Below are 57,671 nucleotides of genomic sequence, written 5' to 3' on the forward strand. Positions count from 1 at the left end.
CGGGCGGATAACAGGCAGTGGGCCCTCGTGAGCGGCATGCTCGAGCCGGGTGAACAGCCTGCCCGTGGGCTGGTGCGGGAAATCTTTGAGGAAACGGCGGTGGTGGCCGAACCGGAGCGCGTGGTGTCTGTGGGCGCCGTGGGTCCCTTTACCTATCCCAACGGCGATGTGTGCGAGTTCCTGGACGTTGTGTTCCTCTGCCGCTACGTCTCCGGGACTGCCCGGGTGAACGATGACGAGTCAGTGGCCGTCGGCTGGTTTGGAATCGACGAACTGCCCGAACTCATGGCCGGACACCTCACGAGCATCCACCGTGCCCTTGCGCCGGCCGAGGCCGCGCACTTCGAGCCATGACCGAACCATCGCCGCCTTATCGTGAGGAAGCACAACAGGGGCGCCCCAACCCCCAGGATTGCGGCGCCCCTGCCCAGGTGCCTGGCAGCCCTGCTGCGTTATGGCCGGCAGGACGACGGCGGTCAGGTGCGCTGGGGATCAGGCCTGCATATCAGGCCCAGGCTGGCGCCGAAGACGAACAGCTGGACGCAAATGGCGGGCGATGCGTGCCCGCCCGCGATGAATTCCTCCAGGACGTCTGCGGGAATGTCATCGTCGATGTGGCCAAGGACCGCGTCTTCCTTGGTGGGGAAGCTAAACTCCACAGCACGACGTCGGCCGCCCGCCTTCGCTGGGAAGGTGGGCGGCCGACGTCGTGCTTTAGCTGGGGCCTTTTGCCGGCGGGCCGGCGGTGGAAAGGCTTAGGCCTTGTGGGCCGGAGCCGTCATGGTGGTGACATCCAGGGCCTTGTCCAGGTCCGCTTCCGAAACCTGGCCCTCGCCGTCACCGACGAAGCCCAGCTTCTCGGTGGCCTGGCGGACGGTCAGGCCCTCCGCCACAGCCGTTTTGGCGATCTTGGCCGCGTTCTCGTAGCCGATGTACTTGTTCAGCGGGGTCACGATCGACGGGGATGCCTCGGCCAGGAAGCGGGCACGCTCCACGTTCGCGGTGATGCCGTCGATCATCTTGTCCGCCATGACCCGGCTGGTGTTGGCGAGCAGGCGGATGGATTCCAGCAGGTTGGACGCCATGACCGGGATGCCCACGTTCAGCTCGAACGCACCGTTCGTGCCGGACCAGGCGATGGCGGTGTCGTTGCCGATGACTTGGGCTGCCACCATGATGGAGGCTTCGCAGATGACCGGGTTGACCTTGCCGGGCATGATGGACGAGCCGGGCTGCAGGTCCGGGATGGCGATCTCGCCGAGGCCCGTGTTGGGGCCCGAGCCCATCCAGCGGAGGTCGTTGTTGATCTTCATGAAGGAGATCGCGATGTTGCGCAGCTGGCTGGACGCTTCGATGAGGCCGTCGCGGTTGGCCTGCGCCTCGAAGTGGTCGCGTGCCTCGGTCAGCGGCAGGCCCGTGTCCGTGGCCAGCAGTTCGATGACGCGCTCGGGGAACCCGGCGGGCGTGTTGATGCCGGTGCCCACCGCCGTGCCGCCCAGCGGAACCTCGGCCACGCGGGGGAGGGACGCGTTGATGCGCTCGATGCCGTAGCGGACCTGGGCTGCGTAGCCGCCGAACTCCTGGCCAAGGGTGACCGGCGTGGCATCCATCAGGTGGGTGCGGCCGGACTTGACCACGTTCTTGAATTCAACGGCCTTGCGCTCCAGCGATTCGGCCAGGTAGCCGAGTGCGGGGATCAGGTCGTTGATCAGGGCGGAGGTCGCAGCAACGTGCACGGACGTGGGGAAAACGTCGTTGGAGGACTGCGAGGCGTTGACGTGGTCGTTCGGGTGGACAACCTTGTCGCTGCCGGCCGCCTTGAGGGCGCGGGTGGCCAGCTCGGCGATCACCTCGTTGGTGTTCATGTTGGAGGACGTGCCGGAGCCGGTCTGGAAGACGTCGATGGGGAAGTCGCCGTCGTACTTGCCCGTTGCCACCTGGTCCGCGGCCTCTGCAATTGCTGTGGCCAGCTCGCCGTCGAGCACACCCAGTTCAGCGTTGGCCTGGGCGGCAGCCTTCTTGACCCGGGCCAGCGCCTCAATGTGCGCAGGCTCCAGGGTCTTGCCGGAAATCGGGAAGTTCTCCACTGCCCGCTGCGTCTGCGCGCGGTACAGTGCGTTCACGGGGACGCGGACTTCGCCCATCGTGTCATGTTCAATGCGGAACTCTTCAGTGGAAGTCATGGGGCTAGCTTAGGACGCCCGGGCGCCGCACCGAAAACCGTGAACTGCTTGCTACACGCCGCCGCCGAAGCCGTTCCGGAAGGCCCCTTAGAGCTCGCCGATTCCGGAAACAAGGTTCGCACGGCCCTCAGCCAGGCTGTACGAAAGGCCGATCACGGCAGCCTTGCCTGACCCGATTGCGTCGGAAATCACACGGGAGCTGTCCACGAGCCGTTCCGAGGTCTGCTTGACGTGCTCCACCACCATGTCGTTGACGTCGGTCTGCTCGTTGCGCAGCGACGTCAGGACGGACGGCGTGATCCGTTCCACGAGGTCCCGGATGAAGCCTGCCGGCATCTGGCCGGTCTCCACGGCCGACTTCGTGGCGCTCACGGCACCGCAGCTGTCGTGCCCGAGGATCACGATCAGCGGCACCCCCAGCACGCCGATGCTGTATTCGAGGGACCCCAGGACGGCGTCGTCGATCACCTGGCCTGCGGTCCTGACGACGAAGACATCGCCCAGGCCGACGTCGAAAATGATTTCAGCGGCGAGCCGGGAATCGGAGCAGCCGAAGATCACGGCGAACGGGTGCTGGTTCTCCACCAGCGAGGAGCGGCGGGACGCATCCTGGTTGGGGTGGGAGGTCTCACCGTTGACAAAACGTTCATTGCCTTCGCGCAGCCGGCGCCAGGCGAGTGTGGGAGTCAGGTAGGTAGTCACGCGCCTACCTTACGGCGCTGCGGCGGGGGAGGGTGAAACTGTGACAGCCGGGTTGCTTTCCAGGGACTTGACGACGGCGTCCGCGAGGGCGGCGAATTCGTCCAGCTGGGCCTCCCCGGACAGAACAACGGTAGTCCCGCGGTAGTCCAGCACCAGGGATTTCTCACCCTTGCCGGTGTCCCGAAGTTCCCATTCCTGCCCGCCGGCGTTCCGGGAGCCGGTGACGGGTGCGTTGCGCGTCTGCTGCAGCAGCCAGGTGGGGTTCGCGTTCCTGGTCTGGACCAGCCCGATGAAGGACTCCTTGGGCGTCAGGTATCCCACTTCCCAGGTGGGGACGCCGTTGCCGGTGCCGGCTTCCCACCGGGCGTAGTTGGGGCGGAAGCTGTCGCCGGTGTCGGGCGCGACGGGTGTGAATCCTGCCACATCCGTGGCATTCCGCGAGACGGCTGCCACGTCGATGTTCGGCCGGTAGCCATCGCTCCTGGGCAGTGGATTCATGAGGATGATGGGCAGGAACGCGGCAATGCTCACCACCAGGGCGATGATCATTCCGATGACCGAGGCGTTGGCACGCTTGGCGGCAGCAGCCGGAATGACAGGCTTTACCGGCCCATTCCCTGCCGCAGCGCCGGACCCGCCGTTGCCCTCGGATCCGGCCGGCTCTGGGCTGGGACTGGTCTTTTCCTGCATGTCATTCACCCCTCTATAGTCGCCCATGCCGGCAGCCAACTTCCATTTGGGCGCTCCAGGCCCCTGGCCGCCGTCGCCGGTACATTGCGCGGGCGCGTCATCCGCCACCCCGTTGAGCGGCTCGCGACTATGATCGGTAGCAGAGGAATCACCGCGCTGCTGCACCGGCGGGGCGGGTTTTATGATCGCCACTCGAAGAAGAGGTTCACGTGTCACCAGCGTCCATGACCCAGAAGTACTCCACGATCTCCCCGTCGCTTGCCGTAGGCATTGACGAGCCGGACCGCAACCTTGCCCTCGAGCTTGTCCGCGTGACCGAAGCCGCAGCCATCGCCGGCGGCCACTGGGTGGGCTTCGGCGACAAGAACAAGGCCGACGGCGCAGCAGTCGACGCCATGCGCTCCTTCCTCCAGACCGTCCACTTCAACGGCGTTGTGGTCATCGGTGAGGGCGAGAAGGACGAGGCCCCGATGCTCTTCAACGGAGAACGCGTCGGTGACGGCACCGGCCCCGAGTGCGACGTCGCCGTCGACCCCATCGACGGAACCCGCCTGACTGCCCTGGGCATCAACAACGCCCTGGCCGTCCTCGCCGTGGCCGAGCGCGGCTCCATGTTCGATCCTTCCGCCGTGTTCTACATGGAGAAGCTGGTTACCGGTCCCGAAGCCGCGGACATGGTGGACCTCCGCCTGCCGGTCAAGCAGAACCTGCACCTCATCGCCAAGGCGAAGGGCGTCAAGGTCAACCAGCTCAACGTCATGATCCTTGACCGCGACCGCCACAAGCCGCTGGTGGAGGAAATCCGCGAAGCCGGTGCGCGCACCAAGTTCATCATGGACGGCGACGTCGCCGGTGCCATCGCCGCAGCGCGCACCGGCACGGGCGTTGACGCGCTGATGGGCATCGGCGGCACGCCCGAAGGCATCGTTGCGGCCTGTGCCATCAAGTCCCTGGGCGGTGTCATCCAGGGCCGCCTCTGGCCCACCAGCGACGAAGAGAAGCAGAAGGCCATCGACGCCGGCCACGACCTGGAGCGGGTCCTCTCCACCAACGACCTCGTCTCCAGCGACAACTGCTACTTCGCCGCCACGGGCATCACCGACGGCGACCTCCTGAAGGGCGTCCGCTACTCCAAGGACAAGGTCCTCACCCAGTCCATCGTCATGCGTTCCAAGTCCGGCACCATCCGCTTCGTTGACGGCGAGCACCGCGCCGACAAGTGGGAGGGCTACGCCCGCAAGAGCTGACGCTGGCCTTTTAAGCCCTTGGTATAGGGTTGAAGCCATGATTCCTGCTGTTGTGCCCTGTACTGACCGCGCCCTCTGGGACGACCACGTTGACCGGTTCCAGGGACATCCGCAACAGTTGTGGGGCTGGGGCGAAACCAAGGCCATGCACGGCTGGACCGTCGACCGCGTGCTCATCAACGAGGCCGGCACCACCATCGGCTGCGCCCAGCTGCTGGTCCGCCGCCTTCCGCTTCCCTTCCGGGCCCTGGTCTACATTCCGCGGGGCCCCATGTGCGCCCCGGAGAAGGCGCAGGCAGTCCTGAACCGGCTCGCCGAGCATGCTTCAGTCCGGCACCGTGGAGTTGCCCTGAGCATCGAACCCGACTGGGACCAGGACTCGGTGTTTGCAGGTGCCGTGGCCGCCGCAGGCTTCCGTCCGTCCGCCAACACGGTGCTGATTCCGCGCACGCTCATCCTCGACCTCACCAGGTCGGACGACGAGCTCATGGCGGACATGTCCAAGTCCACGCGGGCGAACATCCGCAAGGCAATGCGCAGCGACGTGGAGTTCCGCAAGGTGAAGAACGACGCCGAGCTTGAGCAGGTGCTCTCGATCTACCACGAGACCGCTGAACGCGCCGGGTTCGGGATCCACGAGGACCAGTACTACCGGGACATTTTCCGGAACATGGGAGATGGCTCACCCATCATCGGTGCGTTCGACGGCGAGCAGCTGCTGGCGTTCGTCTGGCTCGCCAGGAGCGGCTCTACTGCCTTTGAGCTCTACGGCGGCGTGTCCGCGGAAGGCCAGAAACAGCGCGTCAACTACGGCGTGAAGTGGGCGGCCCTGCAGGCTATGCGGGAGGACGGCTGCCGCCGGTACGACTTCAACGGACTCCTCAACGACGGCATCTCCGACTTCAAGAAGCAGTTCGCCAAGCACGAAAACATGCTCATGGGAACCTGGGAGAAGCCGCTTTCGCTGCTGTACCCCGCCTACGCCCAGGCCATGCCCCTGGCGCGCCGGGGACTGCAGACGGGACGGCGCGTCCTGAAGGCCGCTGCCGGGCGTGTACGCCCCCTGCTCCAACGGCTGCGCCCCGGCAACTAGCGTCACCCACCAGCTGCGCTCAGCAAAAGGGCGACGGCGGCACCCCGCCCGGGTGCCGCCGTCGCCCTTTGCCGTTGCCGCCTGAAGCGCCGCCGACTGCTAGAGGCCGGTGGTCACGGCAAAGGCAAGCGCCTGCTCCGTGCTGCCGGCCACGGGGTGGACGTTGACCGGAGCCTCGGCGTCAGCCAGGAAGGCGCTGCCGCCCCTCGACAGCTGCAGGTCGCCCTTGGGCGAGTCCAGGTAGATATCTCCTGCCACCACGATGACCACGGCCGCCCCGGACTGCGCCAGCGGGACCGGGGCCGCGCCCGGCGCGAGCTCTATGCGCTGGAGCTGGAACTCCTCGAACGGCGGGCGGAACACTTCCTGGTCCAGGGCCGTCCGCTCAGCGGCCAGCATGGGCACCGCAACAGGCTGGAAATCAACGGTGCGGAGGAGCTCGGGCACATCCACGAACTTCGGGGTCAGGCCGCCGCGCAGGACGTTGTCCGAGGAAGCCATGACTTCCACGCCCAGGCCGTGCAGGTACGCATGGACATTTCCGGCCGGAAGATACACCGCTTCGCCCGGCGCCAGCGAGACACGGTTCAACAGCAGGGAAATCAGCACACCCGGATCCCCAGGATACTTCTCGTTGAGGCTGATCACGGTTTTCAGCTCGGCCTCATGCGGGGCCAGGGCGGCTTCGGACAGGAGTGCAGCCACCACCAGCGCCGTATCCTCGGCCACGGACCGGCCTCCGGTGATCAGGCGCTCGAAGGCGTTCCGGAGGGCCTGTCCCTCATCGCTTGCGGCGAGGTCCTCCTGCAGCTCTTCGACAAGGGCGGGGACGCCGGCTTCGCTGGAGCCACAGGCTGCCGCAACGTGCGCCAGGATCTCCCGCGTTTCCGCCACCGGGCGAAACCCGCACAGCGCCTCAAACGGGGTCAGGGCGAGGATCATCTCGGGTTTGTGGTTGTCGTCCCGGTAATTGCGGTTGGGGGCGCCCGCAGGCACCCCTTCCGCGTTCTCGCGGGCAAATCCGGCGCGCGCCTGCTCCAGGCTGGGGTGGACCTGCAGGGACAGGGGCTGGGCTGCGGCGAGGATCTTGGCCAGGAAGGGCAGCCGGGGGCCAAAACGGGCCACGGAGTCCGCGCCGAGGTAATGGTCGGGATCGCTGGAGATGAGGGCATCCAGCGCGGTCCCCGCCGGCCCGTCCCCGGGGACGCGGGCGGTGGACGGTGAATCGGGGTGCGCGCCGATCCACAGTTCGGCTTCCGGCCGGCCCGACTCGGGCCGGCCCAGGAGGGCCGCGATGGCCGTCGTCGAACCCCAGGCATAGTCGCGCAGGACGTTCTCAATCTCGTACAAAACCGGTTCCGTTTCCCTAGGTCTGCTGGATGAAGTGTGCGGCTACAGCGGCGCGCACTGGCCATTGGTTGCCACGAGCTCGGCGATGGCCTGTTCGTTGCCCTCGAGCTTGAGCTGGGTCAGCATCTCTTCCGTGATCAGCTCGCCGTCGGGCGTGGTGGTCACCGGAGTGAAGTCCGACGGCGCGGGTGACTGCTGCGCCCGGACGGCACCGGCGAGGGGGAAACTGCCAGCGGTTCGAGCGGCCGCGGCCTGGACGTGCCCCGGTGCGGCGCCCGCTTCCACCATGGCGTCGTCCTGCAAGCCAGCCGCCTGGGCCGAAGACGCGGAAGCCAGCAGCTGGTCCACGCGGTCGTGGATCTGGTCGAAGTCAGGAACCGTGGAGAACGAGGCGTCGAAGTCGGGCGGGCCGATGGTCAGCCGTTTGATGTCCTGGCCCTTGGCCTTCATGGCAAGGTCCACGAAGCTGCCCAGCTGCGAGGAGGAGATGTTGGAGTCCACCACCTTGGTTCCCGCGTCGGCGATGTCCTCGAATTTTGCCAGCAGCGTGGCAGGGTCCAGCTGCTTGAGCATGGCCTGCTGCACGCACTGCTGGCGCTGGATGCGCGAGTAGTCGTCCACATACTCCCGCGACCGTCCGTACCAGAGTGCCTGGTTGCCGTCGAGGGTTTGTTCGCCGGCCGGGATCCAGCCCAGCGGCATGCCGTGGGTCTGTGTGAAGTCGTCAAAGTAACCGCTCATGGGAACCCATCCGCCGGCTTTGATCCTGATGCCGCCCATCGCGTCGATGAGCCTGGAGAAACCGTCCATGTCAACCAGGACGTAGGCCTGCACCGTGAGCCCAAGCGTCCCGGATACGGCTTCCAGGGTGGCCTGCGCGCCGGGGTCGGCCACGCCGGGGTACAGGTCGGCGTACTCGTTCGTCACCTCGGTGTTGATGGCATTGATCAGGCACTCGTCCCCGCAGTCGTAGCCGTCCGGGTAGATGGCCCGCATGGGGGAGTCCTCGCTGAACTGGGCGTTCTGCAGGTTCCGGGGCACGGAGATGATGGCAGTCTGCCCCGACTTGGCGTCCACGCTGAGGACGGAAAGGCTGTCCGGGCGCCTCCCGGTGCGGTCCTCGCCGGCGTCCCCGCCCATCATCAGGAAGTTGTAGCGGCCTTCAACGGGATCGATCGTAGGGCCGGAGGAGAAGATGCTCCCGATCGCATTACGCCCCACATTGAGCAGGTAGGCAGCATAGCCAAGGGACCCGCTGCCCAGGACCATGGCCAGCACCAGTGCTATCCCCACTGCGGGCCGAGCCCGGGGTGCCAGCAGTGTGGGGCGGATGAGCCGGAGGGTGTTGAGGAAGAGCAGTGCCCAGGCAGCGGCCAGGGCTGCCAGCAGGATGACGATCACCAGGGAAGTGACGGGATGGGTGATGATGTTGATCAGCAGGGTCCGGTTGAAGAGCAGCAGGAGCACGGCGGCGGCCAGGGCAGCCCAGACGCCGAGAGTTACGCGCAGCGCGGCGCGGCCGAGTTTGCGGCTGCCCGCCACCACCTGGGCGCTGCCCGGAACCAGGAGGGTCAACAGGATGAGGACAAAGGCCCGTTTCGTGCGCACCTGAGAGGATGCGCTGGCTGGGTAGCGCACCGGGTCGGTCATGGAGGAGCCTGGGGCGGCCTGCCGCAGTTTGCTGCTGGACATACGCGCCGCCTAGCGGCCGCTCCGCAGGGCGCCGTTGCCGTCCGCAAAGACCTCGCTGACTTTCTGCCGCAGGCTGGCACCCTTGCGGGCGGCAACCGCGTTGAGGTCTGCTGCGAAATCAAGGAGGTCCGCGCGAAGCGAAGCTGCGAGCTCGTCCGTGCCCGCAGCGAGCATCCGCACGGCCAGGAGCCCGGCGTTGCGGGCTCCTGCGATGGACACGGTGGCCACCGGAACACCGGCGGGCATCTGGACGATTGACAACAGGGAATCCATTCCGTCCAGGGTTTTGAGGGGGACGGGAACGCCGATGACCGGGAGCGGGGTGACGCTGGCCAGCATGCCCGGCAGGTGGGCCGCGCCGCCGGCCCCGGCGATGATGACCCTCAGACCGCGCTCGTGGGCTGTCTGCCCGTAGCGAATCATTTCGGTGGGCATCCGGTGGGCTGACACGACGTCGGCCTCGAAGGGGATGCCGAACTCCGCCAGCGCGTCAGCCGCAGCTTCCATAACGGGCCAGTCAGAGTCGGATCCCATGACCAGGCCCACCAGCGGGGCGGCCTCCGAAGCTGTGGCGGGGGTGGTTGGGGCGCTCATGACTTCTCCTCGAAAGTGCTTGGCAGTTCTTCTGCCGGGGCCCGGCCGTCGCGGATGATGCTGGCAACCATCGTGGCACGTCGGCGGACGGAATCAACGTCTGCAGTGGATGAACCCACCAGGTTCACATGGCCGATCTTGCGGCCCGGCCGGACGGACTTGCCGTAGCAGTGCACCTTTGCGGCAGGTTCGCTGGCAAGCGCCATCGGGAAGGCGGAGAACAGGTCCTGGTTGTCGCCGCCCAGGAAGTTCTTCATCACCACCACGGGGCCGAGGACATCGGTGGCGCCCAGGGGAAGGTTCAGAACCGCCCGCAGGTGCTGCTCGAACTGGCTTGTCACCGATCCGTCCTGCGTCCAGTGCCCTGTGTTGTGGGGGCGCATGGCGAGTTCGTTGATCAGGAAGCCGGCACCGACGCCGGGGGTCTCAAAGAGCTCAACGGCCAGCACTCCCGTGACGCCAAGTTCGGCGGCAATGCGCAGGGCGGCGTCCTCTGCGGCAGCAGCGACCTCCACCGGGATGTCCAGGGCGGGGGCTATAACTTCATCACACACACCATCCACCTGGATGGTGTGGACCACCGGCCAGGCGCGGGCTTCGCCGTCGGGTGTCCGTGCAACGAGTGCTGAAAGCTCCCGGGTGAATTCCACTTTGGCCTCGGCGAGGAGGGGGCTCATGGCGTCAAACCATTCGGATGTCCCGGCAGCTTCTTCTGCGGAGGCGACGATCCTGACACCCTTGCCGTCGTACCCGCCGCGCGGCATCTTCAGCACAACGGGCCAGCCTGTTTCCTCGCCGAAACTGACCAGGGCCGCCACGTCCGGCACGGAGGCCCAAGCCGGGTTGGGAAGCTCCAACCGGTCGATCGCGGCACGCATGACCAGTTTGTCCTGCGCGTTCACGAGTGCGTCAGGCCCGGGCTGGACGTTGACGCCGGCGTCCTGCAGCGCGCGCAGGTGGTCTGTTGGGACGTGTTCGTGGTCAAAGGTCATTACGTCCAGGCCTTGGGCAAAGTCCAACAGCGTCTGCAGGTCCTTGTAGTCGCCCACCGGCGAGGAGGACACTGCCGAGACGGCCGAGACGTCGTCCCCTTCGGCGAGGACACGGAGTTCGAAGCCGAGGGCAGTTGCGGCAGGGGCCATCATTCGGGCAAGCTGGCCGCCGCCAACTACGCCTATTACTGGAAAAGTCACATGGGCCAGCCTACCGAAGACCGTCCGGTATCCCGCGTTCCGGTCCGGCGGGCCGGGAGTATTTCGGGTGCCGGGCCACCCCTCTCCGCCGGTCGGGAAGGCTGCCTCACAGGTTTGGGGGCTAAAATGGCCTACGGCCCAATGGCCCACAGTTCACACAGCCATGGAGGGCCATGTTCACCACACTTGCAGACCGTATCCGGGGGCTCGCCTCGCTGTTTTGGCGCGAAGTGGCCAAGTTCGGAGCCGTGGGCGGTGTGGCCTTCGTGATCGACAACGGTCTCACGTACTACCTGATGCACGGCCCGATGACCGACAGCGAGGCCAAGGCGCGGTTCGTTGGCGCCTCCATAGCCACGGTCTTCTCCTGGATCGCCAACCGTCTCTGGACCTTCCGGCACCGCCGGCAGGCCAACGTTCTGCGCGAATTCCTGATGTTCGTCCTGATCAACGGGATAGGCATCGGCATCTCCACGGGCTTCACCGCCCTCGCAAAATACGGGCTGGGCATCACGGACAAGAACATGTTGTTCCTGGCCGGCGTGGCGGGCATTCTGGTGGCTACCGTGGTCCGCTTCTTTGCCTACCGGTTCCTGGTGTTCAACCAGGAACTGGACCAGGAACCGGAGTTCTCCCACGACCACGAGCTTATCGAGCGCCACCACCACCACAAGGGGCAGGGTTCCGGCGTGGAGCACGAAGCGGAGCGCGAGCCTTCGACGGACGGCCGCGCCAAGCCATAGCACTGGACGGCCCGGGGGCGGGGGCCAGGCTGGAAGGCTCCCGCTTCCCTAGCTGCCGTGAATGCGCTCCGCCGTGAGGAGCTTCCCGGTCAGCGCCACCTCCGGATGCGTCATGACCACCGATCCACCGTGCTGCCAGGCGCCCAAGGCATTGGACAGCGCGCCTTCCAGTCCGTTCCCGGCTGGAATATGAAGGCGTACGCCGTCGTCGTGGCGGGCGGCGAAACTGCTGAGCAGGTCCTGGTGCGAGTGCGCCCGGCCATCGCCCGCCACGACGGCGCACCCTGAAGGATCAGGCTCGGCGTGCGGCATGAAGACGTCTCCATGGGAGCGGACCTCGGCAGCGTAGTCCAGGTAGCCGGCGGCAAGCGCACCCGGCCACCGCATGGCCAGCGCGGGCAAGGCCACGGCGATGACGGCGTCGTATTTCCCTTCCACTGCCTCCGGATCCGCGGTGGCAAGGTAGTCCGCAGCACCCCCGTCAAGGACGGTTTGCAGGCCCACCTGCCAGGCGGCCAGTGCCCAGACCATGGACTTCCAGTGCGCGGGCAGGTCCATGCGCAGCCGCATGCCGGGCATGGCGTCCAATTCGTCCTGGAGCAGGTTGCTCGTCTTGGCAACCCAGTTGTCCAGCACCCTGCCGGAGAGCTCCACCCGCTCATCGCCAGGGCCGTACCACGTGAGACGGGGAGCCGTTGAATTGCCCGATCGGAGCGTTGACATGAGTTCAGATAGCGGGTTGCCCATGGCACCATCCTGCCACCGGCGGCGGGGCCAGTCACGGTCGACGTCGGCCCGGCCCGGCCGGTGGAGCCTGCCCGCGCAACGCCGAGTGATATTTATCACAGCTGATACTCAGCCTGCTTGCCATTTCGCGTCGTTGCAGGTATTTTCCGCGCCGTTGATGGCGATTTGGGCCGTTGCCCGGCGGGCTTCGGAGTTCGCTGCGGGCCGCGCCGTGTCCGCATAATAAATTCCCGGGCGTGGCGTACGCCGCGTTCGCCATCCGGAGTGATTATTATCCGGCGGCGGCTTGACTCGTCCTAGTTACACACGTGTAATTAGATAACTAAAGGCAACTGCGTAAATGCCGGCACACAACCGAGTGCCGCGTATCCAGGCAGTAGCTGCAAATCAGGAGGGTCGCCGATGGGGCAAGCAGAGCGTATCCAGGAAGATGCCGTCGTAGCCGGTCAGGCAACGGCAAAGTACCGTGCCCGGGGGGTGCCGAGCGATTGGTACGTGGACCCCGCCGATCCTGATGCTGCCGACCGGTACAACAGGAACGCGGGCGGCATCCTGGAGGACCAGGCCACTGCATTCCTCGCTGCCCACGAAGCGCTGCTTGACGGTGGCCCGGAGGCGGAGGACGACCTCGACCCGCCCATGGAACTGGCGGCCGGTGGCGCAAGCCAGCCGGTGTGGATTGGGCTTCCCTTCCAGCAGGACTTCGATGACGAAGGCGAACTGGGCTGGCAAACTGATGCCTTGTGCGCCCAGACGGACCCCGAAGCATTCTTCCCTGAAAAGGGCGGCTCCACGCGGGATGCGAAAAAGGTCTGCGGGGCCTGCAACGTGCGCTCGCAGTGCCTCGAATACGCGCTGGCAAACGACGAACGGTTCGGCATCTGGGGAGGCCTTTCCGAGCGTGAACGCCGGCGGCTTAGGAAGCGAGCAATCTAATTCACCAGGATGTTCATGTCACTGCCGTTGTGGTCGCCCACAACGGCAGTGCCTATCTGCCCAGGACACTTGCAGCCCTGGCGGGCCAGACCCGGCCCGCGGACTACGCAATCGGCGTTGACGCCGGATCACGGGACGACTCCAAAGTCCTCCTGCAGCGGGCCCTGGGCGAAGCCAACGTCATCAGCCAGCAGCGCGCCAAGGGCGGCATGGGTGCGGCGGTTTCCGCCGGCCTGGCCGAACTGGCCCCATGGCGGGGAAGCGGAGCCCCGGACAGGGCGGACTGGATCTGGCTGCTCCATGATGATGCTGCACCCGCACCGCAGGCACTCGCCGAACTGCTCAGCGCTGTTGAGCGGGCGCCCTCGGTCACGGTCGCAGGGTGCAAACAATTGGACTGGCACGAGGAACGCAAGCTCATCGATGTCGGCCTGTCCACCAGCCGGTGGGCCGAACGGCTCACCCTGATCGATGCCGATGAACTCGACCAGGGGCAGTACGACGGCCGCAGTGACACCTTCGCCGTCAACTCCGCCGGCATGCTTGTCCGCCGTGACATCTGGGAGCAATTGGGCGGTTTCGATCCTGCCCTGCCCGGCAGCGGCGACGACGTCGACTTCTGCTGGCGCAACCGGCTGGCCGGGCACCGCGTTGTCGTGGTGCCCGCGGCCCGCATGTTCCACGTTGCGCACCGGCCACACGCACTGGGCAACGCGGCGGCGGCCCGGAAGGCCCAGGTCCACCTGCGCCTGAAGCATTCGCCACCTTGGATGGTGCCGGTCCACGGGGCCGGGGCGCTCCTGGGCAGCCTTTTCAGACTCGTGCTGAGCATTCTGGTCAAGGACCCTGCGCATGGCCTGTCACAGGTGGTTGCCACCTGCGCGGCCCTCGGACGGCCCCGCGCAGTGGCGAGGGCGCGCAGCAGCGCCCGCCGTACCCGCCGCATCCGCCGGTCCGTGATCCGCAAGCTCCAAACCCCCAGGCGCGAGGTCTGGAGCCACCGGCGGTCCCTGATGGAGGCGCTCGGCTCGGACACTTCCCCCTCGGACGAGCTTGAACAGGATCCGTTGGCGCACCAGCCCACCGGGGATGCCTCTGACGACTTCGCGGCCTTGGCCACGACAAGGCGCGGATGGGTGGGCAACGGCGCCCTGGCTGCGGTCATCGTTGCGTCCGTTGCCTCGCTTCTGGCCTTGACCGGGCTCTTCCGGGCCGACGCCGTATCCGGCGGTGCGCTCATCCCCGTCGCTGCCAACCTCGCCGACATCTGGCACCACGCTTCCAGCTGGTGGATCACCCTGGGGGCAGGGCTGCCCGGCAGGGGAGACCCCTTCGGTTATGTCCTGTGGATCCTCGGGGTCCTGGGCGGAGGCGACGCCAACCCGGCCATGGCCTGGCTGCTCCTGCTCGCCACTCCGCTTTCCGGGCTCACGGCATGGTTCGCCGCCGGCGGGCTGACTGTCCGCCGCCGGCTCCGGCTGGCGGCCGCCCTCCTGTGGGCTGCCGCACCCGCACTCCAGGTCGCGCTCAACCAGGGCAGGGCCGGAGCGCTGATTGCCCACATCATGCTTCCGCTGGTGGTCCTGGCGCTGCTCCGTGCCACCGGCTCCGCAGTGGGCCACGGCCGCTTCACGCTGCCTTCCGCTTCCGAGGCCCGTCCTGGCGAGAGGCCCCCCGTCAGGCCCGGTATCAACGGCACGCCATCCTGGACCGCCGCCGCGGCAGCCGGCCTTGCGCTGGCAGTTGTTGTGGCGTCGGCACCGTCACTGTTGGTTCCGGCCACCGTGGTGGTCGTGCTCTGTGGCTTCCTGCCCGGACGCCGCGGCCGGACGGCCTGGTGGGCCCTGCTGCCCGCCGCGGCCCTGTTCATTCCTTTCGGACTCTCCGTCCTTGACCGGCCCCGGGCCTTACTGGCAGACCCCGGCGTCCCGCTTGCCTTCGACGCAGCGCCGCTGTGGCAGCAGCTCCTGGGCCAGCCGCTGCGTTTTGACCCGCAGGGCGGCCTCACGGGGCTTCCGTCGTTTGCCGGTGGCGCTGTACCGTGGGCCCTGGTGCTGGCACTCCTGGTCGCAGCCCCGGTGCTGGCGCTTGCCGTCGCCGGACTGGTGGTACCCGGGCACCGCGCCGCCATGGCGAGGGGTTTTTGGCTGGCCGGCATCCTTGCCCTTGCCGGCGGCTGGCTGGCTAGCCACGTGGCCACCGGCATCAACGCCGAGAACCTCGTTACCCCGTTCACCGGCCCGGCCGTGTCCGCTGCGGCCTTCGCCCTCCTGGCGGCAGGCATCCTGGGAGCGGAGCATCTCCTGTCCATGGCGCACAGGGGAGCGGCCAGCGGCAGCGCCAAGCGCCGGGCAGCCCTCCGGTCCGCCACCGCCGTCGGCATGGTCATCCTGCTTGGGGGACCCCTGGCCGGAATGGCTGCATGGTCAGCCCAGAACCTGCTGCGCCCCGCCACGGCCGCCGCCGTCCCCACGGGGACCGCCTCTCCGGGCGCCGATGCCGCAGGCAGGCAAACGCCCGACGCCGCAGGCCAGCTCGGAACCCCCCGTCTGGTGGAACCCGCCAACCCGCGCACCCTGCCTGCCACGGCCATTGACCGCGGAACAGGGCCGGAGCAAACTCGCACCCTGCTGATCAGTACGCGGGACAACGGGACGTTCGACGCCTCACTGATGCGCGGCGCCGGAACCACCTTGGACAGCCTCTCCACGATTGCCGCCGCTCGGAACATCATCGGAGGCCCGGGTGCCGAGGCCATTCGCGACGACGACGATGTCACCGCGGCCGTGCGTCGCGTCGTGGCAACGGTCGTCGCCGGCCAGGGCGTCGACCCCCGGAACGACCTCGAACAGCTGGGCGTCGGGTTTGTTGTCCTCCGCTCCGCTGACACAGCTGCCCAGCTGACGGCCAGCCGGATGGACGCGGTACCTGGCCTTGTGGCCGTGGGACAAACCGATGTGGGGTGGCTCTGGCGGATCACCCCCCTGAACCAGCCGGCCCTGCAGGCCGCAGACATTGCACACCGGGTACGCATTGTCGATGGCAGCGGTGCTGCCATCGGGCTGGTTCCCTCCGGGTACAGCGACGTGGACGCCCCTGTTTCGGCCGGTCCTGAAGGTCGCCTCGTGGTGCTAGCCGAACGGGCGGACGCCGGCTGGACCGCCTGGCTTGACGGACGCAAACTGACTGCGACGGCGTCCGGCTGGTCGCAGGCCTTCACGCTTCCCGCAACAGGTGGTCAGCTCACCATCCGCTACGACAACCCCTGGGCCCCGTGGACGGCCATTGCACAGATTACGGTGATCGGCCTGACGGTCCTGCTCGCCATACCAATGCCGGCCAGGAGGCCACGGACCGGTATCTCCCGGGACGAGAGCTCCCTGCGTAAGGAACACCAGAATGCATGAGCACACGACGCCGCCGGCAGTTACGGAGGCCCGGTCCTCCACCGCCGCCGGCAAACCGCTGGAGGACGCAAGCACAGCAGGCCCGGAAACCCTGGCGGTCACCGGGCAGCGGCCTGTAGCGCGGGGGCGCAAAACGGCGTTCGTGGGGATGGCGTCCGCGGCAATGATCCTCGCCGGGGCTGGGGCGGTCGTGGCAGGTGGATCACTGCTGCCGCCGCCGGAATCGAGCCGCGCGGTAGCCGCCGCGGCGGCAGCCGTCCCCGCCGGGGCGAGTGTGGGCGTCTGTCCGGGACCGGCCCGGCTGCTGGAGGGGACAGAAGCAGGCACCGACCCCCAGTTCAGTCCGGTGTCAGCCACCGCTGCCAGCGCAGTGACGGGCGCGGTGCTCGGTGCGGCAGGGATCCTGCCGGCCAGCCGCCTGTCCCAGCTGGACGGGAAAACCGCCGTGGACATCTCAGAAGGGCCAGGCGAGGGCGCATCCGCCGGAGCGCCCCAGGAACTTCTGGCAGGCGTGGTGGCGGCCCATCCCGTGGACCAGGTAAGCGTGCTGAGCGCCGACGCCTTGGAGAACCAAAAAGCCTCAGCTGCTGCGGCGGTGAAGTTCACGGCCACCGATGGCGACCTCCAGGGTGCTGCGGCCTCCAACTGCCACCAGCCGTCGAATGACCAGTGGATTGCGGGGGCAAGCACTACCGTGGGCCGGGCATCAGTGCTGGTGCTGACCAACGCCTCCACCACGCCCGCCACGGTGAGCCTGGAGCTTTTCGGCGCAAAGGGCCAGATCCAGGCACCCGGCAGCAGGGGCCTGCTGGTTGCGCCTGGCAGCTCGCGGGCCCTGGTCCTTGCCGGCCTGGCCCCGGGGGAGGCGCAGCTGAGTGTCCGTGTCCGGAGTGCGGGCGGCCCCGTGGCCGCCGTCATCCAGCAGAGTGTCCTGCGGGGCCTCACGCCAGGGGGAGTTGACTTCATTGCCCCGGGAGCGGCGCCGGCCGTGCGCCAGGTCATGACAGGCGTGGATATCCAGGACCCTGCAGGGCTGGCCCAGTTGACCGGAAAGCCAGGCTACGAGGATGCAGGACCGGCGCTCCAGCTGACAGTCCCAGGACCCTCGGATGCCGTGGTGGAAGTCCGCCTGTACGGGCGTGGCGGACAGGAGGCCCTGCCCTCGGGCGGGGTCATCACCGCAAAGGCAGGCGCCGTCACCGAGGTCTCCCTCGCAGGTGTCCCGGCGGGGCAGTACACGGTGGCTGCATCCTCGGACGTTTCGTTTGTCGCCGCGGCGCGGGTGACCCGCGGGCTCCAGGAAGACCAGGCCCTGGATGTTGCCTGGGCGTCGGCCGGAGTGCGGCTTGGCAGCCAGCACGTCGTTCCCGTTCCGCGGGGCGGGATCCGCAGCCTGGTGTTCGGTGCCCTGGACGCCAGGGCGACCATCACGTACTCCGCCATTACGTCCGACGGAAAAGTCAGGGCTCCGGCCACCGCCGATATTGCCGGCGGAACGACGTCCTCCATCGCAGTACCGGAAAAGGAGGGAGACGCCGACGTCGTGGGATACGTGGTGTCAGCGTCAGGGGACGCTGCCTATGGCTCCGTGCTGGTCCAGCAGGACGGAAGGAATGACATCTCCACACTCGCGTTTCTGGCGGCGGCGGCCGGGCAGGAAACAGTGCCCGTCACCCTCAGTTACTAGCTGCCCCCCAGGCGCTGGCGCAACTGCCAGCCCCCGCAACCCGGATCAGTACCGGCGGCGGTAGACCGGGTCCAGGGTTTCCGGCGCCACTCCCAGCATCTCGGCTGTGTGCTCCACCACAACGTCATGGACCAGGTCCTGCAGCTCTTCGGGGCCTGGGCAGCCCTGTTCCACCACGCGACGGTACACCGTGATCATGGGTCCTTCGCCGTCCGCGGCTGGAGTGTAGGAGCCCATGGGCGCCGAGGCGGAGTTGGCGGCCAGCTTTTCGAGGTCTGGCGGGATCTCATCGACGCCGAAGCGGACGCCGTCGAGCGTCTTGCCCCAGATGTCGTGAAGCCGCTGCGCGGAATCGAGCACCATGTCATCAAACCGGTCCGAGCGTGTCCGGTATCCGGGGTGAGTGGGGAGCATCACCTCGCCGCGGAGTCCGCGTCCGTGGCGGTTCCGGCGGCGCATCATGAAGCTTTTGCCGGAGGAGCCGGTGCCCGGATTCCCGGGGGCATCCGGACCAGCCAACCGGACCGTGAAACCTGATTTCTGGTTCGATGACTGCATACATTGACTCTAAACCCGGGGAAACATTTATGCGATACATTCTCCCGGCGGCAGGGACGCGTCGGGTCGGGCGGGCAATGCACGGGTTTGGCGCGGACAGCGAGTAGTCTGTGATGTCGTGGGAGCTATCCGTCAGTGTTCAAGATCTGCCTGCCGCCAGTCAGCGGTGGCTACCCTGACGTACGTCTACGCCGACTCCACCGCCGTCCTTGGCCCCTTGGCCACCTTCGCGGAGCCGCATTGCTACGACCTGTGCGAGCAGCACGCTGACTCGCTGACCGTTCCGCGTGGCTGGGAAGTCCTCCGGCTTGCCATGCCGTCAACGCCCCAGCAGCCGGGCCCCGACGACCTCCTGGCCCTTGCCAATGCGGTGCGGGATGCCGCGGCACTGCCGGCCCAGGGACAGCAGCCGCCGGCGCAGCGCGCGTCCCATTCCGCGCTGGAAGCACCGGCCGGCGCAGAAGGCACCCGCAGGGGACACCTGCGCGTCCTGCGTGAACCCTCCTGACATCCTCTGGCGGTAGGCTGGTAGCTGCACACCAGTCCGCTACCGGCGCGAGCGCGCCCGCCAGGGAGCACCAAGAATGCCACATATCAGTCCTGACCTGCTGTCCGTCCTCCGCTGTCCCGTGACGGGGTCGGCCCTGGTGCAGGAAGGCGAGGAACTGGTGGCGGCCTTCGCCGGGGACTCCGGAGTGAAGCCCCGCTACGCCATCGAGGACGGCATTCCGCTGCTCCTGCCACCCGAGCTGCTGGCCGCGGCCACCGCGGCAGGATCGGACCAGCACGATTCAGCGCCCGGAACGGGCCAGGCCACGTAGCAGCGACCGGGCCGGAACGCAGGCACCACGGCCGCCGTCGAATCTTACACAGCAACACCGGAACCAACCGCACTCCGGACAGGACGAAGGATTACCCATGACGTTTGATTACAAGGTTGCCGATATCACCCTGGCGGAAGCCGGTCGGCACCAGATCCGCCTTGCCGAGCATGAGATGCCGGGCCTGATGTCGCTCCGCGCCGAATTCGGCCCCACCCAGCCGCTCAAGGGCGCCCGGATCGCCGGATCCCTGCACATGACCGTGCAGACCGCCGTGCTGATCGAGACGCTCACGGCTCTCGGCGCCGAGGTCCGCTGGGCCTCCTGCAACATCTTCTCCACCCAGGACGAGGCCGCCGCGGCCGTGGTGGTCGGAAACGGAACCGTCGAGGACCCCCAGGGTGTGCCCGTGTTCGCCTGGAAGGGCGAGACGCTGGAGGAGTACTGGTGGACCGCCGAGCAGATCCTTACCTGGCCCGGCGCGGACAGCAACCCGGACCTCGGCCCGAACATGATCCTCGACGACGGCGGCGACGCCACCATGCTGGTCCACAAGGGAGCCGAATTCGAGGCCCTTGGAGCCGTCCCGGCAGCCGCCGATGACGAGTCCGAGGAAGGCCGCGTCTTCCTCGAGGTGCTGCGCGCCTCCCTGCAGGCGGACCCGCAGAAGTGGACCCGGATCGGCTCCCGCCTGCTGGGCGTCACGGAGGAAACCACCACCGGCGTGCACCGCCTCTACCAGCTCGCGGAGCAGGGCAAGCTGCTGTTCCCGGCCATCAATGTCAACGACTCCGTCACCAAGAGCAAGTTCGACAACAAGTACGGCATCCGGCACTCCCTGCCGGATGGCATCAACCGCGCCACCGACGTCCTGATGGGCGGCAAGATCGCCGTCGTCTGCGGGTACGGCGACGTCGGCAAGGGCGCGGCGGAGGCTTTCCGCGGCCAGGGCTCCCGCGTCATCGTCACCGAAATCGATCCCATTTGCGCACTCCAGGCAGCCATGGACGGGTACCAGGTCGCAAAGCTCGAATCCGTCCTCAGCGAGGGCCACATCTTCATCACCACCACCGGCAACAAGGACGTTATCCTGGCCGAGCACATGGCCGGGATGCGGGACAAGGCCATCGTGGGCAACATCGGCCACTTCGACAACGAGATCGACATGGCGGGGCTGGCACGTATCCCGGGCATCCGGAAGGTGGAAATCAAGCCGCAGGTGCACGAATGGGTACTTGACGAGGGAACGGACCGGGAACGGTCCATCATCGTCCTCTCCGAGGGGCGCCTGCTGAACCTCGGCAACGCCACCGGCCACCCGTCGTTCGTGATGAGCAACTCTTTCGCCAACCAGACGATCGCGCAGATTGAGCTCTTCACCAAGAGCAGCCAGCCGGAAGGGGAGCGGGAGTACGGGAACCAGGTCTACGTGCTGCCGAAGATCCTTGACGAGAAGGTTGCCCGGCTGCACCTTGACGCCCTCGGCGTGGAACTGACCGAGCTGTCGAAGGAGCAGGCCGCCTACCTGGATCTCGACGTCGCAGGCCCCTACAAGCCCGAGCACTATCGTTACTAAGAAGTAAAGTGCCCGGGTGCCCAGTGCGCCCGGGCCGTTACTTTCTGCGCCTAGGATCAAAACATGGAGCCCGAAGTCCCGTCCCGCCGTCCCGGTCGAATGAAAAAGATTCTTGTGGTGGCAGCCGTCTGCCTCCTCGCTGCCGTCGGCGGCGTCTTCGCCGCTGTCGCGCCGGATATCGCCCGCGGGGCTATCGAGTCCGAGTCCAGCTCCTCCGTGAGGACGTCCCCGGGAACCGCGATGCCCGTCGTTGCCCCGGTCACGTCCGAGGCCGCACCCGCCAACGGCGCAAAGCAGGTCAATCCCGCAGCCCCGGTTTCCCTCAAGGTCACTAACGGAACCATCGAACGCGTCACCCTGACCAGCACCACAGGTGAGGCGGTCGAGGGGAGCATCGACCCTGCCGGTACCGGCTGGACGGCCGCAGGGCCCCTGAAATTCAACACCGACTACAGCTACACGTACGTGGTCAAGGACGGCGCGGGTCGGGAGACCAGCACCACCCAGGCCTTCAGCACAGTCTCCAGCTCCCATGAGGCGGACGCCGCCATCTATCCCCTGGACGGCATGAAAGTGGGGGTCGGCCAGCCGCTGCAGGTCATCTTCAGCGAGCCCGTGGTTAACCGTGAGGCCGTGGAGAAAGCCATCAGCATTACCAGCAGTGCCGGCCAGGCAGGTGCCTTCCACTGGCACAGCGACACCATGGTCCGGTACCGCCCGGAGAACTTCTGGGCCGCCAACTCCACTATTGCCATGGACATGAAACTTTTCGGCGTGGACCTCGGCAACGGGCAGATCGCCAACTTCAACAAGAAGGTGAACATCTCCATCGGCGACAAGAAGGTGGCGGTGGCCGACTCCGCCGCCCACACGTTCACGCTGAGCGTCAATGACCAGGTGGTCAAGACCCTGCCCGTCAGCATGGGGGACAAGCGCTTCCCGTCAGCGCGCGGTTACGGGGTGCTGATGGAGAAGAAGCGCTACGACCACTTCCGGGCCTCGAGCATTGGGCTCAAGCCCGACGATCCTGCCTACTACGGGGACGTGGACGTGGAGTACACCATCCGCCTCACCCTCAGCGGCGCCTATATCCACCAGGCCCTGGAGTCTGCCTATCCGTTCATCGGCAACGCGAACGTCTCGCATGGCTGCATTGGGTTCGCTCCCGACGGCGCCGCCTGGGTCTTCGACAACATGGGCACCGGCGACGTGGTCCAGATCGTAAACACCGAGGGGGACTACGCCGCCCACGATGACGGGTTTGGCGACTGGAACATCCCGTGGAGCGAGTACGACAACTAGCGTCAGGTGCCGAAGGGGAGCCGCTGCAGCCGTTCTCCGATTTCCGTGTTGCGCCGGCGTGCCTGGGTCAGCCGGGCCAACTCCCTGCTCCGGCGTTCAGCAACGACGGCGGCAAGGTAGTCGTCGGGGCTGGTCCCCGGAGGCGGGGGCGGGGCCACATGGGCGGACAGTTCGGTGGCGATGGAGGCAGCCATACCGGCCCGGGACAGGGGCGCCATCCTCCCGGCCTGCCGGATGAACTGGGAGGCCCTGCGCACCGTCGCATCGGGAATCCTGCCGATGTCGGCGGCCGCTGCCCACGCCCGGAGGCGAGGCGGCACAAACACCGGAACCGGCTGCTCCATCGGCACGCGGGTGCGGACGGCATAGGTTCCGGCCAGCAGGTCACCCAACCGCCGCGACCTGTCATTGAAAAGCGCAACCGTCAGCGCCACACCGCCGAACGTCAGGTAGATCTCCAGGAACCCGGTCAGCCCGCGGATGACCGCGTGCCGGAAGCGGATGGCACCACCGTCATCCCGGACCACCCGGAGGCCGGTGGCCAGTTTCCCCAGGGAGCGGCCGCGGCTCAGCGTTTCAACGGCCACCGGAATGATGACCAGGCAAAAGACGACGCTGGCCAGGGTCAGGGCACGTGCGGCAGCCTCGTCGAGGTCCTCGCCGGCTGCGGCAAGCCCGATCAGGAACGCCACGAGCAGGACGATGTTGAGGGCTGCATCCACGAGCAGCCCGAGCGCACGGGCGGCAAAGGACGCCGGCCTCAGCTCCAGGACTACGGCCTCGCCGGTGATAATCGAACTCACTGTACTTCCCCGTTCCGCCGCCCTCCCGGTGCGGTCGCTCAAAGTCTAGTGTGGTGGCGCTAGGCTGGTCGCGTGGATATGGACGCCTTTTCCGCAACCAACGCGGACAAGTGGGCACGGCTGCATGAGCTTGCCTCCAAGGGCAGGCTCAACGGGCGTGAGGCCGATGAGCTGCTGGCGCTGTACCAGTCCACGTCCGCCCACCTTTCCCTGATCAGGTCAGTCGCGCCCGAGAGCGGATTGTCCGCCTCGCTGTCCGCCACGCTGGCCCAGGCGCGGACGCGCTTTACGGGGGCCAGGTCCAACGTGCCGGCGGACCTGGCGCGCTTTTTTGTGGTGGCCCTTCCGGCCGCGCTGTACCGGTTGACCTGGCTCACGCTTGCCTGTGGTGCGGCCTTTATCCTTATTGGCGCGGCGTACGCGCTGTGGATCGGCACGTCGCCTGAGGCGCTGCGGGCAGTGGCCACCGAGGCGGCGGCCAGGCAATACGTCGAGGAAGACTTCATCAACTACTACTCGGAAAACCCGGCCGCCTCGTTTGCCGGTGCTGTCTGGACCAACAACGCCTGGATCAGCGCGCAGGCCGTAGCGCTGGGGATTACGGGTTTCTGGGTGCCGATGATCCTGTTCAGCAACGCCCAGGGGGTTGGCGTTGCGGCCGGAATTTTCGCCGCCGCCGGCAAGAGCGACGTCTTCTTCAGCTACATCCTGCCGCACGGACTGATGGAACTCACCGCCGTGTTCATCGCCTGCGCGGCCGGCCTTCGGATCTTTTGGGCCATGGTGTCACCGGGCCCGCGGACCAGGGGACGGGCTGTTGCCGAGGAAGGCAGGTCCCTGATCACCGTGGCCCTGGGCCTGGTCCTCGTGCTGTTTGCCTCCGGTCTGGTTGAAGGCTTCGTCACCCCCAGCCCGCTGCCGGTGTGGGCCAAGATCGGGATCGGAGCCGCTGTCCTGGCCGCGTACTGGTTCTATGTGCTGAGGTGGGGCAGGCCCGCCTATCTTGCGGGAGAACGCGGGGACCTGCGGCGCGAAGACGCGGGCTACACGGAAATCGCTGCCTGAATCGTTGTAATTCCGCCGGGGTGGTTCCTCGTCCAGCCCAATGCCCGGACGGTAGGCTCGACACCAGATAAGCGCGCCAGCTGAGCCCGGCCCGGCGCGGAATTTCGACGGAAGTGACGCTGCTGTGAAAGACGAAACACCGGCCCGCGCCAAGAGCGCCGAGCCGCAGCCGGAACCCCACCTGGACACGTCCGGGGACTCCGACGAGCCCGCGTTTTCCTGGCTGAACCCCGCCGGGAAGGGCTCCGGTCCAGCAGCGGGGTCTTCCGCGTCACCCGCTGCCCCTTCGCCTGCTGACAGCCCGGCCGCTGCATCATCCACCGCCGGCGGCGGCTCCACCGTGAACGGGCCCATCCAGCCGGAGAGCAGGGCGGACCGGAAAGCCGCCGAAGCCGCCGCTGAGGCGCCCGGGGAGGACAGTTCCCCGGTTTTCAAGGAACCGCTCCCTACCTCCGCGCTGCAGGTCCGCCCGCCGGAGGAAGAGGTGGAACGCCGCAATGCCCAGCGGGAGAGTGCCGCCAACGCCAAGCCTGTGGCGCCCCGGGTGATGCAGGTGCTGCTCGCCGTCTTCTTCCCGCTGGTCCTGCTCATCCTGGCTGTCCGGGCGGTGACCAGCCCGCTGTTCCTGTGGGTGGAGTACAACCGGCCCGGGTTCCCCGGCGACGGGTACGGGTTCAGCACGGACGACCGGATGACCTACGGCTCCTACGCCGTGGACTACCTGAGCAACTGGTCCGGCCCGCGCTACCTCGGGGACCTGGTGCACCGCAGTGGCGACAAGCTGTTCAAGGACGGCGAGGTGAGCCACATGGCGGACGTCAAACTGGTGATCCTGTCCACGTTCGGTGCCGGCGTCCTGCTGGTCCTGTTCAGCATTGTGGCCATCCTTTACCTCCGCAAGCGAAGCACGGGTGGAGTCCGGAGGGGCCTGTTCGCCGGCTCCATCGTCACCCTGGTCATCATCCTGGGCCTGGGCACCCTGGCAGTGCTGGGCTGGCAGCAGTTCTTTACCGAGTTCCACCGCATCTTCTTCGCCGACGGGTCCTGGACGTTCAGCCTGGACGACACCCTGATCCGGTTGTTCCCCGGCCAGTTCTGGATTGATGCCGGCATGGTCATAGCAGGCCTGGTGCTGCTGGCTTCACTCGTGACCCTGGTCCTCACCTGGCCCACCCGCCGGCGGCGTGGCCTGGCCAAGGACGTGGCAGCACCGGCGGCGGTTGAGGAGTAGGTCCCGCAGCGTTGCGGGCGCGGCCGGGGGACTGCGCCCTAGGAGTAGAGTTTGGCGATCTCACCGGCGTAGTCGCGCACGACGGCGGCCCGCTTCAGTTTGAGGGACGGCGTCAGGTGTCCTGACTCCACGGTGAACTGGACGTCAAGGAGCGAGAAGCTGCGGATGGACTCTGCCTTGGACACGAGCAGGTTGGCGTGGTCCACCGCCTCCTGGACTGCCGCAAGGATTTCCGGATCGCTGACCGCGTCACCCGCTGCAAGGGCGGGCAGGCCGCGTTCGGACCGCCAGTTGTCCACGCCCTCCGGGTCCAGCGTCACCAGGGCCGAGACAAAGGGTTTGCCGTCGCCCACCACCACGGCATGGCCTACCAGCTGGTGGGCACGGATCGTCTCCTCGAGCGGGCCCGGCGCCACGTTCTTGCCGCCTGCGGTGACCAGCAGGTCCTTCTTGCGGCCGGTGACGGTGAGGAACCCCTGTGCATCGAGTTCCCCGAGGTCACCGGTCCGGAAAAACCCGTCAACGAAGGCCTCAGCGTTCGCGGCCCGGTTGTTGTGGTACCCCTTGAAGACGCCAATCCCCTTGACCAGGATCTCGCCATCTCCCGCCACCCGGATGGTGGTGCCCGGGACCGGGATGCCCACTGAGCCCACGCGCGTCCTGGCCGGTGTGTTGGCCGTGCACGGTGCCGTGGTTTCGGTCAGTCCGTAGCCCTCCAGCACGGGGATCCCGGCGCCGCGGAAAAAGTGGGCGTCATCAAGGGACAGGGGACTGGCACCGGATACGGTGTACCCCACCTGCCCGCCCAGGGCCTGCCGAAGCCGGGGATACAGCAGCCGGTCGAAGAGTGCGTGCCGTACACGGCAGAGCAGCCCGGGCCCGTCGCCCTGGCCACGATTGCGCAGGTCTTCTTCCCGCGAGTACTCCATGGCGGTCTCTGATGCAGCCTTGAACAGCCGGGCCTTGCCCGCCAGCGCTGCCTTGTGGGCAGCGGTAGCCCGGACTTTCTCGAAGATCCGCGGCACCACCAGCAGGAACGTGGGGCGGAACGAGCCCAGGTCCTCCAGGAGCTGCGCCGCCCCCGGTGTGTGTCCCAGGGTGGCCCCGGCGGTGAGGCAGACCACCTGCACGGCGCGGGCCAGGACGTGTGCCAGCGGAAGGAACATCAGGGTGCGTGCCTGGTCCTGCAGCAGCAGCTCCGGAAGGAACGCCACGATGTTCTTTGCCACCAGGGCGAAGTTCCCGTGGGTAATCTCGCAGCCCTTGGGATTGCCTGTGGTGCCTGAGGTGTAAACGAGGGAGGCGACATCGTCCAGCCCGGCCTGGCTGCGGTGTCGTTCAAGCTCCGCGTCCGTGACTCCGGTGCCGGCAGCGGCGAGGCTGGCAAGGTCCGGCGCTTCGCCGTCGTAATCCATCCTCACCACGTTGACGAGCCGGTCCCGAAGGAGGTCGGAGCCGGCCAGGACATCGGAGACCAGGGCCACAAGGCTGCGGTCCCCGGCAAAGACGCGGCGCACCCCCGCGTCCTGGATGATCCACTCCACCTGGCGGGCGGAGGATGTTTCGTAAATGGGGACCGTCACCGCGCCGGCGAACCAGATGGCGAAATCGACCAGGGTCCACTCGTAGGATGTGGGTGACATGACCGCCACCTTGTCGCCGGGCTCGATGCCGCCGGCAATCAGGCCCTTGGCCAGGGCGCTGACGTCCTGCAGGAACTTCGCGGCCGTGACATCCACCCAGCCGTTCGGGCCCTTTCGCCGGTACAGGGCATGGGCAGGGTTGGCGGCATGCTGCTCCAGGAGCAGGTCGGTCACGTTGCTGGCGGCGTCAAGCTCAACCAGCAGTTCGGTGCTTGCTTCTCTCACAGCAGGTCTCCGTTCCGCTGCCACGCCGCGGCAGCGGCTCAGTTGGGGGTCTGATGCCATCCTGCCCTAGATCCAGGACGGCATCCACATCCGGACTTTCCAGGCGTCGTAGGGAATGGTTTCCGCGGCCCAGACAGGATAGAAGAATGCCGACAGCAGGATTGCCGCAGCGATGAACAGTGCCACCAGGTACAGCCCTGACCGGCGGCGCCAGGGCGGGTCGGAGGCCCTGCCCAGGACGAGGCCCAGGCAGTACACGAGCGCCAGAATGAGGAACGGCTCGAAGGACACCGCGTAGAAGTAGAACATGGTCCGTTCGGGGTACAGGAACCACGGCAGGTAGCCTGCGCCCACACCGGCCAGTATGGCGCCGGCACGCCAGTCCCGCCGCCCGGCCCACCAGAACAGCAGGACCACCAGGGAAATAACGGCGCCCCACCAGATCAGCGGATTTCCCACGGACAGGATGGCCGAGGTGCATTTTTCCACCGCGCAGCCGGGACTGCCCTGCGGCGGAGTCTCGTAAAAGAACGACGTCGGCCTGCCAAGTACCAGCCAGCTCCATGCGCTTGCCTCGTACGGGTGGTCCGATCCAAGGCCCTGGTGGAAGGTGTAGGCCTCCCGGTGGTAGTGCGCCAGCGAGCGGACGGCGTCCGGCAGCCAGTCCCATCCGGGGGAGGCGTTGCTTTGCGCCCACCGGCGGAAGTAAGCATTCTCGGACCGGAACCAGCCGGTCCACGATGCCGCGTACACCAGCCCGGCCACCGGCACCATGCTGATGAACGCCGGAATCCCGTCCTTGATGATGCCGCCGCTGATCCAGCCCCGGATACCGGCAACCCGCCGGGCGTTGAGGTCCCACAGGACCGTGAGGAGTCCGAACCCGGCAAGGAAGAACAAACCAGACCATTTGGTCCCGACGGCGAGCCCCAGGCAGATCCCCGCCGCCACGCGCCACCAGCGGATCCCCAGCCACGGACCGGACAGCAGCTGTCCCGTCGTCGGACGCCCTCCGTTGTCGGCGGCGGCGCGCGCCAGCCGGAGCGCCAGCCGGCGCCGGCCGCTGTCCCGGTCCAGCAGCAGGGCCCCGAAGGCGGCCAGGACCCAGAACATCAGGAAGATATCCAGCAGCGACGTCCGGGACATCACCAGGTGGTGGCCGTCCACCGCAAGGAGGAGCCCGGCCGCCCCCGCCAGGGGAAGCGACCGGAAGAGCTTCAGGGCAATCAGGGACAGGAGCAGAATGGACAGTGTGCCGGTCAGGGCTGCCGCGAAGCGCCAGCCAAAAGGGTTGTCCGGGCCGAAGATCCCCATGCCGGCGGCGATCATCCACTTGCCCACGGGCGGATGGACCACGTACTCGGGGGAGTCCAGCAGCACACCAGGGTTTCCGGCGTTGAACGCGTCATTGGCCTTGTCCGGCCAGCCGCGCTCGTAGCCGCTGACCAGGTAGGAGTATGCGTCTTTGACGTAGTACGTTTCGTCGAAGACCAGCTTGGGCGGGGCCTCAAGCCGGACGAACCTGAGGATCCCGCCGGCAAGGGCGGTCAGGACGGGGACCAGCAGGAACCACAGCCTCAGCGACGGCGGGTAGTCGCGCCATCCGCGGGCGCTGCCGAGGAGCCGTGCCAGCAGCGATTCGACCGTGAAGGCGTCGGCGGGGCGGCTGACCCAGGGCCGGTGGGGGGAACTGCCCGAACCGCCTGCTGTCCTCCCGGTTTCATCACCGGATGCCGCGGGGGCGGCCTGTCCGGTCCCGCCCGGCCGCGTCGAGGTCTGCGTCACCAGCCCATGCTACCGTTTGCGGCCGGCGGTCCACGGCAGCAGTAGGCTGGTGGCGTGGACCCTAACCCCAGCACCCTTCCTGATTCCGGCCCGGCACCTGCGGGGCGCATCGTGCTCGCCGCCACCCCGATCGGGAACACCGGTGACGCTTCCGCCCGGCTGGTGGAACTGCTGGGAACCGCGGACATTGTGGCAGCCGAGGACACCCGCCGCCTCCACCGGCTGGTCCAGAGCCTGGGCGTCACGGTGGCCGGGCGGGTCATCAGCTACCACGAGCACAACGAGGCCACCAAGACCGCCGAGCTGCTGGCACAGGTGCAGGCAGGAAGCACCCTGGTCATGGTTACGGACGCCGGGATGCCCTCGGTCTCGGACCCTGGTTTCCGCCTGGTTGAAGGGGCGGTCGCTGCAGGCCTCACCGTGACGGCGGTTCCGGGGCCGTCGGCGGTACTCACCGCCCTGGCCTTGTCCGGCCTGCCCACGGACCGCTTCTGCTTTGAGGGGTTCCTTCCGCGGAAGGCCGGTGAGAGGGCGTCGCGGCTGGCCGAGCTTGCGGGGGAGCGCAGGACCATGGTGTTCTTCGAGGCACCGCACCGGCTGGAGGTGATGCTGCGGGCGCTGCGCGAACGGTTCGGACCGGACCGTCCCGTCGCCGTCTGCCGTGAACTGACCAAAACATATGAAGAGGTCATCCGCGGCACGCTCAGTGAACTATTGGTGTGGGCGGAAAGCACGGAGATCAGGGGCGAGATCGCCGTCGTCCTTGGCGGGGCGCCGGAAAAGGCGCCCGGGACGCCGGAGGACCATGTGGCCGCCGTGAACGAACTCGTGGCCCAGGGCATCCGGCTCAAGGAAGCGGTGGCAGCGGTGGCCGAGGACGTCCGGGTGAGCAAACGGGAACTGTACTCCGCTGTGCTGGCGGCCCGCTGACCGTCCCCGCAAACGATGCCCGATCCGCTGTGCAGCTGCACAGCAGCGCCATGATGCGGCAGTGCGCAACGGCGTAGACCAGCCGGAAGCCGCCGCAGTAGTCTGGCAGTAATTCAGCCTGTATGGGCCCGGTCGCTCCGGCCGCCGCCAAGGGCTGCACCAACCCTACTGACGAGGGAGTCATCGTGACTGTCACTGCACAGCCGGCCGTTTCCGCAGACCGCGAAAGCGCCCTTCTGGCCTCTGTCCCCACTGGCCTGCTCATCAACGGTGAATGGCGGGACGCCATCTCCGGGAAGACCTTCGACGTCGAGGATCCCGCCACCGGGAAGGTGCTCTTGAGCCTTGCCGACGCCGGTGCCGAGGATGGCAAGGCCGCCCTGGACGCTGCCGCCGCGGCCCAGGATTCCTGGGCCAAGGTGCCCCCGCGCGAACGGGGCGAGATCCTCCGCCGCGCGTTCGAGCTCGTCACCGAACGCGCCGAAGACTTCGCGCTGCTGATGACCATGGAAATGGGCAAACCGCTGGCCGAAGCCCGCGGTGAGGTCACGTACGGTGCCGAGTTCCTGCGCTGGTTCTCCGAGGAAGCAGTGCGTGCGTTCGGCCGCTACTCGGTGTCCCCGGACGGCAAGTCCCGCCTGCTGGTGACCAAGAAGCCGGTGGGCCCCTGCCTGCTGATCACGCCGTGGAACTTCCCGCTGGCCATGGCAACCCGCAAGATCGCCCCGGCCGTCGCCGCAGGCTGCACCATGGTCCTGAAGTCCGCGAACCTCACCCCGCTGACCTCCCAGCTGTTCGCCGCCGTCATGATGGAGGCCGGCCTGCCCGCCGGTGTCCTGAACGTCATCCCCACCTCTACCGCTGGTGCCACCACCGGCCCGCTGATCAAGGATTCCCGGCTCCGGAAGCTCTCCTTCACCGGGTCCACCGAGGTGGGCCGCCGCCTGCTCTCCGACGCCTCCGAAACCGTCCTGCGCACCTCCATGGAACTGGGCGGCAACGCACCGTTCCTGGTCTTCGAGGATGCCGACATCGATGCCGCCGTCGCCGGTGCCATGCTCGCCAAGCTCCGCAACATGGGCGAGGCCTGCACGGCAGCGAACCGGTTCATCGTGCACGAATCCGTCGCGGCCGAGTTCGCGGAGAAGTTCGCCGAAAAGATGAAGGACATGACCACCGCCCGCGGCACCGAGCCGGAGTCCAAGGTGGGCCCGCTGATCGACGCGAAGAGCCGGGACAAGGTCCACGAACTGGTCTCCGACGCCGTGGCCTCCGGCGCCACAGCCGTCCTGGGCGGCGGGCCGGTGGAAGGCCCGGGCTACTTCTACCAGCCCACCATCCTCTCCGGCGTCACCGAAGGCACCCGCATCCTGTCCGAGGAAATCTTCGGACCGGTCGCGCCCATCATCACCTTCAGCTCAGAGGATGACGCGGTGCGCCTGGCCAACAACACCGAATACGGACTGGTGGCCTACGTCTTCACCAAGGACCTGAACCGGGGCATCCGGATGGGCGAACGCCTCGAAACCGGCATGCTCGGCCTGAACGCAGGCGTCATCTCCAACGCCGCGGCACCCTTCGGCGGCGTCAAGCAGTCCGGCCTGGGACGCGAGGGCGGCCTCGAAGGCATCGAGGAATACCTCTACACCCAGTACATCGGCATCGCCGACCCGTACGCCGGATAACGCCCGGATCAGGTACAGCGGCCGGTCAGCCGCCGCTGTGCCGCCGAACGCCGTCGCCCGCCCCCTGCCTGGAATGACCAGGACGGGAGCGTGCGACGGCTTTTGCCGTCCTGCGCAGGAAGTGCCCTGTGGCCAGGAAAGGTGCGGCAAGCAGCCGGCCCAGCCGTCCCATCACGGACGGTGGGATCCACGCCGCCTGAAGCCGCCTGGGCAAGCCCGCATTGGCCTGCAGGGACGATTCCACGGCCGCAACCTGCGCAGCCACGGCGCCGCCGGTTCCGCGGGCCGGACCGGGCTGTCCGCCGTCGGCCGCTGCCTCCGGGTCAGCGCCGGACGGGCGGCCATAGCTGTGGCGTTCGAAGCCTGCCGTGAGTGCGGCGACGGCCTGGTGCGCCGCCCGGTCCAGGCCATCGGGATCCCCCAGCAGCGCGCCGCGCAGCCGCGCTGAATACGCGCGGGGCGTTTCGCTGGATCCGGGGGGAAGGCCAAAGTCGGTGCCGAGGTCCAGCAGTTCACGCCAGCCCAGGGGCACCGCGTTAGCGGGGTCCTGGGGCCTCAGCCGCCTGGCCCTCATGCCTGCCCTGATGAGCCGGGGCGCGGCCATCAGGAGTGCCAGCCCCAGGACGCTGCATGCGACCAGGAGCCACGGCAGGAGCTGGACGCCCGGATCGGCACTTCCGCCGCCGCCGGGTGCGGGCAGCGCAGTGGCGCTCGGCGCGGGCGTGGGTGCGGGGGTGGCATCGGGAAGCAGGTCATCATTGTTGTCAAGCGCGTCAGGGGCGGCAGCGGTGGAGGATTCCGTGGCGTAGTCGGGAACCACGCCGCGGGACGGGGTGGGTTCGAAAGGCACCCAGCCCAGGCCCTGGAAGTAGAGCTCCGGCCAGGCGTGGGCATCGCGCGCATCCACCTCATACTCCGGCAGTGCTCCCTGGCCTGCCACCGAAACCGTGGCGCCGGTAAGCCTGCCCGGTGCGTAGCCCACCGCGATGCGGCTGGGGATGCCCTCGAGCCTCGCCATCACAGCCATCGCGGACGCGTAGTGGATGCAGTATCCGCTCTTTTGCTCAAGGAAGTCGGCCAGGACCGACAGCCCGTTGCCGTCATAGCCGCCCTGCACCGGAGACTGCAGGGAATAGGTGAACTCCGCCGAACGGAGGTATTTCTGGATGGCCATGGCCTTCGCGTACGGGGTGCCTGTCCCCGCCACGGTATCGGCGGTGCTGCGGACAATGTCCGGAACGTTGCCGGGAATCCTGGTGAAATCCTCCGGGATGCCCTGGACGGCGGCCGAGGACTGTGCCAGGAGCCCTGCCGTCAGCCGGGGGGCGGTGGACGTGACCAGGTACTCCTGCCGCCGGGACGTGGTGGTGTCCGAACCTTTGATGCTGAGGGTGGCCGGGTCCCAGGTCCACCGCCCGCTGAGTCCGCGGACCGATTCCGGGGCATACGGGGCAGGGAGATAGGGGCTGGTGAAGCTGCCGGCGTCGATGGCTGTGACCAGCCGCTGCTGCTCGTCCGCCAGGACTGTGTAGCCGGGATCGATGCGCCCGCCCAGGGGCAGCCGGGAGGCGTCACGGTCGTCCGGCCCCCAGGAGTCGCCATCGAAATGGTCAACGGTGACGGAGCGCAGGTACAGCGGGGTGGAGGCGTTCGTGGCGTAGGTGATCCGGCCGCTGCCGTCAGGTGTCCGCAGGCTGTTGCCCAGCGTGATCATGGGGTTAAGGCCGGTGGAGGTGCCCCACGGGTTGAGCCGGGAACCTTGCGGAAACGTTCCCTGGTCAAAGCCGGGAATGGCCATGGGCACCACCAGTGTGGCGGCCAGGGCAACAGATCCCGTAAGCACGGCACGCTTCACCTGGCCCGGGCTGCGCGCGGAATCAGTCTGGAACCGGGCACTGGGGGCGAAATACTGGCTGCAGGCGAGGACCGCCAGGTATCCCGCCACCGTGAAGGCGAAGCCCCAGAAACCCACGCTTTGCGGCTTGATCATTGCCGGCACCACCAGGATGGCCAGCAGCCCCACCCCGGACGCAGCGGGAATGCCGAGCGGCACCGCGAGGGCGTCCACCAGGATCACCGCCAGGCCCAGCACAGCGCAAATGACCATGACGATGCCCACATTCGGCGCCACGGGAGCCGTCTCTGAAAGGACGGTTTCGCTGGCCCTCCGGATGAGGCGGTTCAGCTCAACGAGGGTTCCGGCGGTAGGGATGAACCCGGCCAGGCTGGAGCTGCGGAAGAACGTCAGTGTCAGGATGGCGCCCAGGGAGATGAATCCACCGGCCGTCACCAGGAGGGGCTGGGCGCGTACGGACCGCAGGGCAGCCAGCGTGAGGCTGACCACCACGACGGTGGTCAGGACGGGCCAGTACCAGCCCCAGCCGCGGAGCACCCCGTTCAGCGAAAGCGCGGCACCGGAGACGGCAACGGCGATGGCGCCGGCCATGGCCCAGGGGTAGGCGCCCACCCGGTGCCGTGCGGCGGCCTGCTCCGGCCTGCGTCCGGACTGCCTGCTGGCTCCCGGACTGCGCGTTGGGGCCGCGGTCACCGCGCGGCTCCGGTTCCGCGGCGGACCTCGGCCGAGGGAGCGGGCACTGCCACGTCTTGGTCGAACTGGCTCCAGGCCGATGCCACGGACACGGCGGGCGCAACGGCCACCGCCCGCCACCCTCCCTGCCGCAGCACTTCCAAAACCTCCGCTGACTCGCCGGGCTTTTCCGTCACGATGACGGCGAAGGCATTCGTGGCGTAGCCCGCGGCAGGGGCAAGGGCGAGGGCCTCCATCCGCGAGAGTGTTCCAAGGACCGCGATCACCGGACCCCTCATGCGGTGTGCGGAAAGTTTGTCCATGAGCAGGTCATCGAAGGCCTCAGGTCCCGCGTCGAGGGCAGTGCGCTCGCCGGCTGCACCGACCCGGCCCGCCCAGTGCTGGAGGGCGTTGTCACGGTGGGGGTGGTGGGACCCGGTCAGCTGGATGGCTGCCAGGCTTTCGGCGATGGACTGGAGCCCGGCTGCGCCGCTGTACTCCTCCACCTCAGGCTCGGGGGCCGACGGCGAACGCAGGAAGGCGGGTCCGCCGCCGGTGTCGAGCAGGCGCAGCGCGTAGTTCCGTTCCGCCAGGTGTGCGCTGATGGACATGACTGCCACGACCGACCATTCGAAGGTTCCGCTGGTGGCCAAGGGGTGCCCGTCCGGGCCTGCCTGCCCCGCCGGCCCGCCGGAACCTCCATTAAACGCACCGTACCGGTGGTCCATGATGACCGTGGCCTCAGGTGTGGTGACGGATTCCTCCTGGCGCACCATGAGGTCGCCGTGGCGTGCGGTGGCAGCCCAGTGCACCCGCCGCATCGGGTCGCCGTGGCGGTACTCGCGGGTCATCACGTCGTCATCGCTGGGGTTGGCTCGGATCCTGGTGGCGGTCACGCCGTCATTGCCGCGCGCGCCGGCCAGTCCGGTGAGGGGAAGGACGACGGCGGCGGGCGTCACGGTGAGGATGTCGCCGTCGTCTATTGCCTGCCTGTGCAGCGACAGGCCAAACGGATCCGTGAATTCGGCGGTCACCGGGCCGATGAGGAACTGGCCGCGCTGGGCCGAACGGAGGTGGTATTCATACCGGCTGGTGCCCCCGGTGGCTGAACGGGAGGGGAACCGGAAAGCCGGCGACTCGCCGAAACGGGCGGGCAGCCGCTCCTCCATGGTGGCGCTTCCGCTTCCGCTGCCCGTCCGTGCCACTGCGAGCCGCACGGTTGTGGGCGCCGACGTTTCCACGGGCGACGGAGTGAACTCGCGGTACACCCGGAACCGGGGCTTGACCAGCCGGATCCCGGCAAGGGAAACCAGGGGGAGGACAATCAGCAGTACTGCCAGCGTCAGCAGGTCCCTGCGGCCCATGACGTAGGCGGCGCCCACTGCAACCCCGCCGGCGGCGATCATTCCCCAACCGCGTTGGGTGAAGAGGTGCCGCGGCACCCTGTCCGACAGCGCCATGGGTTTCCCCTACTGGTTCCTGCTCAGCCCGGTGACCGGGGCCGCTGTCCTGCCGGCAGGTGCCGCATTCCTTGTGCCGGTTCCGGCGCCCTCCGAAGTGACCGGCAGGCGGGACAGGATGCCCCTCAGTACGCTGTGCGGGGTTTCCCCGGACCCGGCAGCCTTGCGGTCCAGGATGATGCGGTGCGCCAGGACAGCTTCGGCCACGTGGACGACGTCGTCCGGCAGGACGAAGTCCCGGGCGTCCAGGGCGGCGGTGGCTTTCGCCGCCCGGAGCAGCTGCAGCAGGGAGCGTGGGCTGGCGCCAAGCCGGAGCAGTGGACTTTCCCTGGTGGCCCTACCCAGCGACACGGTGTATTCCTTGACGGCCTTGGACACGTAAACCTGCTGCACCGTGGTGATCATGGCGGCCACCTCCGCCGAGGTGACCACCGCGGAGACCCTGGTCAGGGGCGAGGTGGCCTGATGCGTCTCGAGCATCTCAATCTCGGCGTCCTTGTCCGGGTACCCCATGGAGATCCGGGCCATGAACCGGTCCCGTTGCGCCTCCGGCAACGGATAGGTCCCTTCCATTTCGATGGGGTTCTGGGTGGCCACCACCATGAACGGCTCGTCGAGCCGGTACGAGGTGCCGTCAACCGTGACCTGGTGCTCTTCCATGCATTCGAGCAGCGCTGACTGTGTCTTGGCGGAGGCCCTGTTGATTTCGTCGCCAATGACAATGTTGGCAAAGACCGCCCCCGGCCGGAACTCGAACAGGCGGGAGGACTGGTTGTAGATGGACACACCCGTCACATCCGACGGCAGCAGGTCGGGGGTGAACTGGATCCGGTTGACGGTGCAGTCGATGGTGCGGGCCAGGGTCTTCGCGAGGAGTGTTTTCCCCACTCCGGGCACATCTTCGAGGAGCAGATGCCCCTGGGCCAGCAGGACGGTCAGTGCCAGCCTGGCGGCGTCGGATTTCCCATCGATGACGGTATTGACAGACGAGAGGATGCGCTGCGTTGCCGCGTGGAAACCTTCCGCGTCCATGGCGGCCGGGCGGTGCCCGTTCAGGTGGCTGACGGGATCAGCGAGCCCCGCCAGGGTGCGGTTCGCAGCGCTCACATCGTTGGCAGTGCGTCGGTGGGATTCCATCGGCAACCTTTCAGCCCGGGGTTCTACCTGGACGGGACAACAAGCCTGCCGTCGCCCGTCGGTGGGCGTTCGCATGTGTTCCTACCAGACTACTAACACAACTGCCGCAGCTGACAGAGAGTTCCGACAAAAATGGGGAAGGGTCCGCGGCTAGGCTGGATGGATGTGCACCTCGCTTCCTCCTGCCGCTTATCAGGACCCTGGCACCGATGACGCCCAGGAGCCGCGCAGTTCCCGGCCAAAGGCCTTCCCGCCCGCTCCCGAGCCCCTGCCCATACCCGTGATGGATAACCACACACACCTGGACTTCCCGGATGGCAAGGCTCCCGTTGGGATATCGGCGGCGCTTGATGCCGCTGCCGCCGTGGGCGTCCAAGGTGCGGTGCAGGTGGGCTGCGACCTTGAGTCATCACGGTTCACCGTCCAAGCGGTTGACCTGGACCGCCGGCTGTTGGGGGCGGTGGCGTTGCACCCCAACGACGCTCCCCGCTACGCCGCCCGCGGCCAGTTGGAAGAGGCGCTGGCGGAAATTGAACAGCTGGCCGCCCACCCGCGGATCCGGGCCATCGGCGAGACCGGCCTGGACTACTACCGCACCGAAGGAGAAGGCCTGGCGCACCAGCGGCACTCCTTCCGCCGCCATATCGACATCGCCAAACGCCTCGACCTGACGCTCCAGATCCACGACCGGGACGCGCACGACGACGTCGTCCAGGTGCTCCGGGAAGAAGGCGCCCCTGCACGCGTGGTCTTCCACTGTTTCTCCGGCGATGAGGATCTGGCAAGAACCTGCAACCAGGAGGGCTGGTGGATGTCCTTTGCCGGAACCCTGACCTTCCGCAACGCCGCCAACCTGCGTGCTGCGCTCGCTGTTGCGGATCCCAACCTGGTCCTGGTGGAAACCGATGCGCCGTTCCTTACCCCGCACCCGCACCGGGGCCGGCCAAATGCCAGCTACATGGTCCCTTACACGGTCCGGGCCATGGCCGAATTGACAGGAACTGACCTGGCCGGGCTGTGCGCCGGAATCGCCGACAATACCGTGCGGGCATACGGAAGCTGGGACTGAGGGACCGATTTCCCGGCGTTACATTATGAATACCAGGTATGCATAATTCTTGGCGGCTTTATAACGCTACGGTTACAGTGGACATTTATTAGCCGGGGTCGGGGAAGGCCAACGGGTAATTTCACTTCTTTCCGCAGCAGGATTGCCGGGCTTTGTCCCGCGTGCCGGTTGTGCGGAGTGTGGCGGCGCAACGGTGCCCGGACTGCCATCTTCAGGCGGTGCCGGGCCTTTTATTGCGCGATTTCCCCGTGCCCGGAAGGACCTAAAGTTACGGGCAAACGTGAGCAAGTTCTTCACATCGGACGGCAAGTTCAGCTTCGTCAAAGTTGGTGCCCAGCTTCTGGTGCTCTGCGCGCTCGTGGTGGGCCTCGTAGCCTTCGTGGGCAATAACAAAACCATCACGCTCAACGTCGACGGCAAGGTCTCGTCCGTGCAGACGTTCGGCGGAACCGTGGGGCAGGTGGTCAAGAGCGCCAACCTGGAGCTGAACCCTGCCGACCGCGTGTCGCCGTCGGTTGATGCCTCGGTCCAGAACGGCACCGTGATCAACGTCAACAAGGCGAAGGAAGTCAAGGTCAGCCTCGACGGTTCCGAGAAGACGGTCAATACCACCGCCCAGGACGTCGCCGGACTGGTGACTGAACTCGGCGTCGCCAGCGCTTCGTCGGTTTCCGCCCCCAAGGACGCCCAGCTTTCCGTCGCCGGTTCCTACGTCTCGATCTCCACCCCCAAGACCGTCAGCCTTGTTGCGGACGGCAAGGTGGACACCGCAACCACCACGGCGGCCACGGTGGGCAAGGTCCTTGAAGACGCCGGCCTGGTGCTGGGTGCCAACGACCGCTCCTCGCAGCCGGTCAACGCCCATGTGGTCAACAACATGGTGATCAAGGTGTCGCGCGTTGACACCGGCCAGACCGCCGTCGCCACCGAGGACGTACCGTTCGAGACCGTCACGAGCGAAAGCGGCGAGCTGCTCAAGGGTGAGAAGGAAGTTACCCAGAAGGGTGCCGCCGGAAAGCTCGAGAAGACCTACAAGCTCGTGCTGGTGGATGGCCGGGAAGCCTCGCGCACCCTGGTGTCGGAAACAGTAGCTGTCCAGCCCGTGCCTGAGAAGGTCACCGTCGGCACCAAACCGAAGCCCGTTGCCCAGGCTGCCCCCGCAGCAAGTGCTCCCGCTGCAGGCGCCAACACCGGTGCCGCTGCTCCGGCCATGATGAATGAAGCCATGTGGGACAAGATCGCCCAGTGCGAGTCCACCGGAAACTGGAGCATCAACTCCGGCAACGGCTATTACGGCGGCCTCCAGTTCGACATCCGGACCTGGATCGGCGCCGGCGGCGGGGCCTACGCTCCCAACGCCAGCCTTGCCACCAAGGCCCAGCAGATCGACATTGCCAACCGCGTGTACGCGCAGCGCGGCCTTCAGCCATGGGGCTGCGGCTGGGCTGCCACCAGCTGACCTCCACGATTGCGTGCCCGTCAGGGCGCTGCGGCCGGGCACGGACCTCCGTGCCCGGCCGCAGCCTTTTAACCGGTCCTTGAGCCCGGCCGTCCGCCGCGGCTGGTTCCCTGGCCCCTGTTCCGCCCGCTTTCTCCACCTCTGCATCGCGGCTTCTTCCTGTTTCTCCCCTGCTCCTTCCGTGCGGGGCGGTGTGCACGGCGCGGGATAGGATACCTAGGTGACTGAACCAATCCCCGCGCCCGCACCGCTCTTTGGTGCATCCGACATACGCCGGCTCGCGGAGGAAATCGGAATCCGCCCCACCAAGACCCTCGGCCAGAACTTTGTGATTGACGGAAACACCATCCGCAGGATCGTGGCCGCCGCGGACATCGGACCGGACGAGACGGTGCTGGAAGTGGGCCCGGGGCTGGGATCCCTGACCTTGGGACTGCTCGATGCCGCCGCATCCGTGGTGGCAGTGGAAATCGACCCCGTGCTGGCCGCCAAGCTCCCGGCAACGGTCGACCAGTGGCGGCCGTCCGCTGCAGCCCGCTTCCACCTGGTGCACGCCGATGCCATGAAAGTCACGGAGCTCCCCGTACAGCCCACCGCGCTGGTGGCCAACCTGCCCTACAACGTCGCGGTGCCGGTGGTGCTCCACCTGCTGCAGCATTTCCCCAGCCTTCAGCACGGGCTCGTGATGGTCCAGGACGAGGTGGCTGACCGGCTCGCCGCAGGCCCCGGATCCAAAACCTACGGGGTGCCGTCCGTCAAAGCCGCCTGGTACAGCCAGATGCGCAAAGCCGGCGTCATTGGAATGAACGTCTTCTGGCCTGCGCCGAAGATCCACTCCGGGCTGGTGGCGTTTACCCGCCGCGAGCCTCCCGCCACCACCGCAACCCGTGAACAGGTCTTCGCCGTGGTGGACGCCGCCTTCGCCCAGCGCCGCAAGACCCTGAGGGCTGCCCTTGCCGGGTGGGCGGGCGGCGCACCGGAAGCGGAGCGCTGCCTGGTTGCTGCCGGCGTCGACCCCACTGCCAGGGGTGAGGTCATAGACATCCACGCCTTCGCCAGAATCGCAGAAGCCAAGCAGGCGTTGGCATGAACGCCCTGCCAGGCCGGTTCGCCGCCAGGACCGTCCGCGTCAAAGCCCCCGGCAAAGTCAACGTCTCCCTCGAGGTAGGTCCGCTCCGCCCCGACGGCTACCACTCCGTCGCAAGCGTGTACCTCGCCGTGTCCCTCTACGAGGAGGTCGCGGCCACCAGCACCGAGGCGCCCGGGATCACCGTCAGCCTGAACCGGGCCAGCACCGTTGACCTTGATGCCGCCGACATTCCCCTGGACGGAAACAACCTTGCCTACAAGGCCGCAGCCATCATGGCGGACGTTTCCGAACGCCCTACCGGGGTCCACCTGGAGATCACCAAGCGGGTCCCCGTGGCCGGCGGCATGGGTGGCGGGTCGGCTGATGCTGCGGCAACCCTCCTGGCGTGCGACGCACTGTGGAACAGCGGCCTGTCGCGGGAAGAACTCGCGCACCTTGCCGCGGAACTGGGCGCCGATGTCCCGTTTTCCCTCCTGGGCGGGACGGCGGTAGGGCTGGGGGTGGGCGACGAACTCTCACCGGCGTTGGCGAAGGCGCAGACCCACTGGGTCCTTGTCACGGCAGATTACGGACTTCCCACTCCCGAGGTTTACAGGACCCTGGACCGCATGAGGGAAGCCGGCGGCATCCAGGCGGCCGAACCCACCGGGGTTGATCCCAAGATCTTCACCGCCCTTCGCGGCGGAGACGCCGAAGCGCTGGGCCGGGTCCTGGTCAACGACCTCCAGCGGGCATCCATTGAACTGGCGCCCGCCCTGCGCGATACGCTGGGTATCGGGGAATCGCACGGAGCCATCGCGGGGATTGTCTCGGGATCGGGGCCCACCGTGGCCCTCCTGGCCGATGACTCAGTGGCGGCGGAAGGCCTGGCCGCGGACCTGCGGCATTACGGACTGACAGCCCTCGCCGTCCACGGCCCGGTGCCGGGCGCGCGCATCATCTCCGACACCCACCTCTAAGTCTTACAGTCCCTCCCTCAGCAGCAGAAAGCAGTTCCTTGTGGCACACCTTCTTGGCGGCGAGAACCTGACGGTCTCCTACGCAACACGCACCGTCCTGGACGGCATCACCCTGGGACTCGAGGAGGGTGACAGGATCGGCATGGTGGGCCGCAACGGTGACGGCAAGTCCACCTTGATGCGCCTGCTGGCCCTGCGTGCCACCCCGGATTCCGGCCGCGTCACCAAGCGGGGCGACGTCAACGTGGGTTACCTGGACCAAAGCGACGTGCTCGACGGCGACCTGACGGTGGGTGCCGCGATCGTGGGGGACCAGGCGGACTACGAATGGGCCCGCAATCCCCAGATCCGCGAAGTCATGGGCGGGCTCGTGTCCGACGTCGACTGGCACGCAAACGTCCACGCGCTCTCCGGCGGGCAGAAGCGGCGCGTGGCCCTGGCCAAACTCCTGATCGAGGACCACGACGTCATCATGCTCGATGAGCCCACCAACCACCTCGACGTCGAGGGTGTGGCGTGGCTGTCCAGGCACCTGAAGACCCGGTGGCGCGCCAACCAGGGCGCATTCCTGGTGGTCACCCACGACCGGTGGTTCCTCGATGAGGTCTGTAACAAAACGTGGGAAGTCCACGACGGCATCGTCGACCCCTTCGAAGGCGGCTACGCGGCCTACGTGCTTGCGCGCGCAGAGCGCGACCGCTCTGCATCGGTCATGGAAGGCAAGCGGCAGCAGCTGGTCAAGAAGGAGCTGGCCTGGCTCCGCCGCGGTGCTCCTGCCCGGACGGCAAAGCCGAAGTTCCGCATCGAGGCCGCCAACGCCCTCATCGCCGACGTGCCCGCCCCGCGCGACTCGATGGCCCTCAGCAAGATGGCCACCGCACGCCAGGGCAAGGACGTGCTGGACCTGGAAAACGTCTCCCTCGACTTCCAGGGCGCCGAGGACGGGCGGAAGCTCTTTGACAACATCACCCTCCGGCTGGCTCCAGGTGAACGCCTGGGACTGGTGGGCGTCAACGGCGCCGGCAAAACCACCCTGCTGAAACTCCTCAACGGAGAGATCACCCCCGACGCCGGGAAGGTCAAGCGGGGCAAAACCGTGGTCACCGCAGTCCTCAGCCAGGAGGTCAAGGAGCTCGACGACGTCGCGGACCTGCGCGTCATCGAGGTCATCGAGCGCGAAAAGCGTTCCTTCAATGTTGGCGGCAAGGAGTTCAGCGCCGGCCAGCTGGTGGAACAGCTTGGCTTCACCAATGAGAAGCAGTGGACCCCCGTCAAGGACCTCTCCGGCGGAGAGCGGCGCCGCCTGCAGCTCCTGCGGCTGCTGGTGGGGGAGCCCAACGTCCTGATGCTGGACGAACCCACCAACGACCTGGACACGGACACCCTCGCTGCCGTCGAGGACGTGCTGGACGGCTGGCCGGGAACGCTGGTAGTGGTCAGCCACGACCGCTACCTCCTGGAGCGCGTCACCGACCACCAGATGGCGCTCCTCGGCGACGGAAAGCTCCGCGGACTGCCGGGCGGCGTGGACCAGTACCTCGAGCTGCGTGAGTCCGCCCTGGCAGGGTCCACTGTGACCGGCGGCGGCAACCCCGTCACCAGCGCCGGTTCCGCGCCGGCAGCCGCAGCTCCCTCCGGCGCCTCCGAGGCCGAAAAGCGCGACGCCCGCAAAGCGAAGAACCGCATCGAGCGGCAGCTGGGCAAGCTCGAACAGCAGGAAAAGAAAGTCCACGACCAGATGGTCAAGAGCACCGAGCAGTCGGACTTCGACGCCCTGGCCGAACAGAACAAGAAACTCAAGGACCTCGCAGGGGAACGCGAAGCCCTCGAACTCGAATGGCTTGAGGCTTTGGAAGTCCTCGGCGAGTAGCCCCGTTCTGGGCGCCGGAGGCGGCCCTTCGGCGTCCGCCCGGCTTGGGTGCCACAGCTGGCCCTTCCGCGTCCGCCCGGCTTGGGTGCCGGAGCCGGGCCCTTCGACGTCGCTCAGCGACCGATGGGCCCTTTTGGCCCGTGTCTAAGCGACGGCGAAGGTCTCCTGCACCGTGAAGGTGACCGGAACGGTGGCGCCGCGAAGGTAACCGCACCGCGTAGGTGATCGGAAACTAACCCTCGGACATGAGTTCCGGGTCCCTTTTGAGGCCGGTCAGGCCGTTCCAGGCGAGGTTGACCAGGTGCGCGGCGACGGTGTGCTTGTCCGGTTGGCGGCTGTCCTGCCACCATTGGCCGGTCATGGCCACCATTCCCACAAGCATCTGGGCGTACATGGCGCCGTCCTCGCCGCTGAGGCCGCGGCGCGAGAATTCGTCGGAGAGGATGTGCTCCACGCGGGCGGTGACGTGGGAGAGCAGCGTGGAAAAGGCACCCTCAGGCTGCGACGGCGGTGCGTCCCGCATCAGGATCCGGAACCCTTCCGTGCGGTCCTCGATGTAGGTCAGCAGTGCGAGGGCTGCCCGTTCCACCAGGACCCTGGGTTTTGCCTCCTCGGTCAGCGCGGCATTAATGACATCGAGAAGGAGCCGGAACTCGTGGTCCACCACCTGGGTGTACAGGCCTTCCTTGGAACCGAAGTGCTCATAGATCACCGGCTTGGACACCCCGGCGCACGCCGCGATTTCCTCGATGGTGGTCCCGTCAAGGCCCCTGGCGGCGAAAAGTCCGCGTCCGACGTCGATCAGCTGGCTCCGCCGCTGCAGGCCGGTCATGCGTGTCCGCGGAGGGTTGTTGCTCACATTTCCATCATGCACCACCTGTCACGGGCAAGCCTGCAGCGCGACGGCGGGCGGACCGCGGGACGCGAAACCGGAGGGCCGGGCCGGCGGGACCGCCCCGTGTCGCGCAGCGCCCCGAACCCGTGGCAAAATAACTACTTGTGCCCGGCCGCGCGCCACGGCACGGTCCGCTCTGGTGTAATGGCAGCACCCCGGCCTTTGGAGCCGTGGAGTATAGGTTCGAATCCTATGGGCGGAACTGCTGCGCGTGGAGCGTTCAGTAGGATGACATTCGGTGCCGCCCGCATTGCGGCCGGACACCGTCAGCGCCAGCGTAACCCAAGCAAGGAGAGCCCGTACGTGATCCCCGAGAACACCGGCCCGGCCGCAGTAATCGTCCTGGCGGCAGGCGCCGGTACCCGGATGAAGTCGCGTACCCCCAAGATCCTGCATGAGATCGGCGGCAGGTCCATGGTGGGCCATGCACTGCTGGCGGCCCGCAGCATCAACCCCCGCCGGCTTGCCATCGTGGTCCGCCATGAACGCGACCTCGTGGCCCGCCACCTCGAGGATGTTGATCCGGCGGCCGTGATCGTGGACCAGGACGACATTCCGGGAACCGGCCGTGCCGTGGAAGTCGCCCTCCAGGCCCTCGACGCTGGCCAGCACCTGACGGGCACCGTGGTGGTGACCTACGGCGACGTGCCGCTGCTCTCCGGTGAGCTGCTTGCTGAACTCGTGGCCACCCACGAGCGCGAGGCCAACGCCGTGACCGTGCTGACGGCCGTCCTGGACGACGCCACGGGCTATGGCAGGATCCTCCGCGGGGAGGATGGAACGGTCACCGGCATCCGTGAGCACAAGGACTCCTCAGAGGCGGAGCGGCTCATCCGCGAGGTCAATTCCGGCATTTACGCCTTCGACGCAGCAGTCCTCCGCGACGCCCTGGCCCACGTGACCACGGATAATTCACAGGGCGAGAAGTACCTGACAGACGTCCTGAGCCTGGCTCGCGAGTCGGGCGGCCGGGTGGCCGCCGTCGTCACTGCCGACCGCTGGCAGGTGGAAGGCGCCAACGACCGCGTCCAGCTCTCTGCCCTTGGCGCCGAGCTGAACCGCCGCACCGTCGAGGCCTGGATGCGTGCCGGCGTCACGGTCGTGGATCCCGCCACCACCTGGATCGACTCATCGGTGACGCTGGACGAGGATGTCCGCATCCTCCCCAATACGCAGCTTCACGGTGCCACCACCGTGGCGAGGGACGCCGTCGTCGGACCTGATACCACCCTGACGGACGTCACCATCGGCGAGGGCGCCACGGTGACCCGCACCCATGGCTCCGGGGCCGTCATCGGCGCCCGGGCCGCCGTCGGGCCCTTCACCTTTCTACGCCCCGGAACGGTGCTCGGTGAGACCGGCAAGATCGGCGCCTTCTACGAAACCAAGAACGTTACCATCGGCCGCGGCTCCAAGCTGTCGCACCTCGGATACGCCGGTGACGCCGAAATCGGCGAGGACACCAACATCGGCTGCGGAAACATCACGGCAAATTACGACGGCGAGAAGAAGCACCGCACGGTCATCGGCTCGGGCGTCCGCACGGGCTCCAACACAGTCTTTGTTGCCCCGGTCACCGTGGGGGACGGCGCCTACAGCGGCGCCGGCGCGGTGATCCGCAAGGACGTGCCCGCGGGAGCGCTCGTGCTGACCGTCGCAGCGCAGCGCAACACCGAGGGGTGGGTGGCGGCGAACCGCCCCGGAACCCGCTCCGCTGAACTGGCCCAGGCAGCCACCAAAGATTCCTCAAGTACCCCGGCATCTACAGAAGAGGGCAACCAACCATGAGCGAAATTACGGCGCGCGGCGAAAAGAAGCTGGTGCTCGCCACCGGGCGGGCCCACCCCGAGCTTGCCCGGGAAATCGCCAAGGAACTGGGAACCGAGCTGCTGCCGGTGGACGCGTATGACTTCGCCAACGGCGAGATCTACGTCCGGGCCGGCGAGAGCGTCCGCGGCACCGATGCCTTTGTCATCCAGGCCCACCCGGCACCCCTGAACAACTGGCTGATGGAACAGCTGATCATGATCGACTCGCTGAAGCGCGCCTCCGCCAAGCGCATCACGGTGGTCTCGCCGTTCTATCCCTACGCCCGCCAGGACAAGAAGGGACGCGGCCGCGAACCCATTTCGGCCCGGCTGGTTGCGGACCTGTACAAGACTGCAGGCGCGGACCGCATCATGAGCGTGGACCTGCACACCTCGCAGATCCAGGGTTTCTTCGACGGCCCGGTGGACCACCTCATGGCTATCCCGCTCCTCGCCGACTACATCCGCACCCGGGTGGACGCCGAGAACGTCACCGTCGTCTCCCCGGACACCGGACGCGTCCGGGTGGCGGAGCAGTGGGCAGAGCGGCTGGGCGGCGCGCCGCTCGCGTTCGTACACAAGATGCGTGACCTCACCGTGCCCAACCAGGCTGTTTCCAAGACGGTGGTGGGCCAGATCGAGGGCCGCACCTGCGTTCTGATCGACGACATGATCGACACCGGCGGAACTATTTCCGGTGCCGTCCAGGTGCTGAAGAACGCCGGGGCAAAGGACGTCATCATCGCGGCCACCCACGCGGTCTTCTCCGATCCCGCCGCCAAGCGCCTCTCGGAGTCCGGCGCCCGCGAGGTAGTGGTCACCAATACCCTTCCGCTCACCGGATCCCAGCGGTTCCCACAGCTGACGGTGCTCTCCATCGCGCCCTTGATCGCCCGCGCCGTTCGTGAAGTTTTCGACGACGGTTCGGTCACCAGCCTCTTCGACGGCAACGCCTAAGGCACGCCCACCAGCGCCGGTCCCGTTTTCCGTAAAAGCGACCGGCGCTGGTAGGCTTGTCAGCGATACCTTGGCGAGGGAGAGCGCCGGTCACCGTTTACGCGGTCACCGGAGTGCAGGTCTCCGTTATCGACTGGGTCTGAATCTCCCTTCAAGATGGGCATGGCTCCGGCCGCCTGGCGTTGAAGGTCGCGACAGACCTCCGCCCTTGCTGAACACCGTTTAGTTTTCAAGGAGATTTCCATGTCTGAGCAGAAGCTCGCAGCAGAAGTACGCACCGAATTCGGCAAGGGCTACGCCCGCCGCGCCCGGATGGCCAACCTGATCCCCGCCGTCATCTACGGCCACGGCGCAGAGCCCATCCACATCACCTTGCCGGCAAAGGCAACCACCCTGGCTGTCCGCACCGCCAACGCCCTGCTGTCCCTGGACATCAACGGTGAAGGCCACCTGGCCCTGGTGAAGGACGTCCAGCGCGATCCCATCAAGCAGATCATCGAGCACATCGACCTCCTGACCGTCCGCCAGGGCGAAAAGGTCACGGTTGACGTTCCCGTCCACGTTTCCGGTGAAACCGCGCCCGGCACCGTGCACAACCTGGAGCTCACCGTCGTGTCCCTCGAAGCTGAGGCCACCCACCTGCCTGAGGCCGTTGAGGTCAGCATCGAAGGCCGCGCAGCCGGCGAGCACATCCACGCTTCCGACCTGGTGCTGCCGAAGGGCTCCGTTCTGCTCACCGACGCCGAGGCACTCGTGGTGAACATCTCGGAAGCTGTCGAGATCGCCGAGGAAGAAGCCGGCGAGGGCACCGAAGCCGCCTCCGAAGAGGCTCCTGCAGCCTCCGAGGAAGCAGCAGCCGAGTAATCAGCAGCATTCCCCGCCAGTGGCCGGACTCCTGTGGGGGTCCGGCCACTTGCATGTCCGCTGCTCTTCACCGGCGCCGGACGCGGCAAACCCCCACCCTAGGATTGATTCATGACTGATACCTGGCTCATCATTGGCCTCGGAAACCCGGGAGCGCAGTACCAAGGCAACAGGCACAATGTCGGCCAGATGGTGCTCGACGAACTCGCGGCCCGGATGGGTGCCGGTTTCAAGAGCCACAAGTCACGGGCCCAGGTGCTCGAAGGACGCCTGGGTATTGGCGGACCCCGCGTGGTGCTGGCAAAACCGATGACCTACATGAATGTTTCCGGCGGCCCCGCCGCCGCGCTGGCGAACTTCTACGGCATCGCCCCTGACCATGTGGTGGCAGTCCATGACGAAATCGACATCCCGTTCAATACGGTAAAGCTCAAGATCGGCGGGGGAGAGGGCGGCCACAACGGATTGCGGGACATCTCCAAGGCCCTGGCCACCAAGGACTACCTCCGCGTCCGGGTAGGCGTGGGACGGCCGCCCGGGCGCATGGAAACGGCCGACTATGTCCTGCGCGACTTCGGCACTGCCGAGCTCAAGGAACTCCCCTTCCTGCTGGACGAAGCAGCGGACGCAGTGGAGATCCTCGTGCGCGATGGCCTGACCGCGGCGCAGCAGAAGTTCCACCCCGCAAAGTCCGAACGCTAGCAACATGAAAACTTAAAGGCCCTTTGCCCTGTCTCGTTGTCTGTGCCCCGGGGTAGTCTTCTTCCTATGCGGGGGAGCAATGGGGCTACATCCCGCTATCGCGGGGATGTAGGGGAAAAGTTCATGTCAATCGAGCCACTCAGCTGGGGACGTGGGTCAACACCTCACGACGTTGGGCTGACCAGGGATGCCTCCGGCAAGCGGGAGGGCCAGCTGTGGTCTGCCCCTGCCCGCGGCGCAAACCTCGAAGCTGTCCGCACCGCCCTCACCAGCGCCGATTCCCTCGGCGTGGTCATCACCGGTGGCCGCGGCGTGGGGAAGTCCTCGCTTGCGCGGGCGGCGGTCATGGACCTGGGCCCGGACGTGTGGTCACTGCAGCTCCGCAGCGGTCCGGCCGGTTCCACCACGCCTTACGGCTGCCTTTCCTTCCTCCTGGCCCGGCTGCCGCAGGCCTACATGGGCTCTCCCACGGCAATACTCCGCGGCATCACCTCCCTGATCCGCAGCGATGCGGCCGGCCGGCCCTGCGTGATCACCCTGGACACTTCCGGAAGCATTGACGAGATGAGCGCGGGGGTACTGCTGAACGTACTCCTGACCGGCACGGCGAAGATCATTGCCGTGGCGCCCAAGATCAGCGACCTGCCGGCGGATTTCCACTGGCTGTTGACGGACCGGCGCCTCGCCGAAGTCCGGCTCAGCAACCTCAACGAGCTGCAGACCCGCCAGGTCCTGTTGTCCCTCCTGGGCCACCGGGTCTCGGCTTCCCTGGTCAGCACCTACCACCACATGGTGGGCGGCAACCCGCTGCTGCTGAAGGCGCTCGTCACCGAACAGCAACTGTCCGGGAACCTCGTCCTGTCCGACTCCGTCTGGACGCTGCGGGACAAAGTGGTGCTCGATGGCGCGGCCAGCCTCGACGACATCGTCCGGTCCCGCTGGTCCAGGGAGACGCCCGAAACGCGGGAAGTCATCGAGATGCTGTCCTGCGCGCGCCGGGTTGAACTCTCAAGGCTTACCGCCATCTACAGGGCCGACGTGGTGGCGGACATGGAAGACGGCGGATTGCTGGAGATTGACGCCTCGGACCACCGCTGGGTGTCGCTGCGCGAAAAGTACATTGGGGATGTGGTTCGCACCTGGTTGAGCATTGCCCGGCGCAGGGAGCTGCGGAGCGTGCTCCTGGGCGGCACGGAACCCGATCCTGCCGGGATGACGGTTGAGGAACTGATGGCTTTCGCCGCCTGGACCCACGAGTGCGAGGCGGACCTGAGTCCCGCCCTGGCACTCGCGGCTGCCGACGCCGCGGTCCAGCTGTTTGATCCACGGTTCGCCCTGACCTACGCGGAGATGCTTCGCCGGACCGATGGGGAATGGGTGGCCGGCCAGCGCCAGAAAGCCGCCGCCTACCTCCAGCTGGACATGCCCGTCCAGGCCATGGCCGCACTTGAAGACATCTCGCAGCCGGAGCTGGACGGGCTCGATGTCGAGGAGTACGCCCACGTCATAGCTGCCAAGTCACACGTGATGATGTGGCTTCCGGACGCAGCTGCCAGGGTGCCGGACCTGCTGGCGGAAGCCCGGCAGCGGCTCGAGCAGGCACCGAACCGCACGGGGTGGCCCGGGCCTGCTGCTGCGGCGGCGAACCGGGTGGAGCTGACCGAGTTCGAGTACGGTGCCTTCGTGGGCGACTACGCCGCCATCATCCCCGCCCTTGAAAAAGCTTCCGATCCGGCGCTGAACCCGGATACCGGGCACCGCATGAATGCTGCCATCCTGCTGATGACCGCGCTGGCCATGACGGGGCGGGAAATGGATGCGCTCAGCGTCATGCGGCAGTTGGGGGGCCAGATCAGTGATGCCTCCCATATCGTCGGCCTGCGCGAGCGGTACACCAAGGAGGCCTACCTGGTGCTGCTGATCGCGGGGCAGTGGCGTCGGTGCATCGACCTCCTGGGTCCACAGGCCACGGACGAGCCGCACAGCCTTCCCTTCCGGAGCGCCGCAACGGAGCTGGCGGCCGGCATCGCCTATGTCTACTCGGGCCGTGGCGCCGCTGCCCTGGACCCCCTGATCTCCGCGGCAGCACAGTTGGAGCTCCAACCCGTCCAGGCGGCCCTGCGCTGCGCGTACGCAGCCATTGCGCTGGCCCATGCCCAGACCGGCAACGCTGCGCAGGCACGCAAATACCTGGGCAAGCTGCAGAGGACGTCCGGAAAGTCCAGCTTCATTGCCGAGAGCATGGCGGAATTCTGCGCCCTCGTGGCCGGCCGCTGGCTCGGCGATCCCGACGCCGTTGCCGGGCTCAAGCAGTCTGCCCGCAGGGACATGGACGCAGGGCGCTTCACGCTGGCGGGGATCAACCTTCTCGCGGCCACCGTGAACGGCAGTGACGCGGACTTCCGCCTGTTGGAGGAGATTGCGGGCCACCGCCAGGGGCCGCTGGCAGAAATCTCACGGCTGATCGCCGTCGGGACCAGGACCAAGGACGCCAAGACCCTCCTCGCGGGCGGCGAGCTTGCCGCCACCCTGGAGCTGGATGCCGTGGAAGCACGGTGCATGGCCCTTGCGGTGGATTTCGCACGCCAGGACGGCGATTCGCTCACGGCACGGACAGCCCAGGCCCGGCTCGATATCCTAGCCGCCACCGTGGCCAACCTTCCCATCGTGCCCAGCAGCGGAAGCCCGCTGCTGACCAGCAGGGAACGCCAGATCGCCCGGCTGGCAGGGCGCGGCGCCTCCAACCGTGACATCGCCCTGGAGATGGGCGTCTCAGTCCGTACCGTGGAAGGCCACCTCTACCAGGTCTTCACCAAACTCGGCGTAACTTCCAGGGGTGATCTGACTGGACTCGTCTAACGGGCACAAGCCCAACACCGCGCAGCGTTTCCTCACAGGGCGGAAAGAGCCGCTGGACCGGATCTGCAACATTGTCCGGAACCGCACCAGCCAGGCGGTTTTTATCATGGCGGGCCCCGGCATTGGAAAGTCGTCCCTCACCGAGGCCATTTCCGAGCGCCTTACGGGGGAAATGAACGTGCTGCAGATGCATGGCAGTTCCGCCCTCGCCGCGGTCCCGTTCGGTGTCCTGACCCCCTATACCGGTGACCTGTCTGCCGAGGATTCGGTCTCTCCTGTCGCCGTCCTGCGGTCCATGTGGAGCTATTTCGAGGAAGTGAAGGCCGGCAACGGGGCGCCCGTCCTGCTCATCGTTGATGATGCGCATTACCTGGACGAGGATTCCGCCGGGGTGGTGGCGGAGCTGATTTCAGCCGGCTGGGCAACGGTGGTGGCGGCGGCAAGGCCGCGGCCAGGCCTGCCGCAGCCACTGGACCAGCTTTGGTATGACGGCCTGGCCGAACGCGTGGACCTGCGGCCACTGAACCGGGAGCAGATCGAGGATGTCCTTGCCCACGTCCTGGATGGCACCGTCCCTGACGCCACCGTGGACGCCGTCTGGAGCGCCTCGGGAGGGAACCCGCGCGTCCTGGATGCACTGCTTCATGATGCCGCGGAGTCCGGGATACTGGCCAAACGGAACGGAATCTGGGTCCTGCTGGGCTCCTTGCCAACGGACGGGGCCCGCCTCACGGCCGTGGTCACCAAGGATCACCTCCGGCGGCGGGCGGAGGAACAGGAAGCCCTGAAAATCATCGCGCTCGCCGGACCTGTGGGCCGGAAAGTGATCGAGGACATTTGCGGGGCGGCAGTTGTCCGCTCCCTGCTGGACCAGCAGATGGTTGTGGAAAACTCCGGTGTCCCCTCTGAACTCACCATCTGGAACGGGCTGTTTGCAAAGGCCATCAGGAACACCATCTCCGTGTCCCGGAGCCTGCAGCTGCTGGAGAAAATCCGGGAGCAGCAGGACCCCGCCAGCCTCCGAGGGGAAGGCCGGCTGCGGTTTGTGGAATGGTCCCTTGAATGCGGCCTGCGGGTATCCGACGCCGACATGCTGGATGCCGCGCGTGAGGCATTGGCCCGCTTCCGGAACCACAGCGCCCGGTCCATCGCTGCCAAGGTGCAGGACCCTGGCCTGGTCCACCTTGCGCACGCCGTTCAGGCGCGCGCCCTGTACAACGAGGGCGCCTACGCAGAGGCTGCAGCGCTGCTTGACGACAGCTGGCTGCAGCTGGCCGGGGACCCCCACGGTACGTCGGTCCTGCTGCTGTGGACGTCCGCCCACCAGGCAACGGGCCGCCCCCTGGCTGACCTGGCAGAGGACGTGCGGGAGCGCCACCAGGAATTGCCGGAGGCAACACGGGCGGGGCAGGAGGAGCTGTTGCAGCTTTTGCAGTCCGGCGCGGACGTCAATGTGCAGGCGCTGTGCAGCCGTGTTGTGGACATCCGGAACCGCAGCTCGCCGGGAAACGCCGGCGAGCCTTTGACGGCCATCGGCGAGGCGCTGCTGGCGCATGCCCTTGCCGCGGCGGGTCGGGCCTCGGAAGGTCTCGACTCCGCGCTCCTTGCCGCGTCCGAGCTGCCAACGCTGGAAGGCGACCTGTTCTTCTATTCCGAGTTCGTCCTGGGGCGGCTGGTCATCGACTACCTTGCCATGGGCGAGTGGGAATCCGCGGAGCGTGAACTCGAGAGCTACGCTTCAGGACATGCTGCCGGGACCGGGACGTTCAACGGCAGCCTGCAGGTGCTGCGCGGCTATTCCATGCTGCGGCAAGGCCGGATGGAACGGGCCTACCAGCTGCTGCTGCCCGCGGTTGAAGCGCTCAGGCTGAGCGATCCACTCCAGCTGTTCCGATTCGGTTCGGCCCTCGGTTTCTACGTCGCCGCACGGCTGGGTGACACCGCCCAGGCAAAGCGGCTGGAACAGGACTGCAAGGATGCGGTGGCAGGAGGCCCCGCCCATGAGTTCCTGGCAGACGCCTACGGTGCCGCCGCGTCAGAGTACCTGGCCCGCGACGGCAAGGGCCTCGCCGCGCTGCACACCCTGGTGACCACCACGGAGGCCTCGTCAAGGGCCGGCACTTTGCTGGAGCTCCTGTCGCTGTGCTGGGACCTGGGAGACGCCTCGGTGATCCCCATGGTGCAGAACGCGGCCCGCGCCGTGGAGGGCCGCTGGGCTGCGGCACTGCTGAAGCTGGCCACTGACTGGGAAGCCGCTGACGGGGATGCCCTGATGGAAACGGCCGCCACGCTGGAGGAATCCGGCTTCGTCAACCTTGCCCGTGAGGCCTATGCCCGTTCCAGCACGGTGCTGGAGCAGGCTGGGGAGCGGCGGCGGTCCAGGCAGGCAGTGGCCCAGCGTGAAAAGTGTGACCACGAACTGGGCGAGCGGTTCCGGGAGGGCCGGTTCATTGCGGCGGCCCCCGCTGTCCATCTCACCCGGCGTGAACAGGACATCGTTGAGCTCGCCGTGCAGGGCCTCACGGACCGCGAGATCGCCCAGCGCCTGATGGTTTCCGTCAGGACTGTGGAGGGCCACCTGTACCGCACCTACGTGAAACTCGGCGTGCGCAGCCGGGACGAGCTGGACTCGGCGCTTCCCAAGTAGCCGGCACAGAGAATACCCCCTCCAGGCTGCTCCAGTGGGCGCGGCCGTGGGTCCCTGTGCCCTTTGGGGGTTGCTCATGGCGCCCTGTCGCGGTTCGACGCATGCCCTGCCGGGTATCCACCCCCGGGTCCCGGTAGTACCCGGTCCCGGAATTCGAGTACTGCCTACTCGTGTACGTCCGGTCCCCGCAGGCTTTACTTTAAAGAGGTGAAGGAAGCGGCCGGTACGCAGGCCGCAAAACCCCGCCTGAGAAGTTCAAGGTCTCGCAAGCTTCCGGTCACGGTGACCGGGCCAGACGGGGCCGGCGACGTCAGAGTCTTCTGAGACCGAGACTCTCCCCCCAGCCGTCGCCGGCCCTCCAATCCGCGGGGCTGAAGCCCGGAGCGGACGTGGCGGCTGCCCCTTCCGGGCGGCCGCCACAGCCGTGCTGTGGGACAATTGAGTGTCATTGGTTGGCATCTCAAGGAGTACGTCTTGGCCGTAGTATCAACGCCGCCCACGCTGGAGCGCGCCCTGCCGGTCATGGATGACGCCGAGGTACTCCGCATCCGCAACGACTTCCCGGTCCTGAACCAGCTGGTCAATGGCCAGCCCCTGGTCTATCTCGATTCCGGGGCCACCTCCCAGAACCCCCTAAGCGTCATTGAAGCTGAGCAGGAATTCTACGAGCAGCGCAATGCCGCGGTACACCGTGGCGCGCACCATCTCGCCGTGGAGGCCACCGAGGTGTTCGAGGATGCCCGGCAGACGATTGCCGACTTCATCGGCGCTGACTACGCGGAGACCATCTGGACATCGAACGCCACCGAGGGCCTGAACCTGATCAGCTATGCATTGTCCAATGCAGGACTGTGGGCTGCCCAGGGCCGCGGTGACGCGGGCCTTAAACAGCTTGCCCTGAACCCGGGCGATGAAATTGTGGTGACGGAAATGGAGCACCACGCCAACCTGATCCCCTGGCAGGAGCTGGCGTTCCGCACCGGGGCCACCCTTCGCTACATCCCCATCGACGACGCCGGATCCCTCCGCATGGACCTGGCCGGGGACATCATCGGCAACCGGACCCGGGTGCTGGCGTTCACCCACGCCTCGAACGTCCTGGGGACCATCAACCCCGTTGCAGAGCTTGTGGGACTGGCCCGGAAAGCCGGCGCGCTGGTGGTGCTGGACGCCTGCCAGTCAGCCCCGCACCTGCCCCTGGACGTCAAGGGACTCGACGTCGACTTTGCCGTCTTTTCCGGCCATAAGATGCTTGCCCCCACGGGAATCGGGGTGCTGTACGGGAAACAGGAGCTGCTGGACATCCTGCCGCCTTTCCTCACCGGGGGCTCCATGATCACCACCGTCACCATGGAACGCGCTGAATACCTTCCTGCACCGCAGCGTTTCGAGGCCGGTACCCAGAGGATTTCCCAGGCCGTGGCGCTCGCGGCAGCGGCGAACTACCTGACCGAAACGGGCCTGGACCGGATCCACCAGTGGGAAACCGGGCTCGGCCAGCGCATGGTTTCCGGGCTGGAGTCCATCCCGGGAATCCGCGTCCTGGGTCCGTCCGCCGGCAAGGAACGGATCGGGCTTGCCGCGTTCGATGTCGAGGGTGTCCATGCCCATGACGTGGGGCAGTTCCTGGACTCGAGGGGAATCGCCGTGCGCGTGGGCCACCACTGCGCCCAGCCGCTGCACCGCAGGCTGGGGCTGACCGCCACCACCAGGGCAAGCGCCTACCTGTACAACACAACGCACGACGTCGACCAGTTCCTGGATGCCGTCGCCGGCGTGCGGGCCTATTTCCGCGCCTAGCAGGGAAGACCGAAGGTAACACCATGAGCCTTGACCAGCTGTACCAGCAGATCATCCTGGACCATTCCAAGGCCCGGCACGGCAGCGGCCTTGCGGGGACAGCGGCGCCCGAGGGCGCGCACACCGGCCAGTCGCACCAGCTCAACCCCGTGTGCGGGGATGAAGTTACCCTGCGGGTCGCCGTCGAGGACGGAAAAGTGGCCCAGGTTTCGTGGGACGGGGCGGGATGCTCCATCTCCATGGCGTCCGCGTCCGTGCTCAGTGAACTGGCCGAGGGCATGACAGTGGCCGAGCTGCACAACGCGATCGACAGCTTCCGGGAAGTCCTGCGCTCACGCGGGAAGGTCTCCGCGGATCCTGACCTGCTGGGGGATGCGGCGGCGTTTGAAGGCGTGGCCCGCTATGCGGCACGGGTCAAGTGCGCCATGATTTCCTGGGTTGCGGCGGAGGACGCGCTCAACCAGGCCGCCTGACCCGGCGCGCTCCTCCGGGTTCCCTGGAACAACAGAAGGCCCTCCTCCCGACGGGAAGAGGGCCTTCATCAGTACACTGCTGTTCCTGGGGTAGGCCCGTCAGCCGGCCATCGCCATGATGCCGATGGCGGCAGTGGCGGCGCCCAACACCATGGAGATGCTGACAAGCACCACATGGACGGTAAGGAACCTGGTGGCTTTCCCGGCGGAGTCACGGGCCCGCGGATCCTTCATGACCCGGCGCAGGAACTGCGGCCAGACCACCAGGGACCAGACTCCCGCAACGACCAGCACCAGCGAGGCGAAAACGGGCAGTTCCACGGGTTAGTGGCTTTCCAGCCAGGCCTGCGCCTGCTTGGCCTGGAGGTTCAGGGCCTTGGCCACCATCGGCTCCGCGGCATCGGCGATCTTCCCGCCAAGGAACGGCACCGAGGATTTTACTGCCCCTTCAAGCTCAACGCGGGTGCCGCCGTCGGCAGCCACCAGCCGCTGCACGGCGGTGACGTCAACGGGTGCGCCGGCAATCTTCAGCGAGATGTTGCTCTGGCGGGAGCCGTCCGCAGCCGGGGCGTCCCAGTTCTCCACCTGGGTGACCTTCAGGTGCTCACCCACGAACTTCCGGGCAATCTCGGGCAGGCGCGTGGTGGGCAGGGTCCGCACGGAGGTGGCGCTGAAGGCTCCAGCAACGTCCCCGTCCACGGTGAACGACTCCAGCGATCCGCCCACGAGCTGGCTGACGTGGCGCTGGAAATCCTCGTTCACCAGGACAGCTGCCACGTTGTCGACGGAGTGCGGAAGGGTGGTGGTTGCGCTCAGGGCCATGTGTCCTCCTGGGACGTGCGGAACGGTTTTAACTCCACACATCCTACGGGGTTTGCTCTGCGTGCTCCGCATCCGCGATCTTTTGGGCGGCGGTGGTGATATTCCGCGCCATGGCCGGAAAGATCAGGCTGTGGAAGGGCAGCACGGCCAGCCAGTACAGCCTCCCGCTAAGCCCCTTGGGGAAGAAGATGGCCCGCTGGCGGTAGCGGCTTCCGGTCCCGTCGGGCTCCACGGAGAGCTCCAGCCAGGCACGTCCCGGCGCCCGCATCTCCGCCCGCAGCCGCAGCAGCTTTCCTCGGTCGATGCGTTCCACACGCCACCAGTCAACAACCTCTCCGGTGGCCAGGGTATGGGGATGGCGGCGTCCGCGAAGCAGCCCGGCGCC

47 protein-coding genes, 1 tRNA gene and 1 pseudogene (2 of these 49 cut by a window edge) are annotated in these 57,671 nt (G+C 67.2%); 29 read left to right on the top strand and 20 right to left on the bottom strand.

What is annotated here, in order from left to right; genetic code table 11:
- Positions 1 to 354 (top strand): annotated as a pseudogene (locus AC4BCK_RS06290) (NUDIX hydrolase); it begins 118 nt to the left of the window's first position.
- A 122-nt stretch (positions 355 to 476) separates the two neighbouring features.
- Here AC4BCK_RS06290 and AC4BCK_RS06295 read toward each other — a convergent pair.
- The 4 genes from AC4BCK_RS06295 to AC4BCK_RS06310 all read right to left on the bottom strand — a co-directional run bounded on the left by AC4BCK_RS06295 (position 477) and on the right by AC4BCK_RS06310 (position 3,575).
- Entirely contained in the window at positions 477 to 659 is a 183-nt protein-coding gene (locus AC4BCK_RS06295; protein WP_363938019.1) for a hypothetical protein, read from the bottom strand.
- A gap of 96 nt (positions 660 to 755) precedes the next feature.
- Positions 756 to 2,183 carry a class II fumarate hydratase gene (locus tag AC4BCK_RS06300; protein ID WP_174175538.1) on the bottom strand — a complete coding sequence of 476 codons (1,428 nt, stop codon included), beginning with the start codon at positions 2,181 to 2,183 and terminating at the stop codon, positions 756 to 758.
- 87 nt (positions 2,184 to 2,270) lie between these two features.
- Positions 2,271 to 2,885 (bottom strand): carbonic anhydrase, encoded by a 615-nt coding sequence (locus tag AC4BCK_RS06305; protein WP_490566750.1) that lies wholly within the window; start codon positions 2,883 to 2,885, stop codon positions 2,271 to 2,273.
- 9 nt (positions 2,886 to 2,894) lie between these two features.
- The gene (locus tag AC4BCK_RS06310) at positions 2,895 to 3,575 is read right to left on the bottom strand and encodes a DUF4245 domain-containing protein (RefSeq protein ID WP_251422536.1); all 681 of its coding nucleotides are present in this window, start codon (positions 3,573 to 3,575) and stop codon (positions 2,895 to 2,897) included.
- A gap of 224 nt (positions 3,576 to 3,799) precedes the next feature.
- On the opposite strand from AC4BCK_RS06310, the gene glpX reads away from it, so the two are divergent.
- Both glpX and AC4BCK_RS06320 read left to right on the top strand, forming a co-directional pair.
- Positions 3,800 to 4,822 carry a class II fructose-bisphosphatase gene (gene glpX, locus AC4BCK_RS06315; protein ID WP_174175542.1) on the top strand — a complete coding sequence of 341 codons (1,023 nt, stop codon included), beginning with the start codon at positions 3,800 to 3,802 and terminating at the stop codon, positions 4,820 to 4,822.
- Between the two features lie 37 nt (positions 4,823 to 4,859).
- Positions 4,860 to 5,915 carry a lipid II:glycine glycyltransferase FemX gene (locus tag AC4BCK_RS06320; RefSeq protein ID WP_490566751.1) on the top strand — a complete coding sequence of 352 codons (1,056 nt, stop codon included), beginning with the start codon at positions 4,860 to 4,862 and terminating at the stop codon, positions 5,913 to 5,915.
- A gap of 99 nt (positions 5,916 to 6,014) precedes the next feature.
- On the opposite strand, the gene manA is transcribed toward AC4BCK_RS06320, so the two are convergent.
- Genes manA through AC4BCK_RS06340 form a run of 4 tightly spaced genes read right to left on the bottom strand, consistent with a single transcriptional unit; the run spans position 6,015 to position 10,696 of the window.
- Positions 6,015 to 7,265, bottom strand: coding sequence for a mannose-6-phosphate isomerase, class I (gene manA, locus AC4BCK_RS06325; RefSeq protein ID WP_174175546.1), 1,251 nt, complete (start codon positions 7,263 to 7,265; stop codon positions 6,015 to 6,017).
- A 42-nt stretch (positions 7,266 to 7,307) separates the two neighbouring features.
- Complete coding sequence (locus tag AC4BCK_RS06330) at positions 7,308 to 8,957, bottom strand: LCP family protein (RefSeq protein WP_364406001.1); 1,650 nt, start codon at positions 8,955 to 8,957, stop codon at positions 7,308 to 7,310.
- Between the two features lie 9 nt (positions 8,958 to 8,966).
- The gene (purE, locus tag AC4BCK_RS06335) at positions 8,967 to 9,551 is read right to left on the bottom strand and encodes a 5-(carboxyamino)imidazole ribonucleotide mutase (protein WP_174175550.1); all 585 of its coding nucleotides are present in this window, start codon (positions 9,549 to 9,551) and stop codon (positions 8,967 to 8,969) included.
- Positions 9,548 to 10,696, bottom strand: a complete 1,149-nt coding sequence (locus AC4BCK_RS06340; protein ID WP_251422539.1) for a 5-(carboxyamino)imidazole ribonucleotide synthase — start codon at positions 10,694 to 10,696, stop codon at positions 9,548 to 9,550. Before AC4BCK_RS06340 ends, purE begins: the two co-directional genes overlap by 4 nt.
- 221 nt (positions 10,697 to 10,917) lie before the next feature.
- On the opposite strand from AC4BCK_RS06340, the gene AC4BCK_RS06345 reads away from it, so the two are divergent.
- Entirely contained in the window at positions 10,918 to 11,487 is a 570-nt protein-coding gene (locus AC4BCK_RS06345; RefSeq protein ID WP_251422427.1) for a GtrA family protein, read from the top strand.
- A gap of 48 nt (positions 11,488 to 11,535) precedes the next feature.
- On the opposite strand, the gene AC4BCK_RS06350 is transcribed toward AC4BCK_RS06345, so the two are convergent.
- The gene (locus tag AC4BCK_RS06350; RefSeq protein WP_251422430.1) at positions 11,536 to 12,234 is read right to left on the bottom strand and encodes a TIGR03089 family protein; all 699 of its coding nucleotides are present in this window, start codon (positions 12,232 to 12,234) and stop codon (positions 11,536 to 11,538) included.
- Positions 12,235 to 12,636: 402 nt separating this feature from the next.
- Here AC4BCK_RS06350 and AC4BCK_RS06355 point away from each other — a divergent pair, with 402 nt between their 5' ends.
- The 3 genes from AC4BCK_RS06355 to AC4BCK_RS06365 are packed head-to-tail and all read left to right on the top strand — an operon-like array spanning position 12,637 to position 18,264.
- Complete coding sequence (locus tag AC4BCK_RS06355; RefSeq protein WP_251422433.1) at positions 12,637 to 13,170, top strand: WhiB family transcriptional regulator; 534 nt, start codon at positions 12,637 to 12,639, stop codon at positions 13,168 to 13,170.
- Positions 13,171 to 13,199: 29 nt separating this feature from the next.
- On the top strand, positions 13,200 to 16,577 hold the full coding sequence (locus tag AC4BCK_RS06360; protein ID WP_490566752.1) for a glycosyltransferase family 2 protein: 3,378 nt from the start codon (positions 13,200 to 13,202) through the stop codon (positions 16,575 to 16,577).
- The gene (locus AC4BCK_RS06365) at positions 16,570 to 18,264 is read left to right on the top strand and encodes a DUF5719 family protein (protein WP_251422439.1); all 1,695 of its coding nucleotides are present in this window, start codon (positions 16,570 to 16,572) and stop codon (positions 18,262 to 18,264) included. The genes AC4BCK_RS06360 and AC4BCK_RS06365 overlap by 8 nt, the downstream gene beginning before the upstream one ends.
- Positions 18,265 to 18,309: 45 nt before the next feature.
- Here the strand turns inward: AC4BCK_RS06365 and AC4BCK_RS06370 are convergent, their stop codons facing one another.
- On the bottom strand, positions 18,310 to 18,822 hold the full coding sequence (locus AC4BCK_RS06370; protein WP_174175561.1) for a metallopeptidase family protein: 513 nt from the start codon (positions 18,820 to 18,822) through the stop codon (positions 18,310 to 18,312).
- Between the two features lie 118 nt (positions 18,823 to 18,940).
- Here AC4BCK_RS06370 and AC4BCK_RS06375 point away from each other — a divergent pair, with 118 nt between their 5' ends.
- The 4 genes from AC4BCK_RS06375 to AC4BCK_RS06390 all read left to right on the top strand — a co-directional run bounded on the left by AC4BCK_RS06375 (position 18,941) and on the right by AC4BCK_RS06390 (position 22,521).
- Positions 18,941 to 19,330 carry a DUF3499 domain-containing protein gene (locus tag AC4BCK_RS06375; protein WP_310109786.1) on the top strand — a complete coding sequence of 130 codons (390 nt, stop codon included), beginning with the start codon at positions 18,941 to 18,943 and terminating at the stop codon, positions 19,328 to 19,330.
- A 76-nt stretch (positions 19,331 to 19,406) separates the two neighbouring features.
- Entirely contained in the window at positions 19,407 to 19,643 is a 237-nt protein-coding gene (locus tag AC4BCK_RS06380) for a Trm112 family protein (protein ID WP_490566753.1), read from the top strand.
- 97 nt (positions 19,644 to 19,740) lie between these two features.
- On the top strand, positions 19,741 to 21,219 hold the full coding sequence (ahcY, locus tag AC4BCK_RS06385) for an adenosylhomocysteinase (protein WP_174175568.1): 1,479 nt from the start codon (positions 19,741 to 19,743) through the stop codon (positions 21,217 to 21,219).
- A 63-nt stretch (positions 21,220 to 21,282) separates the two neighbouring features.
- Complete coding sequence (locus AC4BCK_RS06390) at positions 21,283 to 22,521, top strand: Ig-like domain-containing protein (RefSeq protein WP_174175570.1); 1,239 nt, start codon at positions 21,283 to 21,285, stop codon at positions 22,519 to 22,521.
- Positions 22,522 to 22,523: 2 nt separating this feature from the next.
- Here AC4BCK_RS06390 and AC4BCK_RS06395 read toward each other — a convergent pair whose 3' ends face one another.
- Complete coding sequence (locus tag AC4BCK_RS06395; RefSeq protein WP_400592924.1) at positions 22,524 to 23,324, bottom strand: RDD family protein; 801 nt, start codon at positions 23,322 to 23,324, stop codon at positions 22,524 to 22,526.
- 72 nt (positions 23,325 to 23,396) lie between these two features.
- Here AC4BCK_RS06395 and AC4BCK_RS06400 point away from each other — a divergent pair, with 72 nt between their 5' ends.
- On the top strand, positions 23,397 to 24,389 hold the full coding sequence (locus AC4BCK_RS06400) for a stage II sporulation protein M (protein ID WP_310109779.1): 993 nt from the start codon (positions 23,397 to 23,399) through the stop codon (positions 24,387 to 24,389).
- A gap of 124 nt (positions 24,390 to 24,513) precedes the next feature.
- Positions 24,514 to 25,620, top strand: a complete 1,107-nt coding sequence (locus tag AC4BCK_RS06405) for a TIGR01906 family membrane protein (RefSeq protein WP_174175574.1) — start codon at positions 24,514 to 24,516, stop codon at positions 25,618 to 25,620.
- 38 nt (positions 25,621 to 25,658) lie between these two features.
- On the opposite strand, the gene AC4BCK_RS06410 is transcribed toward AC4BCK_RS06405, so the two are convergent.
- Positions 25,659 to 27,488 (bottom strand): AMP-dependent synthetase/ligase, encoded by a 1,830-nt coding sequence (locus AC4BCK_RS06410; RefSeq protein WP_363937997.1) that lies wholly within the window; start codon positions 27,486 to 27,488, stop codon positions 25,659 to 25,661.
- 66 nt (positions 27,489 to 27,554) lie between these two features.
- Positions 27,555 to 29,273, bottom strand: a complete 1,719-nt coding sequence (locus AC4BCK_RS06415; RefSeq protein WP_363937994.1) for a dolichyl-phosphate-mannose--protein mannosyltransferase — start codon at positions 29,271 to 29,273, stop codon at positions 27,555 to 27,557.
- A gap of 54 nt (positions 29,274 to 29,327) precedes the next feature.
- Here AC4BCK_RS06415 and rsmI point away from each other — a divergent pair, with 54 nt between their 5' ends.
- Positions 29,328 to 30,203 (top strand): 16S rRNA (cytidine(1402)-2'-O)-methyltransferase, encoded by an 876-nt coding sequence (gene rsmI, locus AC4BCK_RS06420; protein ID WP_174175578.1) that lies wholly within the window; start codon positions 29,328 to 29,330, stop codon positions 30,201 to 30,203.
- A gap of 185 nt (positions 30,204 to 30,388) precedes the next feature.
- The gene (locus tag AC4BCK_RS06425) at positions 30,389 to 31,888 is read left to right on the top strand and encodes an NAD-dependent succinate-semialdehyde dehydrogenase (protein WP_366277300.1); all 1,500 of its coding nucleotides are present in this window, start codon (positions 30,389 to 30,391) and stop codon (positions 31,886 to 31,888) included.
- Between the two features lie 25 nt (positions 31,889 to 31,913).
- On the opposite strand, the gene AC4BCK_RS06430 is transcribed toward AC4BCK_RS06425, so the two are convergent.
- From AC4BCK_RS06430 to AC4BCK_RS06440, 3 genes are read right to left on the bottom strand one after another with little or no spacing between them, the layout of a single operon-like run.
- Complete coding sequence (locus tag AC4BCK_RS06430; RefSeq protein WP_490566754.1) at positions 31,914 to 34,436, bottom strand: transglutaminase TgpA family protein; 2,523 nt, start codon at positions 34,434 to 34,436, stop codon at positions 31,914 to 31,916.
- Positions 34,433 to 35,875, bottom strand: a complete 1,443-nt coding sequence (locus AC4BCK_RS06435; RefSeq protein WP_174175584.1) for a DUF58 domain-containing protein — start codon at positions 35,873 to 35,875, stop codon at positions 34,433 to 34,435. Before AC4BCK_RS06435 ends, AC4BCK_RS06430 begins: the two co-directional genes overlap by 4 nt.
- A gap of 9 nt (positions 35,876 to 35,884) precedes the next feature.
- A complete protein-coding gene (locus AC4BCK_RS06440) occupies positions 35,885 to 37,012 on the bottom strand; it encodes an AAA family ATPase (protein ID WP_174175586.1) in 1,128 nt (375 codons plus the stop codon).
- A gap of 163 nt (positions 37,013 to 37,175) precedes the next feature.
- On the opposite strand from AC4BCK_RS06440, the gene AC4BCK_RS06445 reads away from it, so the two are divergent.
- From AC4BCK_RS06445 to AC4BCK_RS06465, 5 genes are all read left to right on the top strand, one after another.
- A complete protein-coding gene (locus tag AC4BCK_RS06445) occupies positions 37,176 to 38,081 on the top strand; it encodes a TatD family hydrolase (protein WP_490566755.1) in 906 nt (301 codons plus the stop codon).
- A gap of 280 nt (positions 38,082 to 38,361) precedes the next feature.
- Positions 38,362 to 39,540 (top strand): resuscitation-promoting factor, encoded by a 1,179-nt coding sequence (locus AC4BCK_RS06450; RefSeq protein ID WP_174175590.1) that lies wholly within the window; start codon positions 38,362 to 38,364, stop codon positions 39,538 to 39,540.
- A gap of 220 nt (positions 39,541 to 39,760) precedes the next feature.
- Positions 39,761 to 40,630: a 16S rRNA (adenine(1518)-N(6)/adenine(1519)-N(6))-dimethyltransferase RsmA gene (rsmA, locus tag AC4BCK_RS06455; protein ID WP_174175592.1), complete on the top strand. Its 870-nt coding sequence runs from the start codon at positions 39,761 to 39,763 to the stop codon at positions 40,628 to 40,630.
- Positions 40,627 to 41,589, top strand: a complete 963-nt coding sequence (locus tag AC4BCK_RS06460) for a 4-(cytidine 5'-diphospho)-2-C-methyl-D-erythritol kinase (RefSeq protein ID WP_490566756.1) — start codon at positions 40,627 to 40,629, stop codon at positions 41,587 to 41,589. The genes rsmA and AC4BCK_RS06460 overlap by 4 nt, the downstream gene beginning before the upstream one ends.
- 40 nt (positions 41,590 to 41,629) lie before the next feature.
- Positions 41,630 to 43,459 carry an ABC-F family ATP-binding cassette domain-containing protein gene (locus tag AC4BCK_RS06465; RefSeq protein ID WP_174175596.1) on the top strand — a complete coding sequence of 610 codons (1,830 nt, stop codon included), beginning with the start codon at positions 41,630 to 41,632 and terminating at the stop codon, positions 43,457 to 43,459.
- 232 nt (positions 43,460 to 43,691) lie between these two features.
- Here AC4BCK_RS06465 and AC4BCK_RS06470 read toward each other — a convergent pair whose 3' ends face one another.
- Positions 43,692 to 44,318, bottom strand: coding sequence for a TetR/AcrR family transcriptional regulator (locus AC4BCK_RS06470; protein ID WP_490566757.1), 627 nt, complete (start codon positions 44,316 to 44,318; stop codon positions 43,692 to 43,694).
- 166 nt (positions 44,319 to 44,484) lie between these two features.
- On the opposite strand from AC4BCK_RS06470, the gene AC4BCK_RS06475 reads away from it, so the two are divergent.
- From AC4BCK_RS06475 to sufU, 9 genes are all read left to right on the top strand, one after another.
- Positions 44,485 to 44,556: transfer RNA gene (locus AC4BCK_RS06475), tRNA-Gln, on the top strand.
- A gap of 101 nt (positions 44,557 to 44,657) precedes the next feature.
- On the top strand, positions 44,658 to 46,142 hold the full coding sequence (glmU, locus tag AC4BCK_RS06480; RefSeq protein WP_400634151.1) for a bifunctional UDP-N-acetylglucosamine diphosphorylase/glucosamine-1-phosphate N-acetyltransferase GlmU: 1,485 nt from the start codon (positions 44,658 to 44,660) through the stop codon (positions 46,140 to 46,142).
- The gene (locus AC4BCK_RS06485) at positions 46,139 to 47,119 is read left to right on the top strand and encodes a ribose-phosphate diphosphokinase (protein ID WP_104185336.1); all 981 of its coding nucleotides are present in this window, start codon (positions 46,139 to 46,141) and stop codon (positions 47,117 to 47,119) included. Before glmU ends, AC4BCK_RS06485 begins: the two co-directional genes overlap by 4 nt.
- A gap of 243 nt (positions 47,120 to 47,362) precedes the next feature.
- Positions 47,363 to 47,983: a 50S ribosomal protein L25/general stress protein Ctc gene (locus AC4BCK_RS06490; protein WP_174175602.1), complete on the top strand. Its 621-nt coding sequence runs from the start codon at positions 47,363 to 47,365 to the stop codon at positions 47,981 to 47,983.
- A 111-nt stretch (positions 47,984 to 48,094) separates the two neighbouring features.
- Positions 48,095 to 48,685, top strand: coding sequence for an aminoacyl-tRNA hydrolase (pth, locus tag AC4BCK_RS06495; RefSeq protein ID WP_174175604.1), 591 nt, complete (start codon positions 48,095 to 48,097; stop codon positions 48,683 to 48,685).
- 123 nt (positions 48,686 to 48,808) lie between these two features.
- The gene (locus tag AC4BCK_RS06500) at positions 48,809 to 51,544 is read left to right on the top strand and encodes a LuxR family transcriptional regulator (RefSeq protein WP_251422478.1); all 2,736 of its coding nucleotides are present in this window, start codon (positions 48,809 to 48,811) and stop codon (positions 51,542 to 51,544) included.
- Between the two features lie 106 nt (positions 51,545 to 51,650).
- Positions 51,651 to 54,191, top strand: a complete 2,541-nt coding sequence (locus AC4BCK_RS06505) for a LuxR C-terminal-related transcriptional regulator (RefSeq protein WP_490566758.1) — start codon at positions 51,651 to 51,653, stop codon at positions 54,189 to 54,191.
- Between the two features lie 474 nt (positions 54,192 to 54,665).
- Entirely contained in the window at positions 54,666 to 55,991 is a 1,326-nt protein-coding gene (locus AC4BCK_RS06510; RefSeq protein ID WP_251422484.1) for a SufS family cysteine desulfurase, read from the top strand.
- 23 nt (positions 55,992 to 56,014) lie between these two features.
- The gene (gene sufU / locus AC4BCK_RS06515; RefSeq protein WP_174175612.1) at positions 56,015 to 56,464 is read left to right on the top strand and encodes a Fe-S cluster assembly sulfur transfer protein SufU; all 450 of its coding nucleotides are present in this window, start codon (positions 56,015 to 56,017) and stop codon (positions 56,462 to 56,464) included.
- A gap of 99 nt (positions 56,465 to 56,563) precedes the next feature.
- On the opposite strand, the gene AC4BCK_RS06520 is transcribed toward sufU, so the two are convergent.
- The 3 genes in view from AC4BCK_RS06520 to AC4BCK_RS06530 are tightly spaced (at most 43 nt apart) and all read right to left on the bottom strand, a layout consistent with a single transcriptional unit that may run on beyond the window.
- Positions 56,564 to 56,785, bottom strand: a complete 222-nt coding sequence (locus AC4BCK_RS06520; RefSeq protein WP_174175614.1) for an SCO4848 family membrane protein — start codon at positions 56,783 to 56,785, stop codon at positions 56,564 to 56,566.
- 3 nt (positions 56,786 to 56,788) lie between these two features.
- Complete coding sequence (locus AC4BCK_RS06525) at positions 56,789 to 57,286, bottom strand: DUF2505 domain-containing protein (protein WP_174175616.1); 498 nt, start codon at positions 57,284 to 57,286, stop codon at positions 56,789 to 56,791.
- 43 nt (positions 57,287 to 57,329) lie between these two features.
- Positions 57,330 to 57,671, bottom strand: partial view of an SDR family oxidoreductase gene (locus tag AC4BCK_RS06530; protein ID WP_364406028.1) — the 3' end only. Its footprint extends 1,167 nt past the window's final position; the window shows 342 of its 1,509 coding nt (coding positions 1,168–1,509); the start codon falls outside the window, past its right edge; its stop codon occupies positions 57,330 to 57,332.

This window comes from Pseudarthrobacter sp. As-47 (genome assembly GCF_058215595.1).

What these genes read in the sequence shown, in the direction of transcription:
- AC4BCK_RS06320 (WP_490566751.1), top strand. Translation starts at nt 4,860, where the DNA reads ATGATTCCTGCTGTTGTGCCCTGTACTGACCGCGCCCTCTGGGACGAC.
- AC4BCK_RS06380 (WP_490566753.1), top strand. Translation starts at nt 19,407, where the DNA reads ATGCCACATATCAGTCCTGACCTGCTGTCCGTCCTCCGCTGTCCCGTG.
- AC4BCK_RS06350 (WP_251422430.1), bottom strand. Translation starts at nt 12,234, where the DNA reads ATGGGCAACCCGCTATCTGAACTCATGTCAACGCTCCGATCGGGCAAT.
- AC4BCK_RS06500 (WP_251422478.1), top strand. Translation starts at nt 48,809, where the DNA reads ATGTCAATCGAGCCACTCAGCTGGGGACGTGGGTCAACACCTCACGAC.
- AC4BCK_RS06330 (WP_364406001.1), bottom strand. Translation starts at nt 8,957, where the DNA reads ATGTCCAGCAGCAAACTGCGGCAGGCCGCCCCAGGCTCCTCCATGACC.
- AC4BCK_RS06525 (WP_174175616.1), bottom strand. Translation starts at nt 57,286, where the DNA reads ATGGCCCTGAGCGCAACCACCACCCTTCCGCACTCCGTCGACAACGTG.
- AC4BCK_RS06340 (WP_251422539.1), bottom strand. Translation starts at nt 10,696, where the DNA reads ATGATGGCCCCTGCCGCAACTGCCCTCGGCTTCGAACTCCGTGTCCTC.
- pth (WP_174175604.1), top strand. Translation starts at nt 48,095, where the DNA reads ATGACTGATACCTGGCTCATCATTGGCCTCGGAAACCCGGGAGCGCAG.
- glpX (WP_174175542.1), top strand. Translation starts at nt 3,800, where the DNA reads ATGACCCAGAAGTACTCCACGATCTCCCCGTCGCTTGCCGTAGGCATT.
- AC4BCK_RS06435 (WP_174175584.1), bottom strand. Translation starts at nt 35,875, where the DNA reads ATGGCGCTGTCGGACAGGGTGCCGCGGCACCTCTTCACCCAACGCGGT.
- AC4BCK_RS06485 (WP_104185336.1), top strand. Translation starts at nt 46,139, where the DNA reads ATGAGCGAAATTACGGCGCGCGGCGAAAAGAAGCTGGTGCTCGCCACC.
- AC4BCK_RS06300 (WP_174175538.1), bottom strand. Translation starts at nt 2,183, where the DNA reads ATGACTTCCACTGAAGAGTTCCGCATTGAACATGACACGATGGGCGAA.
- AC4BCK_RS06310 (WP_251422536.1), bottom strand. Translation starts at nt 3,575, where the DNA reads ATGCAGGAAAAGACCAGTCCCAGCCCAGAGCCGGCCGGATCCGAGGGC.
- AC4BCK_RS06355 (WP_251422433.1), top strand. Translation starts at nt 12,637, where the DNA reads ATGGGGCAAGCAGAGCGTATCCAGGAAGATGCCGTCGTAGCCGGTCAG.
- ahcY (WP_174175568.1), top strand. Translation starts at nt 19,741, where the DNA reads ATGACGTTTGATTACAAGGTTGCCGATATCACCCTGGCGGAAGCCGGT.
- sufU (WP_174175612.1), top strand. Translation starts at nt 56,015, where the DNA reads ATGAGCCTTGACCAGCTGTACCAGCAGATCATCCTGGACCATTCCAAG.
- AC4BCK_RS06345 (WP_251422427.1), top strand. Translation starts at nt 10,918, where the DNA reads ATGTTCACCACACTTGCAGACCGTATCCGGGGGCTCGCCTCGCTGTTT.
- AC4BCK_RS06370 (WP_174175561.1), bottom strand. Translation starts at nt 18,822, where the DNA reads ATGCAGTCATCGAACCAGAAATCAGGTTTCACGGTCCGGTTGGCTGGT.
- AC4BCK_RS06505 (WP_490566758.1), top strand. Translation starts at nt 51,651, where the DNA reads ATGGCGGGCCCCGGCATTGGAAAGTCGTCCCTCACCGAGGCCATTTCC.
- AC4BCK_RS06440 (WP_174175586.1), bottom strand. Translation starts at nt 37,012, where the DNA reads ATGGAATCCCACCGACGCACTGCCAACGATGTGAGCGCTGCGAACCGC.
- AC4BCK_RS06365 (WP_251422439.1), top strand. Translation starts at nt 16,570, where the DNA reads ATGCATGAGCACACGACGCCGCCGGCAGTTACGGAGGCCCGGTCCTCC.
- AC4BCK_RS06390 (WP_174175570.1), top strand. Translation starts at nt 21,283, where the DNA reads ATGGAGCCCGAAGTCCCGTCCCGCCGTCCCGGTCGAATGAAAAAGATT.
- AC4BCK_RS06445 (WP_490566755.1), top strand. Translation starts at nt 37,176, where the DNA reads ATGTGCACCTCGCTTCCTCCTGCCGCTTATCAGGACCCTGGCACCGAT.
- AC4BCK_RS06490 (WP_174175602.1), top strand. Translation starts at nt 47,363, where the DNA reads ATGTCTGAGCAGAAGCTCGCAGCAGAAGTACGCACCGAATTCGGCAAG.
- AC4BCK_RS06460 (WP_490566756.1), top strand. Translation starts at nt 40,627, where the DNA reads ATGAACGCCCTGCCAGGCCGGTTCGCCGCCAGGACCGTCCGCGTCAAA.
- purE (WP_174175550.1), bottom strand. Translation starts at nt 9,551, where the DNA reads ATGAGCGCCCCAACCACCCCCGCCACAGCTTCGGAGGCCGCCCCGCTG.